Source organism: Paraburkholderia hiiakae, from assembly GCF_904848665.1.
Lineage (GTDB): Bacteria > Pseudomonadota > Gammaproteobacteria > Burkholderiales > Burkholderiaceae > Paraburkholderia > Paraburkholderia hiiakae.
Window position 1 is genome coordinate 172,572 of sequence record NZ_CAJHCQ010000014.1, and the last position, 57,671, is coordinate 230,242.

The 57,671-nt window shown below is 56.8% G+C and carries 42 protein-coding genes and 3 pseudogenes (1 of these 45 only partly in view); 27 read left to right on the forward strand and 18 right to left on the reverse strand.

Annotated elements, in window-relative coordinates; translation table 11 throughout:
* Positions 1-351 precede the first annotated feature (351 nt).
* From JMY28_RS25130 to JMY28_RS25140, 3 genes are all read right to left on the reverse strand, one after another.
* On the reverse strand, positions 352-2,397 hold the full coding sequence (locus JMY28_RS25130) for an FUSC family protein (RefSeq protein WP_201698591.1): 2,046 nt from the start codon (positions 2,395-2,397) through the stop codon (positions 352-354).
* 351 nt (positions 2,398-2,748) lie between these two features.
* A complete protein-coding gene (locus JMY28_RS25135) occupies positions 2,749-3,747 on the reverse strand; it encodes a LysR family transcriptional regulator (protein ID WP_201698592.1) in 999 nt (332 codons plus the stop codon).
* 662 nt (positions 3,748-4,409) lie between these two features.
* Positions 4,410-5,363 (reverse strand): LysR family transcriptional regulator, encoded by a 954-nt coding sequence (locus JMY28_RS25140; protein ID WP_201698593.1) that lies wholly within the window; start codon positions 5,361-5,363, stop codon positions 4,410-4,412.
* 573 nt (positions 5,364-5,936) lie between these two features.
* On the opposite strand from JMY28_RS25140, the gene JMY28_RS25145 reads away from it, so the two are divergent.
* The 7 genes from JMY28_RS25145 to JMY28_RS25175 all read left to right on the forward strand — a co-directional run bounded on the left by JMY28_RS25145 (position 5,937) and on the right by JMY28_RS25175 (position 15,864).
* Positions 5,937-7,244: an MFS transporter gene (locus JMY28_RS25145; RefSeq protein ID WP_407945537.1), complete on the forward strand. Its 1,308-nt coding sequence runs from the start codon at positions 5,937-5,939 to the stop codon at positions 7,242-7,244.
* 160 nt (positions 7,245-7,404) lie between these two features.
* Positions 7,405-8,898, forward strand: coding sequence for a CoA-acylating methylmalonate-semialdehyde dehydrogenase (locus JMY28_RS25150; RefSeq protein WP_407945535.1), 1,494 nt, complete (start codon positions 7,405-7,407; stop codon positions 8,896-8,898).
* 131 nt (positions 8,899-9,029) lie between these two features.
* On the forward strand, positions 9,030-10,622 hold the full coding sequence (locus JMY28_RS25155) for a PHA/PHB synthase family protein (protein WP_201698594.1): 1,593 nt from the start codon (positions 9,030-9,032) through the stop codon (positions 10,620-10,622).
* A 110-nt stretch (positions 10,623-10,732) separates the two neighbouring features.
* Entirely contained in the window at positions 10,733-12,745 is a 2,013-nt protein-coding gene (locus JMY28_RS25160; protein ID WP_201698595.1) for an acyl CoA:acetate/3-ketoacid CoA transferase, read from the forward strand.
* 5 nt (positions 12,746-12,750) lie between these two features.
* Positions 12,751-13,821: an alpha/beta hydrolase gene (locus tag JMY28_RS25165; protein ID WP_201698596.1), complete on the forward strand. Its 1,071-nt coding sequence runs from the start codon at positions 12,751-12,753 to the stop codon at positions 13,819-13,821.
* 390 nt (positions 13,822-14,211) lie between these two features.
* Positions 14,212-15,105, forward strand: a complete 894-nt coding sequence (gene mmsB / locus JMY28_RS25170; protein ID WP_201698597.1) for a 3-hydroxyisobutyrate dehydrogenase — start codon at positions 14,212-14,214, stop codon at positions 15,103-15,105.
* 543 nt (positions 15,106-15,648) lie between these two features.
* Positions 15,649-15,864, forward strand: a complete 216-nt coding sequence (locus JMY28_RS25175) for a hypothetical protein (protein ID WP_201698598.1) — start codon at positions 15,649-15,651, stop codon at positions 15,862-15,864.
* Between the two features lie 345 nt (positions 15,865-16,209).
* On the opposite strand, the gene JMY28_RS25180 is transcribed toward JMY28_RS25175, so the two are convergent.
* The 6 genes from JMY28_RS25180 to JMY28_RS25205 all read right to left on the reverse strand — a co-directional run bounded on the left by JMY28_RS25180 (position 16,210) and on the right by JMY28_RS25205 (position 25,923).
* Positions 16,210-16,908 (reverse strand): dienelactone hydrolase family protein, encoded by a 699-nt coding sequence (locus JMY28_RS25180; RefSeq protein ID WP_201698657.1) that lies wholly within the window; start codon positions 16,906-16,908, stop codon positions 16,210-16,212.
* Positions 16,909-17,428: 520 nt separating this feature from the next.
* On the reverse strand, positions 17,429-18,202 hold the full coding sequence (locus JMY28_RS25185) for an alpha/beta hydrolase (RefSeq protein WP_201698599.1): 774 nt from the start codon (positions 18,200-18,202) through the stop codon (positions 17,429-17,431).
* A gap of 20 nt (positions 18,203-18,222) precedes the next feature.
* Positions 18,223-18,648, reverse strand: a complete 426-nt coding sequence (locus JMY28_RS25190) for an organic hydroperoxide resistance protein (RefSeq protein ID WP_201698600.1) — start codon at positions 18,646-18,648, stop codon at positions 18,223-18,225.
* Between the two features lie 231 nt (positions 18,649-18,879).
* Positions 18,880-21,744 (reverse strand): ATP-binding protein, encoded by a 2,865-nt coding sequence (locus tag JMY28_RS25195; protein ID WP_201698601.1) that lies wholly within the window; start codon positions 21,742-21,744, stop codon positions 18,880-18,882.
* 634 nt (positions 21,745-22,378) lie between these two features.
* Positions 22,379-24,091, reverse strand: a complete 1,713-nt coding sequence (gene dld / locus JMY28_RS25200) for a D-lactate dehydrogenase (RefSeq protein WP_201698602.1) — start codon at positions 24,089-24,091, stop codon at positions 22,379-22,381.
* A gap of 134 nt (positions 24,092-24,225) precedes the next feature.
* Complete coding sequence (locus tag JMY28_RS25205) at positions 24,226-25,923, reverse strand: thiamine pyrophosphate-binding protein (protein WP_201698603.1); 1,698 nt, start codon at positions 25,921-25,923, stop codon at positions 24,226-24,228.
* 668 nt (positions 25,924-26,591) lie between these two features.
* Here JMY28_RS25205 and JMY28_RS25210 point away from each other — a divergent pair.
* The 3 genes from JMY28_RS25210 to JMY28_RS39555 all read left to right on the forward strand — a co-directional run bounded on the left by JMY28_RS25210 (position 26,592) and on the right by JMY28_RS39555 (position 31,341).
* Entirely contained in the window at positions 26,592-27,500 is a 909-nt protein-coding gene (locus JMY28_RS25210; protein WP_201698604.1) for a LysR family transcriptional regulator, read from the forward strand.
* A gap of 696 nt (positions 27,501-28,196) precedes the next feature.
* Positions 28,197-30,464 (forward strand): catalase/peroxidase HPI, encoded by a 2,268-nt coding sequence (gene katG, locus JMY28_RS25215; protein ID WP_201698605.1) that lies wholly within the window; start codon positions 28,197-28,199, stop codon positions 30,462-30,464.
* 430 nt (positions 30,465-30,894) lie between these two features.
* A complete protein-coding gene (locus JMY28_RS39555; protein WP_201698606.1) occupies positions 30,895-31,341 on the forward strand; it encodes a DUF3331 domain-containing protein in 447 nt (148 codons plus the stop codon).
* Positions 31,342-31,361: 20 nt separating this feature from the next.
* Here the strand turns inward: JMY28_RS39555 and JMY28_RS25225 are convergent, their stop codons facing one another.
* Positions 31,362-32,339, reverse strand: a complete 978-nt coding sequence (locus JMY28_RS25225; RefSeq protein WP_201698607.1) for an alpha/beta fold hydrolase — start codon at positions 32,337-32,339, stop codon at positions 31,362-31,364.
* 455 nt (positions 32,340-32,794) lie between these two features.
* On the opposite strand from JMY28_RS25225, the gene JMY28_RS25230 reads away from it, so the two are divergent.
* The 3 genes from JMY28_RS25230 to JMY28_RS25240 are packed head-to-tail and all read left to right on the forward strand — an operon-like array spanning position 32,795 to position 35,674.
* Positions 32,795-34,186, forward strand: a complete 1,392-nt coding sequence (locus JMY28_RS25230) for an MFS transporter (RefSeq protein WP_201698608.1) — start codon at positions 32,795-32,797, stop codon at positions 34,184-34,186.
* A gap of 28 nt (positions 34,187-34,214) precedes the next feature.
* Positions 34,215-35,117 (forward strand): alpha/beta hydrolase, encoded by a 903-nt coding sequence (locus JMY28_RS25235; RefSeq protein WP_201698609.1) that lies wholly within the window; start codon positions 34,215-34,217, stop codon positions 35,115-35,117.
* A gap of 44 nt (positions 35,118-35,161) precedes the next feature.
* On the forward strand, positions 35,162-35,674 hold the full coding sequence (locus JMY28_RS25240) for a winged helix-turn-helix transcriptional regulator (protein ID WP_201698610.1): 513 nt from the start codon (positions 35,162-35,164) through the stop codon (positions 35,672-35,674).
* An 80-nt stretch (positions 35,675-35,754) separates the two neighbouring features.
* Here the strand turns inward: JMY28_RS25240 and JMY28_RS25245 are convergent, their stop codons facing one another.
* Positions 35,755-36,366 (reverse strand): winged helix-turn-helix transcriptional regulator, encoded by a 612-nt coding sequence (locus JMY28_RS25245; RefSeq protein ID WP_201698611.1) that lies wholly within the window; start codon positions 36,364-36,366, stop codon positions 35,755-35,757.
* A gap of 147 nt (positions 36,367-36,513) precedes the next feature.
* Between JMY28_RS25245 and JMY28_RS25250 the strand changes: the two genes are divergently transcribed.
* The 9 genes from JMY28_RS25250 to JMY28_RS25290 all read left to right on the forward strand — a co-directional run bounded on the left by JMY28_RS25250 (position 36,514) and on the right by JMY28_RS25290 (position 46,981).
* Complete coding sequence (locus tag JMY28_RS25250; RefSeq protein ID WP_201698612.1) at positions 36,514-37,155, forward strand: isochorismatase family cysteine hydrolase; 642 nt, start codon at positions 36,514-36,516, stop codon at positions 37,153-37,155.
* Between the two features lie 180 nt (positions 37,156-37,335).
* Positions 37,336-37,704, forward strand: coding sequence for a hypothetical protein (locus tag JMY28_RS25255; RefSeq protein ID WP_201698613.1), 369 nt, complete (start codon positions 37,336-37,338; stop codon positions 37,702-37,704).
* 74 nt (positions 37,705-37,778) lie between these two features.
* Entirely contained in the window at positions 37,779-38,771 is a 993-nt protein-coding gene (locus JMY28_RS25260; RefSeq protein ID WP_201698614.1) for an NADP-dependent oxidoreductase, read from the forward strand.
* A gap of 495 nt (positions 38,772-39,266) precedes the next feature.
* Positions 39,267-41,069, forward strand: coding sequence for an NAD(P)/FAD-dependent oxidoreductase (locus JMY28_RS25265; RefSeq protein WP_201698615.1), 1,803 nt, complete (start codon positions 39,267-39,269; stop codon positions 41,067-41,069).
* Between the two features lie 133 nt (positions 41,070-41,202).
* Complete coding sequence (locus JMY28_RS25270; protein WP_201698616.1) at positions 41,203-42,729, forward strand: aldehyde dehydrogenase family protein; 1,527 nt, start codon at positions 41,203-41,205, stop codon at positions 42,727-42,729.
* 312 nt (positions 42,730-43,041) lie between these two features.
* The gene (locus tag JMY28_RS25275) at positions 43,042-43,848 is read left to right on the forward strand and encodes an enoyl-CoA hydratase/isomerase family protein (protein WP_201698617.1); all 807 of its coding nucleotides are present in this window, start codon (positions 43,042-43,044) and stop codon (positions 43,846-43,848) included.
* A 1-nt stretch (position 43,849) separates the two neighbouring features.
* Positions 43,850-44,563: an SDR family NAD(P)-dependent oxidoreductase gene (locus JMY28_RS25280; RefSeq protein WP_201698618.1), complete on the forward strand. Its 714-nt coding sequence runs from the start codon at positions 43,850-43,852 to the stop codon at positions 44,561-44,563.
* Positions 44,560-45,354, forward strand: coding sequence for an SDR family NAD(P)-dependent oxidoreductase (locus JMY28_RS25285; protein WP_201698619.1), 795 nt, complete (start codon positions 44,560-44,562; stop codon positions 45,352-45,354). The genes JMY28_RS25280 and JMY28_RS25285 overlap by 4 nt, the downstream gene beginning before the upstream one ends.
* A 544-nt stretch (positions 45,355-45,898) precedes the next feature.
* Complete coding sequence (locus JMY28_RS25290) at positions 45,899-46,981, forward strand: porin (protein ID WP_201698620.1); 1,083 nt, start codon at positions 45,899-45,901, stop codon at positions 46,979-46,981.
* A 430-nt stretch (positions 46,982-47,411) separates the two neighbouring features.
* On the opposite strand, the gene JMY28_RS25295 is transcribed toward JMY28_RS25290, so the two are convergent.
* From JMY28_RS25295 to JMY28_RS25315, 5 genes are all read right to left on the reverse strand, one after another.
* A complete protein-coding gene (locus JMY28_RS25295; RefSeq protein ID WP_201698621.1) occupies positions 47,412-47,696 on the reverse strand; it encodes a cupin domain-containing protein in 285 nt (94 codons plus the stop codon).
* A gap of 202 nt (positions 47,697-47,898) precedes the next feature.
* Positions 47,899-49,119, reverse strand: a complete 1,221-nt coding sequence (locus JMY28_RS25300; protein WP_236597034.1) for a porin — start codon at positions 49,117-49,119, stop codon at positions 47,899-47,901.
* A gap of 137 nt (positions 49,120-49,256) precedes the next feature.
* Positions 49,257-50,723, reverse strand: a complete 1,467-nt coding sequence (locus JMY28_RS25305) for a sodium:solute symporter family protein (RefSeq protein ID WP_201698622.1) — start codon at positions 50,721-50,723, stop codon at positions 49,257-49,259.
* Positions 50,720-50,929, reverse strand: coding sequence for a DUF3311 domain-containing protein (locus tag JMY28_RS25310; RefSeq protein ID WP_201698623.1), 210 nt, complete (start codon positions 50,927-50,929; stop codon positions 50,720-50,722). Before JMY28_RS25310 ends, JMY28_RS25305 begins: the two co-directional genes overlap by 4 nt.
* 36 nt (positions 50,930-50,965) lie before the next feature.
* A complete protein-coding gene (locus tag JMY28_RS25315) occupies positions 50,966-52,126 on the reverse strand; it encodes a M20 aminoacylase family protein (protein ID WP_201698624.1) in 1,161 nt (386 codons plus the stop codon).
* Between the two features lie 533 nt (positions 52,127-52,659).
* On the opposite strand from JMY28_RS25315, the pseudogene JMY28_RS25320 reads away from it, so the two are divergent.
* Together JMY28_RS25320 and JMY28_RS25325 are read left to right on the forward strand one after the other, a co-directional pair.
* A pseudogene (locus JMY28_RS25320) lies at positions 52,660-53,161 on the forward strand (IS6 family transposase); the annotation flags it as partial.
* A pseudogene (locus tag JMY28_RS25325) lies at positions 53,121-53,369 on the forward strand (transposase); the annotation flags it as partial. The pseudogenes JMY28_RS25320 and JMY28_RS25325, both read left to right, overlap by 41 nt.
* A gap of 36 nt (positions 53,370-53,405) precedes the next feature.
* On the opposite strand, the gene JMY28_RS25330 reads toward JMY28_RS25325, so the two are convergent.
* Complete coding sequence (locus JMY28_RS25330; protein WP_201698625.1) at positions 53,406-54,038, reverse strand: TetR/AcrR family transcriptional regulator; 633 nt, start codon at positions 54,036-54,038, stop codon at positions 53,406-53,408.
* Positions 54,039-54,355: 317 nt separating this feature from the next.
* On the opposite strand from JMY28_RS25330, the pseudogene JMY28_RS25335 reads away from it, so the two are divergent.
* Positions 54,356-54,494: pseudogene (locus JMY28_RS25335) on the forward strand (IS110 family transposase); the annotation flags it as partial.
* Positions 54,495-54,966: 472 nt separating this feature from the next.
* Here JMY28_RS25335 and JMY28_RS25340 read toward each other — a convergent pair.
* Positions 54,967-55,935 (reverse strand): helix-turn-helix domain-containing protein, encoded by a 969-nt coding sequence (locus tag JMY28_RS25340; RefSeq protein ID WP_201698626.1) that lies wholly within the window; start codon positions 55,933-55,935, stop codon positions 54,967-54,969.
* Between the two features lie 793 nt (positions 55,936-56,728).
* Here JMY28_RS25340 and JMY28_RS25345 point away from each other — a divergent pair.
* On the forward strand, positions 56,729-57,154 hold the full coding sequence (locus tag JMY28_RS25345; protein WP_201698659.1) for an organic hydroperoxide resistance protein: 426 nt from the start codon (positions 56,729-56,731) through the stop codon (positions 57,152-57,154).
* Between the two features lie 114 nt (positions 57,155-57,268).
* Positions 57,269-57,671, forward strand: partial view of a BON domain-containing protein gene (locus tag JMY28_RS25350; protein ID WP_236597035.1) — the 5' portion only. Its footprint extends 35 nt past the window's final position; 403 of the gene's 438 nt are visible here — the first part of the coding sequence; its start codon is at positions 57,269-57,271; its stop codon lies beyond the right edge, outside the window.

Consider the following 57,671-nt stretch of genomic DNA (forward strand, 5'->3'; position numbering starts at 1 on the left):
GACGCGGACCCCGCCTCGGGTGCCCGGGCAATCGTTGCAACGCCGGTCCGCTGTCGAGCGCGTTGCTGACCTCGACCGTCCATGCGCAAGCAGCGGTGGACGGCTCTTGTTGGCTGACCTCCGCCCGATGCGCTAAATCGACCCTCTCCATTCATACAAGCTTCCGCCATGCAAAAGGCTACTTCCTGTGGAGCAGTGCGTCGGCTACCCATATCTGCCCCTGACCGGCTCGACTACGAGCCACCTCTGTCAAGCCGATGGGCCGACGCAAGCGTCGACTATGGATTGAGCTAGCGCACCGACGTCTGTGCAGTCTCGAAGAGCGAGGTGCCGGATGATGACCGTTCCCGATCAGGCAGCGTCGACAGGTGTCGCATCTGGTAACAGCGACAGCCGGAGTCCGATCAGCGTGTGCAGCACACCTTTGCGAAGCTTGTAGCCAGGTTCATCGGGCGCGGCCGCGAAGTCGGCCATGATCCGCGTGATGGCGGCATCGACGTCGACTGCTAGCATGGGCGGTATGGGTTGCCGCTCACCGGATTCGAGGCATCGTCCATAATGCGCCCGCACTTCGTCGATCACGCGGTTCAACACGACTGGTAACTCGCCGGAAAACTTGCCCGAGAGTCGGCGCAGGTCGAGTGTATTGAGCGCAATTCGCATGTCGCGCAGGCTCTCGGTTGACGGGTGCTTGAACTCCTCGCTCGGCGCCACGCGCGGAATGAGTTGCATGAGCCGGTCGAGCATGCGTGCATTCAAATCGCGCTGCTGACCGAGCGATAATGCCGAACCGCTCAAAACGACATCCCTCCAGCTGGATCGGGTCAGCCGCGAAGTCGCCGCGTCCGTTCCGAAAGGACGGATGACCCCCGTCATCACCGAAGCGAACATGACACCGGCGAGCCCTGCGAGATTGCCGTTCAGGAAGGTCAGAATGTTCGCGTCATAAACGCTGTCGATACCGAGAAAGGTTGCGGTCGTCAAAGCGACGAGCGTCGACATCAGCCCCCATTTCGGACGTGCCATCAACAGTCCGAGAGGAATGAACAGGAACGAGAAGAAAATGACGAGCAGAGGGAACTCCTGGCCGCTCGGCAACACGACAAACAGATAGAACGCCGAAATGACAACGCCTATCGTCGCGCACTTCAGGAAAGTGATCATCATCGGTACAGGCTCGTCGAGCGCTGCGAAAAAGCAGACGCCAATGGCGCCCAGGGACACCGCCGCCGCACCGTCTTGCCAACCCGAAGCAATCCACAGGCACGACGCAATGAAGATGACGAGCGCTGCCGAGCTAGCGGAGAACACGGCAAGGCCCTGGTCGAGAAACGCGTGCCGCGTGCCGATCCGCCAATGCCGATATCGTGGCCTCCAATGCCCGCTATCGTGAACAACGATACGGCGCAATGTCCGGCAATCGACCCACAGATCGACGAGTTGCCGCAAGCGCCAGAGCGCACTGGATAGCAGCGCCGTCTGCCACGTCGTCAGTTCGTTGCAGGCCGGATCCAGTTGTGCAATGCGCGTGCGGAATAGCGGCGCCTCGCGCTCGGGGTCTTCACTGAGTGGCTCGTCGATCCAGCGCTCAAGATCGCGCAGCAGTTCGGCGATTTCCGCAGGAATGACGCGCTCTGATTTCTGCGCCGCCGCTAGAATGTCCGCAAGTGCGGAGGTAATGGGTAGTATCAATTGCATTCGGCCATGCAGTTGCTCGCTGCGAGCGAGAATCACCGGGCTGACATGATCGTAGGCCAACTGGCTCAACAGGAATTCGAAGCCGCGCACACTCAACGCCATCTTCTGGCGGCTTCCCGTAACAAGCGCTCCCGCAACCTGCCCCGCCATCGATTCCTTCGCGTAGAGCGCAGCCTCGCGGAACCACGAGTCGGTTCGCTCGATCAGCGTCGGCGCGAGCCGGTTGGGGAAAAAGACACTGCCGACGATGCTCGCACAGACGATGCCGAGCGTGATTTCTTCGGTTCGTGCCACGGCCACATCGAAGATGCCCAACGGGTTAGACAATGCCGGTAGCGCAATGACGGACAGCGAATAGCTGGCGAGTAGAAAAACGTAATTGCGTGCGGCTCGCGTCGAGATCGAAATGTACACGAAGACACCGGTCCATAACGCAATGAGCGCGCTCAGCAGATAAGGCGTCTCCGCGAAAGGCGGCACAAGGGCAACGGAAGCGACTCCGCCAAGCACAGTGCCTAGCGCGCGATAAAGCGCCTTCGATCGTGTCGCACCGACAAACGGGTTCGACACGATATAGACCGACGCCAACGCCCAGTACGGCCTCGGAAGATCGTAGTAGAACGCGATGTAGAGCGCAAGCATCCCCGCGAAGAAGGTCTTTAGAGAAAAAATCCAGTCGCGCAGCGAAGGGAAATTCATCTTAGAAATCACGGGGGGATAGCAGTTTCTCGGCTGGCAGACCTGCCGGGCTCGCAGTGAAACGATCAACGGTATGCTGTGCTTCGCCAAAATCTGCCTGGTCGATCATACATGACTGCGGGCGCATCGAGGCGGCAACGCTGCGGCCTCTCCGCTGGGACGCTCACAGGACGTTGCTCTGTATCGAAGCATAACTCGGTGGTACACCCTTCCTTTGATGAGCGTCGGCTAATGAGTTGGTGTTTGACACACGAGTGGTCGCCCGCCGCGCTCGGCGAATGACGGGACCTGGGCCGGCAAGCGTCCGCGCTCGACTCCCAATCGTCGTAATCCGACTTTCCCGTGCTCGATTCAATATTCTCCGCGTATTGAGCTAACGGAGGAAATTTGATCGTCACAGGCGTCATCAGGTATCGTACGCATGAGGTCTTCAAGCGATGCTGTATCTCGAGCGATTACCTGCGGAAGATGCGAACGCAGAAATTCCACCCACGTCCTCGTCTTTGCATCGACGAATTTTCGCGAAGGATAAAGCGCGTAAACGTGCATTTTCTGCAAGATGTGCCGGGGCAGCACCCGCACCAGTGTGCCGTTCCGCAGTTCGTTGATAGCTGCATAGACCGGAAGCGGGCCGATACCAATTCCTTCACGGATTGCGACGAGGAGCGATTCAGCAATATTCACGTGGAGCGGACCATCGACATGCATCTCGACGTTGCCGTTTGGGCCCTCAAGCATCCATTCGTGTGCGGGAAAAGCCAGTGTCTTCAGTATTAGACACTCATGATGTGCGAGGTCGGCTGGTTCGCGTGGCGAGTCGTGCGCGTTCAAGTACGTTGGTGAAGCGCATAGAATACTGTATGTCGTTCCTAACTGATGAGAAACGAGATTCGAATCCGGCAACGCCGAAGAGGAAGCAACGAGTGATACATCGCTGGTACCCTCGAATAGATTCGGCATATGCTGCGACAGTGTCAGCTCGACGGTGACTTCGGGGTGCATGGCTCGGTAGCGCGAGATCGCGGGCAACACGTACTGCTGCCCGATGCTCGCGAAGCTGTGCATGCGCAGAACGCCTGCCGGGCGCTCGTGTGCGCAACTCGCTTCTTCCTCAGCGCTGTCGACATCTGCGAGGATCTGTATGCAGCGGTTGAGATATAGTTCGCCAGCGGGCGTGAGCGCTAGCCGGCGCGTCGAACGATTGAGCAGGCGGGTGCGTAGATGCGTCTCCAGTTCCGACAGGGCACGCGACATAGCGCCCGTCGTTGAATCGAGTGACTGCGCAGCGGCGGTGAAGCTACCGGCGTTGACGACGCGTACAAACACGCGCATGTTTTGCAGGGTATCCATTAAACCTTCTTGCTAGGCGCGTAAGAGAAATCCGGCTGTGATCCCAGTAGTTTGCGAACTGCTCAAATATCACGCGACGATTTCGCTCTTCCGTGACTGATTCTGCCAGGCGCGCTTCATAATCTTGTCTTTCGAAACAAGTGTGCCATTCGGATCGGCCAGCATCTCCAGAATACTGCGCGCGCCCGAGCAGAGCTAAGGTAGTCTATAGACCCAATACACAGACATGGCGTCTGCCGGGGAAGTAGTAGCACGTCGCCCCATGTTGGCACGTTTCGCTCTTCTGTTCTGGCCCCGTGTGGTTCGAAGGTAAAACCGTGTGCTGCCCTAAATCCCGTTAAGGGTTATTGGATTGGTCACACTGGCATCCGCCATTAAAACCTGCAATCGCTATGCGACGCTGATCATGATTCTTTTGGCGCATTTCTCTCGTAAGTGAGTATGGAACGACGGTAGCAGTACAACCGTGCCATTGCCTCCTGTCTTACTGAAAAAGTATGAAATATCCTGATAATTTGATGCCACACTTTCTTCGGGAAGGCGCGTCGTGGAAGGCGCGAAAGCCAATGCGCCAACGTCGACGCGTGGTGTAGACGTGTAAGCGTAGTGTTCGGCGGGTCCGAACGTATGGCGCACCATCGCAGGCAACGCAGGTGGAAGTTTCAACCAATGGCACCCTCCGGACCGGCTGTGTGCATCGGGTCAACGTAACGCATTACTCGCGATTCCCCAGCGAACAACGACCGGTTCTCATCTGCGGCAGCTCGCAAGTAGTCCCATAACGAGCGGATCCGACGCAATTTTCGCAGGTCTTCGCGACAACAGAGCCAGAAATGCCGAGTCACCGTGATTTCTTCGGGCAACACCGCTACCAGCGAGGGGTTCGGCTCGGCCATGAAACAAGGAAGGATTGCCAGTGCATTTCCTTCCAGCGTGGCATGGTATTGCGCAATGATGCTGGTGCTACATAGCTTCGTTGTTACGTTCGGAACGGCGCGCTCGAGATACAGGAGCTCTCCACTAAAGGCGAGATCGGCCACATATCCTATGAAAGCATGACTCATCAGATCTGAGGTTTGCTCCACTCTCTTGTGATGGGCTAGATAGTCGCGCGTCCCATACAGCTTCAGACGATAGTCACACAGCTTTGTGCATACATATTGGCCACGCTCTGGCCGCTCGAGCAGAACGGCAATATCGGCCTCTCGTTTGGACAGGCTGACGAAGTGCGGAACTGGAAGCAGATCAATTGAAATCTCCGGATGTGCCACCGAAAAGCGGGCCAACTGAGGAGAGATAAAAAAGCAGCCAAGGCCCTCTGTAGAGCCGATCCTGACGTGACCCGACAGAAAATGGCCGTCGCCGGAAAATTGCTCACTTGCGGAGTGAACAACCGTTTCGATCGAGTCGGCGTACGCAACCAGCCGGTGGCCCTCAGCAGTCAGAACGAAACCGCCTGCGCGAGACTTATCGAACAACACCGTGCCCAAGGCTGCTTCCAATTCCCTTACGCGTCGAGCGACAGTCGTGTGGTCGACGCCGAGTCGCTTTGCTGCGGAACTCGCCTTCTGCGTACGCGCCACTTCAAGGAAGAAGCGTAGATCATCCCAGTTCATCAGACGTCTCCGGTTTGTGCTTTTTTGAACAACTGATGGGCGTTTTTTTGTATTTCATGTGGATATTCAAGCAACTATACTAGGCACCATGTCGACGGGAGACTTCGGCGGCGAACCCGGACTTCGATTTCCCGGCCGCCGGAGCGTTCGAGACTCGGAGATTTAGATAGTCCTCGATTCAATCCCGTCGGATAGATGCTGATCTCGCTTTGCACGTGGCTGGAACGGCACGATACAACATCTTTCGAGTGGCGATGATTGAGTTTAGGCGTGTTGTTTGTAATAAGCCAACCCGTTTCGGTATGCCTGTGCCCAAGCGCTAGCCCGTCTGTCAAACAGATTTAGCTCGCTGTCTAACGTATTTTTTGCGAGTTCGGAGATAGATAAATGTTTCTTTGTAAATAAATAGGATGGCTAATAAACAATTAGAAAGTAAGTGATTTGCGCGTCAACCCAGATGTGAATATGTAGTCGAGGTATTGTTTAAATCAAATATCCAATTGTTGAAAGGTCGAGACGCTAGTCTCACTGGGGTCGACAGCGAGACAGAAATCAGGAGACAGCATGATGAAGATGCAGGCTAGTAGAGACAGTATGGCAGTCGTTAGTTCGCGGCCAAAAAGTACGAAGGAATACCTGTTGGCAGGATGGGCCAGTATGGCGGGTACCACGATCGAATGGTACGACTTCTTTCTCTATGGAACGGCCGCTGCCTTGGTGTTCAACAAAATTTTCTTTCCAACGCTCGATCCAATTCTGGGCACCTTAGCTGCCTTTGGGACATACGGGGTAGGGTTTATCGGTCGGCCGATGGGTGGGGTCGTTTTTGGACACTTCGGTGATCGAATTGGCCGCAAATCGATGCTGCTTGTAACACTGCTGCTCATGGGGGTGCCGAGTATGGCGATTGGTGTCATCCCCTCCTATCAGAGCATTGGTTACTGGGCCGCAGCGGCACTTGTCGCTATGCGGTTTTTGCAAGGCATGGCGGTTGGAGGGGAGTGGGGCGGAGCGGTCCTGATGGCGGTCGAGCACGCACCGCCTGGACGTAAAGGCTTTTTTGGAAGTCTGCCACAGACAGGCGTGGGTCTTGGATTGATTCTGTCTTCACTCGCGATGGCTGCAGTAACGACCTTGCCGGAAGCCGAGCTGCTCAGTTGGGGTTGGCGCGTCCCTTTCGTCTCAAGCATTCTGCTTGTCGGATTGGGGTGGTTCATCCGCGTGCGGGTTCCGGAGTCGCCAGACTTTGAACGAATGAAGGAGCACGGTGAGCCGGTGAAGGCGCCGATCCTGCAAGCAATCCGGCGTCATCCACGAGAGTTGCTGGTCATCATCGGAGCGCGAACCGCTGAGAATACCTGGTTTTACATCGTCGTTGCTTTCGCGCTTGCTTACGCGGCTAATCAGCTGAAGATCCCGAAGTCTGAAATCCTGCATGCCATAACCGCCGGTTCCGCGCTGTCGCTGGTTTCGATGCCGTTTTGCGGATATCTGAGCGACAAGATCGGCCAGAAACGGCTCTTTACGATCGGACTATTGATTATGTGTGCGTTCGCGGCGCCATTCTTCATGATGCTTGGTACCCGTGACCCCATTGCCGTGTGGTGGGCGATGGTTCTGGGTGTCGGCGTAGTGTTTCCAATCCTGTACGCGCCGGAGTCGCAGTTGTTCGCATCGCAGTTCCCTGCTGAAATTCGCTACAGCGGAATCTCGCTGTCTGTACAAGTGGCTGGAGTGCTTGGCGGTGGCGTAGCACCCGTGATCGCTACCGCACTGTTAGCGGTCGGCAAGGGCGATCCCCGTTACGTTGCGATATACATGATCGCACTCGGCGTCGTCGCTGTTCTCTGCACGCGGTTGATGCGCAATTGCGAGGCTTGATCCGGCGTTTTAAGGCGGCTTGGTTCCCATTCTACTGGCGATGACACCACGCTAATTGCGACGCTTCGGTCCGCCCCTAACTCATTCTGGCGGGAAGGCCAGACTTATTCAACTTAGAGAGCAAATCATGAATGCAGTTACACAGGAATCGAACGTGGTCATGAACACGGCCAAACTTCTGATCGACGGTGAGTTTGTCGAATCTGCGACGAGCGAATGGCGCGACATCGTCAATCCCGCGACACAGGAGGTGCTGGGTCGGGTTCCGTTTGCGACGGCCGGGGAGGTCGACGCTGCAATCCGTTCAGCACATGCTGCGTTCGCGACGTGGAAGAACACGCCGATCGGAGCCCGCATGCGGATCATGCTGAAGTACCAGGCCCTGATCAGGGAGCATATGCCGCGCATCGCCCGGACGCTCTCTGCTGAGCAGGGGAAGACGCTGCCTGACGCCGAGGGTGACATCTTCCGCGGCCTTGAGGTAGTTGAGCATGCATGCTCGATCGGCATGCTGCAACAGGGCGAGTTTGCGGAGAATGTCGCGGGCAGTGTCGATACCTACACGTTGCGTCAGCCGATTGGCGTGTGCGTGGGCATTACGCCATTCAACTTTCCCGCGATGATTCCGCTCTGGATGTTTCCGATGGCGATTGTCTGCGGCAACACGTTCGTTCTCAAGCCCTCGGAGCAGGATCCGCTTTCAACGATGCAACTGGTGGAGCTGGCGCTGGAGGCAGGCGTTCCTGCCGGGGTTCTGAACGTTGTTCACGGTGGCAAGGAAGTGGTAGATGCCCTGTGCACGCATGAACTGGTAAAGGCGGTTTCGTTCGTCGGGTCGACGGCGGTCGGCACGCATGTCTACAGACTGGCCAGCGAGCACGGCAAACGCGTGCAGTCGATGATGGGGGCGAAGAATCACGCCGTCGTGCTACCCGATGCGAATCGCGAGCACACGCTCAATGCGCTTGCTGGTGCAGGGTTTGGTGCAGCGGGGCAGCGTTGCATGGCGACCTCGGTAGTCGTACTGGTGGGTGCGTCGCAGCAATGGCTGCCGGAGCTTGTTGAGAAAGCGAAGACGCTCAAGGTCAATGCCGGGAATGAGCCGGGTACTGATGTTGGCCCGGTGGTGTCACGTGCGGCCAGGGCGCGTGTACTGGGTCTGATCGAAGCCGGTGTGAAGGAAGGCGCGACACTCGCGCTGGATGGTCGCGAAGTGAAGGTGCACGACTATGAGAAGGGCAACTTTATTGGCCCCACGATCTTCGCGGACGTGACGACCGAAATGGAAATCTATCGCACCGAGATTTTCGGGCCGGTGCTGGTGGTGCTGAGCGTGGCAACGCTCGACGATGCGATTGAACTGGTCAACCGCAATCCGTTTGGCAACGGAGTGGGGCTCTTCACGCAGAGCGGGGCGGCGGCCCGCAAGTTCCAGAGCGAGATCGACGTGGGGCAAGTGGGCATCAACATTCCGATTCCAGTGCCTGTGCCCTTCTTCAGTTTCACCGGTTCGCGCGGCTCTAAGCTTGGCGATCTCGGTCCGTATGGCAAGCAGGTCGTGCAGTTCTACACGCAGACGAAAACCGTGACGGCGCGTTGGTTCGACGACGCGACCGTGAACGACGGCGTCAACACGACCATTAACCTCCGCTGAGTCGCGTTAGATACGACCGCGCAGGTCGGCGGTCAATACGTTTGGCAGTCGCATGTCCAGAGATGGAAGGCCGGATTGAACGGCTTCATCCGTCAATTGATATTCAGTTCAGAGTAAAACAGGAGACAGTTGTGGTTGACATCGATACGCTATTTTCTGGCGTGCGTCTGGCCAGTCAGTACTACCATGAGCATATGACTCTGGGTATGCGAATGTTTGGTGGAAGCAATCGCGATCCCGCTGTGCCCGTTGACAAGGGCGACCGTCGATTCAACGCGCCGCAATGGAAAGAATATCCACTGTTCGACTATATAAGTCAGTCGTATCGGCAGACGTCGAAAGCGCTACTGGATGCGATTGAGCTTGCCCGACTGGATGAAACGACGAAGCAGAAGATGCGCTTCTACACTCGCCAGTACATCGACGCGATTTCACCGACGAACTTCGCCGTGACCAACCCTGAAGTGCTCGCGCTTGCGGCAGAGACAAAGGGTGTAAGTCTCGCAAATGGATTGAATAATCTGATGCAAGACTTAAAAAAGGGGCGAATTTCGTTGTCCCGCGATACGGCCTTCGAGGTTGGCGGAAATTTGGCCAATACGCCTGGAGCAGTCGTTTACGAAAACGAGCTGATTCAACTGATCCAGTACTCACCTGCGACCAGTGAGGTAAAGGAAATCCCACTTCTGGTCGTGCCATCGGTAGTGAACAAGTACTACATCCTCGACCTGACGGCAGAGACGTCACTGGTGCGATACCTTGTATCGCAAGGCTTTACGGTGTTCATAGTCTCGTGGCGCAATATTAACGTGTCGTTGCAAGGTAAATCGTGGGATGACTATGTGGATCAGGGCGTACTGAAGGCCATCGACGTGACGCGTGAAATCAGCGGACAAGACCAGATCAACGCAGCGGGCTACTGCGTAGGCGGGGCGTTGCTCAGCAGCGCGCTCGCGGTGCGCGCGGCACAAGGTGAGTGGCCGGTTGCAAGTATGACTCTGCTGATGGCGATGCTTGAGTTTTCCGACCCTGGCGAAATCGGCGTGTATCTCGATCCGACGATCATTGCGCAACGTGAGGCGATGTACGCCAATGGCGGTGTTGTCTCGGGCAAGGAGCTTACCATGGCCTTCTCGAGCCTTCGTGCGAACGACCTTATCTGGTCATTCGTCGTCAATAACTACCTCAAGGGTAAAGCGCCGGATCCGTTCGACCTCTTCTACTGGAACACCGACGACAGCAATCTCCCCGGACCGATGTTCTCTTACTACCTTCGTCACTGCTACATCGAGAACAAACTTGTGCAGCCGGACGCACTGTCCATGTGTGGCTCATCGGTCGACCTCAGGCGCATCAATATCCCCACTTACATTTTCGGGGCATCAGAGGACCATTTAGTGCCGTGGAAATCCGGTTATGAGAGCGTGAATCATCTCACCGGTGATCTCGAGTTCGTGCTTGGAGGAGGCGGACATATTACCGGACCGATTAACCCGGTGACAAAGAACAAGCGCAACTACTGGACGGGCGGACAGATCGGCGAGAGCGCAGAGGACTGGCTGGCATCCGCCCGATCTGTAAGCGGTAGTTGGTGGCCGCATTGGGCTGCATGGCTCGAACGACGGGCAGGCAGCACCATTTCTGCTGGTCAAGAACTTGGGAGCCGTGCTTATCGAGAGATCGAACCGGCACCGGGCCGCTATGTCAAGGGGCACGTGCATTGATCGGCACCGGTAGCACCGAACCTTCGCGATAACGCGGAAGACTGACTGACATCTGGAGCGTCGGCCCGAGCTAAACGGCGTCGACTGCTCTTCACAGGATAGAGGCTCCCATGCTGACAAACATCGCATTTCCACTGGCCGCTTCTAGCCTGTCGGCGCAGCGAAGCAAGGTAATGACCGCGCGCGAAGCCGTACGGCTCATCCGGGATGGCGATACGGTCGCCTTCTCCGGCCTGGTCGGTATCGGCTTTCCAGAGGGCGTTGCTCTTGCGCTTGAAGAGCTATTTCTGTCTACTGAAGAGGAGCACTTTCAGGCGAGTGGCAAACCACGTAATCTGACGCTTGTATGTGGCGCCGGGCCTGGTGATGGCAAGCATCGCGGGTTGAACGCACTCGCACATGAGGGCCTCGTGCGAAAGATGATTGGCGGACATTACAGTCTGGCGCCGAAACTGGGCAAACTCGCGACCAGCGGTCGGATCGAGGCATACAACCTGCCTCTAGGCGTAATTCTTGGCTTGTATCGTGATATTGCTGCGCGCAGACCCGGACATTTAAGTCGGGTCGGGCTTGGCACCTTCGTTGACCCTCGATTCGGAGGGGGCAAGCTCAATGACCGGACTGTTGACGATCTGGTCGAATTGACGACGGTGGGCGGCGAAGAGTTTCTTTTCTACAAAGCTTTTCCGATCCATGTTGGCGTAATCCGTGGCACCACCGCAGACCACGACGGAAATGTCACGATGGAGCGTGAGGCACTAAGCCTTGACATGCTCACGGTCGCCATGGCCGTGCGCAATTCCGGTGGAATAGTCATTGCGCAGGTCGAACGTCTCGCTGAACGCGGCACGCTCAATCCCCGTCAGGTCAAGGTGCCTGGCGTGCTGGTTGACTCCGTGGTGGTGGCTCCGCCCGAGCACCACTGGCAGACATTTGCCGAACCCTACAATCCGGCTTTCAGCGGCGAACTGCGACTGCCGCTGAATACGCTGCCACCGCTGGAAATGAGCGACCGCAAAGTTATCGCCAGGCGCGCGGCAATGGAATTGAGACCCGATAGCGTTGTCAATCTGGGCATCGGAATGCCAGAGGGAGTGGCAGGCGTATCCACCGAGGAGAAGATCTTCGACTTGATGACGCTTACCACAGAATCCGGCGTCATTGGAGGCGTCCCTGCATCCGGACTTGACTTTGGTGCCGTGATGAATGGCGAGGCCGTCATTGATCAACCGTACCAGTTCGATTACTACGATGGCGGAGGCCTCGACATCGCGTTTTTGGGTTTGGCGCAGGTTGACCGAGCCGGCAACCTGAACGTCAGCAAGTTTGGACCGAAGCTTGCCGGCGCAGGTGGTTTTATCAACATCAGCCAGAACGCAAAGAAGGTTGTCTTCATGGGTACGTTCAACGCGGGCGGCCTGAAAACTGAAATCGAGGACGGTCAGTTAAGAATTCGCGACGATGGAGCTGCTTCAAAATTCGTCGAGCAAGTCGAGCATTGCACCTTCAGCGGGCCATATGCAGTGCAACGCCGGCAGCCGGTGCTTTACATAACCGAGCGCTGCGTGTTCCGTCTGGGCGAAGAGGGCGTAGAACTTGTCGAAATCGCACCCGGGGTTGACCTCGAGAAAGATATCCTCGCCCAGATGGCGTTCGTCCCCGTGATGAAGGAACCGCCACGACTCATGGATCCGAGGATCTTTCGACCTGAACAGATGAAATTGCGTGATGAATTGCTACGTGTGCCACTCGAACGGCGTTTCGTGTATGACGCCCAGCGGAATCTGTTCTTCATCAACTTGACGGGTCATGCCGTCAAAACCCCAGAAGACGTCGAGCAGATCCGATCCCAAATCGAACTTCACCTTGCACCTTTGCGCCGCCGCGCGTATGTCATCGCCGACTACGACAACTGCACGATGACGCCGGACGTGCTGGATAGCTACTGCGACATGGTCAAGGAGATGAACGCCCGTTACTACTCTGGCGCCATGCGCTACACAACCAACAGCTTCCTGAGAGTCAGATTAGGAGACGCCCTGCAGCAGCGCGATGTCGTCCCACACATCTTCGAGAGCGCCGAGGAGGTCCGTGCTCATTTACGATGCCTTGAGCCGATCTAACGCAAATGACCAATCATCCAGAAGAACAAGAAGCGATGGACGAGTTTCCTGAGTCAGCGGTGGAGATTCTTTGCGAGGATCTCTACTTGCCGCAGTCGGAGTCAGGCGTGCGGATCCACCTGCGTCGGAAATGTCCAACGTCGAGTGCAAGGCGGAGCGGCCGTGGTGTGATCGTGTTCGTTCATGGCGCGACTTATTCGGGTGTACCGGCGTTTGACGCGGCGCTGCCGGGTGGATCCTGGCTGGAGTTTGCCGCCGCTGATGGCTATGACGCGTATGCCCTTGATGTGCGTGGCTATGGCCTATCGTCGCGTCCCTCTGCGCCGGCTGGGTATTTTGGCGTTCATAAGCTGTATGCCCGAACCGATGAAGCTATTTCGGACCTGACTGCAGCAGTGGACTTCATACTGGCGCGGACTGGCACCGACCATGTCGATCTCGTCGGCTGGTCGTGGGGTACTGCGATTTGCGGCGCTTACGCGTCGACGAATGCAGATAAGGTAAGGCGGCTCGTCTTGTACGCGCCACTGTGGATCTTGAGAAGAAAGTCCGACTGGCCTCTGGCGCTTGCGCCGCTCGCGGCGTTTCCTGCGCTTGGGCCGCTATATGCTGCCAGTCTTCCGTCCGTTCGCAGCGTCGAACTCTCGGACGTGCGCCAGCGTTGGTTTCGTGGTCTCGACATGCAGACCTCAGAAACACTTTGCCCGAGCGTTGTAGTGAGCTCCTGGTGGCATGCGACGGTCAGCGCGGATCCAGTGGGATCAGTTCAGACGCCCCCAAGGCTAATCGCGCCCAACGGTGTTGTTGCCGATTTGCTCGAATATTGGGCCGTCGGAATTCCGACTTACGATCCGGGGAACATTAAAGTTCCTGTCATGGTCATTCTTGGTGAGTGGGACGTTGATACCCCTCCAGAAATGGCGCAGGAACTGTTCAATCACTTGTCCGCTGCGCCGTATAAGCGCATGGAGGTGCTTGGACGTGGCACACATTCGATGTCGTTGGAAGTCAATCGTTTCGACCTCTATCGTCGTGTGGGATTGTTTTTGAGGTCTCGTTCCATTCCATCAAATTGAAGGAACGTTATCCAGCAAGAAGCGCTGTTGGCATGTCGCATAAAAATATCCGCACTTTCTTCGGTTTTTTTGCACAACCGATTGGCTTTTTACGATATTGCAGTGCGGATTCAAATGTCTATACTCGAATAAAAGCCACAGTTGATTTTCAGACTGCTAGGCCACAAACCTACCTGAGCAGACGGACGGAAGATTGGTCGAAGACCAGTAGATTAGGTCGCACGCGTACAGCTTTGTAGGGGCAACTAGAGTGAGCGGTCATCAGAGAGTGCCGGACAACCGACGCTGGTGACGGCGCACTGTTTCTACGGTGCGGCCGAGAACGGCGGTGTCAATACCATCATGAGCCTGCGCTGAGCGCCGGCGATGAAACACGAAGCGGAGACTGTTATGAAGATTGGCTTTATCGGCCTGGGCAACATGGGAGCGCCAATGGCGAAGAACCTGCTAAAGGCGGGGCATACGCTAAGCGTTTTTGACCTCAGTGCGCAGGTCGTTCAGGAAATGGTTGACGCAGGCGCGAAGGCAACGGAGTCGCCGAAGGCTGCGGCAACTGACGTGGAGTGTGTAATCACGATGCTGCCCGCCCCCGGTCATGTACGCAACGTGCTTACGGCAGAAAATGGTGTGCTAGCGGGTATATCGAAGGACGTGATCATCATCGACTCGAGCACCATTGATCCGGCTAGTGCGAGGGAGTTCTCAAAAATCGCGGCGCAGCACGGTAACCTATTCGTTGACGCACCGGTATCAGGCGGTACGGGAGGCGCTGCAGCCGGTACGCTTACGTTCATGGTCGGATGCGGTGATGAGGCGTACGCGAAGATCAAGCCTGTGCTGCAATCCATGGGCAAAAGCATTGTCCATTGCGGCGATACTGGGACGGGCCAGGCCGCCAAGATTTGCAACAACTTGCTGCTTGGCATCTCGATGGCAGCGCTCTCAGAAGCGATGGCGTTGGGGGAGGCGTTGGGAATCGATCCAAAAGTCCTGGGTGGCATCATTAACAGTTCAACTGGACGTTGCTGGAGTTCTGAGACCTATAACCCGATGCCTGGTGTGATCGAGAGTGCGCCGTCCTCGCGAGGATACGGGGGCGGGTTCGGAACGGACCTGATGCTCAAGGATCTCGCGCTTGCGACAGATGCCGCCAAGACCGTTCGCCAGCCGGCGTTTCTGGGTGCCCTTGCGCAACAGCTTTATCAGATGCTTAGCGCCAACGGAGACGGCCGACTTGATTTTTCTTCCGTCATTACCTTGTACCGAAATCACGGAAATACGTGACGGCACATTTCGGAATTGATCATTGTTGGAACTGTTCATCACAGGTCAGCAACGTAGCAAGTACTTTTCTTTGTAAATCGAGGAGACAACCATGTCCGGGTCATCCATGCAAGTGAAGCCGTTTGAAGAAGTAATTAATGCCAGTCTCCGCCAAACCGGGGAAAGCGATTTCAAGTCTGGAAGCTACAGGATGCTCCTTTGCAATCCGTTGGCATCGTTGGTCTCCAGCCTTGATGACAACCCCGCCAGTGCGAATGTCGCGATCCTTGGGTACAACTGAATCAGTTTGGCAGGTACTCGTGTGCTCATGCGCTGGCGCGCTGTTCGATCGCGTGCTAGCGACGCCCGGGAGCACTCGCTCACGTCTTCTGGGCGCACCGAGAGGCACATCAGGAAAGACCGCACGTGATATCGCGACAAGCTGGAAAGATGCCTTTCACGCTACCACCTTAATGAATTTGTGCCTGCGTCTTATAGTAGCTTCACTGCGGCAGGCAGTATCCGTTCGCAGTCGACATGGAGTAGCCGTTTGCACTGGAGAGCATGATGAAATCCCTGAAGATTGTTGTCGTCGCGTGTTCGATGTTTGCCGCCGCCACTGCCTGGTCACAAAGCCAGCTCTCGGCAGGGAATGCTTCGCAGCAGATCACGCAAACCAATAATTCGCAGGCGTCGGCGTATACCGACGCGACGAATCAGGAGAAGAAACAAGAGTGTGTCGGTCCCCCGAGCTTCTGCACGCTCTTCTTCGGGAGCTGACTGCCGACGCTTGGCGATTGCCCCACGCCGCGGTGCCTTCCAATCGGGCCCGCGGCTCTGTTCTACCGTATTAGATGACGAGCAAAGACGGCACGTGGGATATTGTGATCGACTTCGGTTTCAGGCATTGTCGACATAAGTCGCTGAATCACACGAAATTTCTGAGTCGTCTCATCAGCGCGCATTTCCCGATAGAGGCCTGCTTTTGTGATGTCAGTTCAATCGCCTGTCGCGTAATGCTCGGCCTCACTCGATAATATCAATATCGAAAACGCTTCCGCGCCACATAGCCGCAGTGACACGTGCTCTGTCACGGAGAGAGTGCTAAGGGGCGTTGACGCACATTTACGTTTCCGTCCGGTCCCACATGTTGCGCCCGAGGAAGGTAAAGGTTCGATCCCACGCCTTTTCCGTCCAAACTGGATCGAATTGCGTACGAGATATGCGCCCTGGACCGACGGCAGTTTCGTTCGTGAATCCATGGTGCGCCAGGTATCGATGGAAACGAACGTCGGCGCCGGCCTTCAGGAGCCGACGTTCCAGTTCATCGACTGTTTCGATCGGGAAGAACGCGTCCTGTATCGCCCAGTGGCCGATGAGCGAAGCGTGAATTTTCGCAGGGTCGAGGTATTCGAGGGGTGGGAAGCCATACCAGACAACTCCTGCCGAAAGCGAGGGATGACTGCACAGCGCGAGCAGCGTCAGCGCGCCCCCCATACAGTAGCCCATGGCTGCGGTGCGGTTTGCCTTCGTTCCGAGATATTGGAGCGCCCCAGTTACGTCCTGCGACGTAACTTCCGCGAAATCGAGGCTATTCATCAGATGATTTGCCTCTTCCTCTTCTACGGTTGTCTTTCCCCGGAAGAGATCGGGAACCAGCGCGAAATAGCCCGCACTCGCAAGCCGATCTGCCACTCCGCGGATCTGGTCATTGAGTCCCCACCATTCCTGAAGTACGAGTACACCGGGTGCTCCGGCCTGATCGTCCGGTGTGGACAGATAGCCTTCGAGTTCGCCTCCGTCCGGCCGCTTAAAACCAACCATTGTTCCGTTGCGTTTCACGATAGTTACTCCTCTCACGTATGCCGGCTTAGCGGCGCATATCTGGAAGGTAGCGGCCGGGTAACGCGTTCGCCACCAGTTGCACTGAAAAGTCCTGAAATGTTCCGGCTTGAGCCGAAATATCGCTTCTGAGCAAGCTTTCAGAGTGGACGCGTCCCAGGTGGCATCTGCCTAGCCACCGGGGAAAAAGCATTTCGGTCGAGCCAATCGGAAGAAGCGGCTGGTTTTGCTCCGCAGCACCACGGATGAAGTCCCATAGAAACGCGATACGGCGTAAGTTGCCGATTCAGGTGGCCTCGATTTGCGGCGATACGCGAGTTGGATGCGTCGCTCGCAACCTAGCCCACGCAGCGACAGAGCGCTGATTAATCGGGCTCTTGGAGTGCTGGACGCTGCAGTGGTCATCAACCAGCAGTAAAACATCGTCCTCGTGTTGGGGAGCCTTAGAGATGCTCTTGGTGGAAGCCGTCAACGGCGTCAACGGCTTCCCGCGCACCATTTTTTAATTTGCCGGGACAGAGTTGGCAGCCTGCTCGATGAGCTTGGCCGTTTCCTTAGGGTGGGAGATGTATGCGACATGGCTCGAATTGATCTCGATCGTCTTGGCATTCATGCGCTTGGCCATCTTGCGCTCCAGATCCGGGTTGATCGACCGGTCGGCGGTTGCCACCATATACCAACTGGGTTTGGCCTTCCAGGCGGGGGACGTTACGTTGGACGTGAATGAATCGGCAGAGATCAGGACTTGCGACTCGGCCATGAATTTGGCCTTTGCTGGTGGAACGTCCGCCGCGAAGTCACGCGGAAAGACCGCGGGGTCGATGTAGAAGTAGCCGTCACTGGTTTGCTTGATGCCTGTGATGGCCGGCGGCACGGACTTCTCGAGTTGGGCCGTGCTTTCGCCTTCGTCTGGCCCAAATGCCGCGATGTAGACAAGCGCTTGCACCTTGGGATCGTTTCCAGCCTCAGTGATGATGGTGCCACCGTAGCTGTGCCCGACGAGAACCACTGGACCTGGTTGGCTGTCAACGATCCGCCGCGTAAATTTGACGTCATCTGCAAGTGAGGTCTCGGGCTCCTGAACTACGGAAACCTTGTATCCGTCCTTCTTGAGGATGTTCGAAACGGCGTCCCAGCCTGAGCCATCTGCGAAAGCGCCGTGCACCAGGACCACGTTCGTGATGCCCGTCTGCGCCGTGGATTGCGCGGAGGCCACTTGCGGCGTTACACAGATCAGCGTAGTTGCCAGTGCGGCAACAATGTAAGGCTTGTTCATGATTTTTCTCCTGTGCGGTACTAGACAAGTGTGAGCGTAACGTCGACGTTGCCGCGCGTCGCATTCGAGTACGGGCAAACGACATGTGCCTTTTCGATAAGCGCTTGTGCTGCGTCGCGAGGCATAGTTGGCAGCGAAATCTTCAGTTCAACCTCGATGCCGAAGCCGGTCGGAATAGCGCCCATGCCTACGCTACCGTTGTTCGAAACTTCGGCTGGAATTGCGACCTTGTTTTGTGCGGCTACAAACTTCATGGCGCCCAGGAAGCAAGCGCTGTAGCCAGCCGCGGAGAGTTGTTCGGGGTTCGTGCCGTCACCGCCCGCGCCGCCAAGTTCACGTGGCGTGGTTAGCTTAAACTCGAGCTTGCTTTCGGGAATAACGGCACGACCGTCGCGGCCGCCAGTGGCTGCTGCATGGGCGCGGTAGAGAATTTTCTCGATTATCATAATAGGAATCCTAATTGATGGTGTATGTGGAGCAGGATGGATGATGGCGTGATAATCACCAACTCATGCCGCCGCGTTCGCTGGGCGAGCAGAACGGGCGATCGCGCTGTTGCCGGTCATCGTCGTCGCGGCTGCAGACTTACGCCGGAGTGGCCGTATGCATACCAAGCATAGGGGCGCGGCGACGTAATCGCCTCCTGTAAAACCGAAAAGTCCTGAAAACTTCTAGTTTCAGGCTGCGGAGTCATTCGGATACGACAAAATTCCGGGCGGAACGTCGAAAGGTTCGAACGACACGGGAATGGTCGGGGTGGGCGGATGCTCGAACGGGGATTTACCGAATAGTTTCCATAGCTGCTCGAGGCTACGGCCGCAACGTACCTCCCACGCCATGAACCCTCGGCGCCGTGCAACGCTTAGGGCGTTCCGAAGCATCTGTTCCGCGAGATGCGAGACGTCGGGATCCTCCCGCAGAAGTATGACTTCTGCTCTTGCGCGCAGAAGTTCTACCCAGGACAGGTAATCTTTCGCGGTCGTTGCCCTTGCGATGGCGCGAGAGAGCAAATCGCTCGCGTCGCGCACTCTACCGAATCTGGCCAATGCGATGGCGGTCTCGCCAAGGAAGGGCGACAGTGCGACGTAATACTGTGCGTTGCCAATTTCGTCCAGCGACGGGACAATTCTGGCGTCGTACGATTCGACATGACCCACGCGCAGTTCGATCAAACCCCGCCAAATTTCCGCGCGAGCCTTCCATGTCGACACGCCATGACGTCTGGTAGAGTCCGAGAGCATTTGCACCGCCTCATCGAGCCCCGCGTCGTCTTCGCGTAGTAATGCGGCCGGACACAGCGCTTCGCTCAACGCGTAACAGGACGAAGGCGTGTGGTCGAGCGCCTGGGCGTCCTCGAGTGCTTGTCGAGCTGTGCGTTCCGCCTCGCCGTGGCGATCGAGAAAGGCCAATGTCTGAGCAAGTACGGAGCGGGACATACAGCACTCGTCATAGAGGAACCGGATTCGCTCTGCGCGATTTGTGCGACCGACCGGCAAGCGGATGGACTCCAGTTCAGTGAGTGCTGCGTTTAGCTGCCCAAGGCACAGATGAGCTATTCCGGACATCCTGCACGCCACCATGCGGTCTCCGGGCCAGCGAGACTTCTTGGCCACCTCTGAAAAATGCGACGCCAGCGCCAGCGATTGTGCATATTGCCCATTGAGATAAGCGTGGCTCCAGCAGCCCCACAAGCCGCGCAACTGATATTCAGTACTGCGTGTCTCCTGTGCGAGGACGAGCGAAGCCGCAAACGCTTCGCAGGTCTGAGTACCGACATTCTGAAACAAGAGGCATGCGCCGCGTGCCGCCTGCAATTTCATTTCCCATTCGATCACCGGCAAATTCAGACGAGCTTGAGCGGAAAGTCGTGGCAGTGCTGTCATTGCGGCATCCACGCGGCAAAGACATTCCTCGATCAGGGCAAACTGCATGGACAGGGGGATGCTGGTCACGACGAGCTCGATCGCTATTACCGTTGTACTCTCGTCAGAGAAGCTCCATTCGACAGCCGAACGCAGGTCATCGAGGTAAAGCCCAAATGTGCGTTTCCAGTCGATTTCGGCTCGTTCCTGAGCTAGTTTGTCGGCCGACCGGAACACGCCCAGAACATGCTGCGCGTGACGGACCAACCAATCATGGCTCGTACCACTCTCGACAAGACGATCGCGCGCATATGCACGAATAGTGTCGAGTAGCCGGTAGTGCATCTGCGGGAGATTAGGGATCGCACACAAAAGCGACCGGTCGACGAGGTCAGCGATCGCGGCAGTCACTTCGTGTTGGGGCACGTCGGTGCCCCCAATCATCCGCTGGGCCGCGTCCAGCGTGAAGCTTCCGGCAAACAGGCTGAGCCGGCTCAACACTGTCTTGAGGACCGGTGACAAAAGCTTGTAGCTCCAGTCCACCGTTGCGCGCAGCGTCTGTTGGCGAGGTAACGCGGTTCGTGCCCCGTTTTGCAGGATCTGGAACCGGTCGTTGAGTCGATCGGCTACACCTTGAATGCCGAGACCAGCAGTGCAGGCGGCAGCAAGTTCGATCGCCAATGGGATGCCGTCCAACTGGCGGCAAATACGCGCGATCAGTGGTAGTGACGTATCGACCGCGGTATCCGCTCCCGAACCCATTCGTTCCAGAAATAACTCGATCGCGCCGAAGCGCTTCGCATCTCTCGCGTCGTCATGTGAGGGCATGTCGAGCGACGGCACCCGATAGACGTGCTCGCCGGCTATTCTCAGCGCCGCCCGGCTTGTTGCGATGACAGTCGAGCCCGGTGTCACCTGCAGCAACGTCTCGACTAGTTGAGCTGCGCTTTCGATGAGGTGTTCACAGTTGTCGACGACGATAAGGAGGTGCCGATCACGTAAGCCGGGTGCGATCTTTTCGAGGTCACGCGTTCCATCACCGGGGGAAAAACCGAATGCCGTCGCAACAGTGGCGGCCACGTGATCCGCTGACACGGTCGCCGCCAGTTCTACGAGTACGGCGCCGTCGGCGAAATTCGACGATAGTTCACTGGCCGCCTCGATTGCCAGGCGGGTCTTGCCGACGCCGCCGGCACCGATGAGCGTGACGAGTCGCCGCGACCGGATCAGATTCGTGACCTCGCCAAGCGAGATGTCCCGCCCGATGAGGCGCGATACGTGAGCAGGAAGAGGTTTGCCGCGTAGTGGATTCGGGCCCACCGAGCGCCCACTTAAGCTGTCTGTAGTGGTTGGGACATTAGTATCCAGATCCCCGACGAACTGGTAGCCACGGCCCGCGATAGTCCGTATTGCGTCGCGATCGGCACTCAGGGCACGTCGCAGGAGCGACACCTGACCTTCCAGCGTGTTCTCGCCGACGACTCTATTCGGCCAGACCACATCCATGATTAACTCTTTGCTAACGACGGTGCCTCGCCGCTCGATAAGCAGGATCAGAAGATCGAACGCACGGTCTCCGACGTTGACGCGCCCCCCGTCATAACTTAACTCACGACGGCCCGGATTGACGGTCGTTGCACCAAATCGAAACTGAACGGGTGTTTGTGGTGGCGTACTCATGATCCCACTCCGGACGGCAAATGCTGAGTAAAGTTTAGTCTCGCGAGCAAAAGTTCACCAATTTTCCGCCGTTATCCTCCAGGGAGTTTTTAGTCTGGCTATAGCTCGATGAAGGCAAAAACGAGCAGAAGAGCGCGATTGTCCAACCAGGCACGGGGAAACTATAGCGTGTCTCGCAGGAAGACGACTGTATTGTCAGCAGCCAGGGCCGGCGCGCCGACGGCGCTTACATGGGGACGTTACCGCAGACTTGCTGGAGCTCCCCGCATTCTTTCGCGGCCGCAATTGCTGTTTTATGTACCTACATCGTACTGACGAGCCGTTGCAGCAAAGAACGATCAATAGAGCCGACGCAAATGTCTCAAGCGTGTTCGGGAACTGGCTAGAATATTCTGGCTAGGAATGTGCGTTGGCACGACGCGTCGCGACGCACGGACGAAGAGGCGACTGGCAGCGAGCCCTTAGCGGCTCACGACGACTTCACGATTCATGTCGACCAGCCGCCTCACCCGATCAGCAGGTGAGACGGGCGGTATCTGGCAGACCTCGAATCTTCAAACGCGGTAAGAGTTGACGCGGATTATGGTCTGTAGGTGCGTTGTTTTCTTCTTTGTTTTTTGCGCCTCGGATTTCTCTACTGCCAATATTTCCTCTTGCTGGTCTTCCCAATTCCAGGGTTGAAACTATTGGTCGGATCGAGTTTCTTCAATTGCGCTTGATAACTCTCGGACGCGTGGTACAGGTTACCGACGTTATGCTCTGCAGGGTATTTTGCACCGCGTGTTTCAAGGTATGACAACACGTCTTTCTTGAACGCTACAGCATTGCATCCCGGCTTCAGGATGTAGTCCTGGTGATTCACAAAACAGAAGAAGTGCCCACAGCAAGAGTCCAGCAGAACTTGTTCCTGCAGGTGCGGTGGCAACTTTAGACGCCACTCGGTGTCGTTCCGGCGTAGTGCAACATCAAATGCCAGCAGTCTTTCGTTAGTGTCAATACCCTGACTGTCGCAGTAGCAAATGGTACAGGCGCCGACAGTGAAGCGGACCAGAAACGCGTCGCGTGCCTCTTCCTCGTCGCATTTGAAGTACTCGCCAGTTCGAGTCGAGAAAAACCGCTCGAGTAGCGCAGCCAGTTCTTCGGCATCGCCCCCGTCCGTCTTGATGACGAGGTGATGCTCATATAGGTCCATGTAGCTGGGGATACGCCCGGCTAGACCCATGGGGGTGAGCACATTTGTGATCTGAATGGCTTTGTCCACGGTGTTATCTGGAAGTATGGCGACTCGCCTAACGAGCTTGTCCCAATTCGCCTTTTGTGCAGTCAGTTCCGGGATCTTCTCAGGGCCGAAGAGCCGAATTGCCTTATAGATATGTTTTGCATAACGAACAGATAAATCCAGTGCTCCCTTGTGCATATACTCTGCCTGGATAGGTAATTTCGACAGACTGGTCAGCAGGAATAGGCGGAGTTGGACCAATTCTGCTTCGTTGTTGGTTCCAACATAGAAGGAGGTGGTGTTCAGCGGAGTGTCGAAAGTAGGCAGGCGCACGGCGAAGACCGCGAGCTTCCCGGCACAGCCTGCACTGTCATGCAGATACTCGGGATTTCCATTGTAACGCGCGGGACTATTGGCCGCCACGTCCCGCAACTTTTCGGCATAATTTTCCGCCCATAACTTTCCGTCCCAGTCGGGCGTATCCCCGATCGTGTACTGACTCGAAGTTAGATTGTCGAGAATTTCTTCTGGATCCTCCCCAAGTCTTATTCCGAGATTGTTCACGAGTTGCAGTTGCCCATTTTCGTCGACTCGGGCAAAGAGGGATTTTTCAGTAAAAGCAGGGCCTCGTCGAATCAGCGAGCCGCCGGAATTGTTGCAGATTCCGCCAACCACCGATGCGCCGATGCATGACGATCCAATGACTGAATGTGGTTCTCTTTTGTACGGCTTTAGGGCATTTTCCAACTCGGTTAGCGTTGACCCTGGAAATGCAATGACCTGCTTTGCGTCGTCGATTACCTGAACGCCTTTAAGCCGTCGTGTGCTAACTATAATGAGTTCTCTATCGTAATCCTCGCCATTTGGAGTTGAGCCACCGGTTACACCTGTGTTCGACGCTTGCATCAAGATGATTGCGTCATTATCGACGCAAACCTTGAGGACCGACCAGAGTTGCGATAGCGTACGGGGCAGTGCGACCGCGAGAGCCTTCCCGTGGCCAACCCGGAAACCCTTGGTGTAGAAGACTTTCTCGTCTTCACCATCTAACAAGTCGGCTTCAGCGAGCACCCCTCTTAACTTAGCCAACAGATCTTTGCTTGACATCTCTAACTCCATGAGGCTCATGAATCACCGCCTGGACCCAATAATAACGAGACAACCTGTTCTGAGAGGCACGCCGACGCGGTAATCATTGGTCTTTGGGGAAGTCTACTCGCAGGTGTATCATTTTTACGCGCAGGTGGCGTCCAAATATTCGATTAGGCGGCGCTAATGATGACTTCAATCAGATTTGCTTTTCCGCTTGCAATGCCAGCTTCTATCGCAGCGGCGATGTCGCTTGACTTTTCGACACGGCGCGCCGGGAGTCCAAAACCGCGCGCTAGCGCGACATAGTCGATGGCCGGTTGATCTATTTCCATCGCGATGAACTTACCGGTTTGGGCGCTGACATAGTGCTCCTGCGATCGCATGAAGTTCTTCAGTACGTTGTATTCTCGGTTATTCAGAACAACAAATGTAACCGGCAAGTTCTCGTGCGCGGCTGTCCAAAGGGACTGTGGAGAATAGAGGGCGGCACCGTCACCTACCAGACACACAACTGGCTCCCGCCCAATGCCGAGCGAGCAGCCAACTGCGGCAGGCATTGCCCACCCCAAGGCGCCTCCGCGCATAAAGGAATACTGATTACCCGATTCGCTATTGAGGAATTTCCTCACATGTGCTGACGTCGCAATGGCTTCATCGACGATAGGGATCTTAGGTCCGATTGCCCGAATCGCCTCGCGCGCGGCGACTAGCGGCGTCGTAGTAGAAAAATCCGATTGCGTCTCGGAAAGGCTGAGGATCGATCTCCGGCGAGCGACGTCTTTTTCCTTGGCCTTCGCGTTCAACTCCTCGTACAGCGCTCGTTGGGCGGAGGTTTCCTGCTCAAGGATAGGCAGCAGCGCGCGTAGCGAACCTCTTAGGTCTCCCACGACCGACAACTTCGTCGCGTACGTACGCCCCGCGTCGCGCATATTCGGCGTCAGTTGAAACACGTCGCAGCCAGCAGGTACCGCCGATCCCTCTGAGTAGAGGATCGTTATTAATGATTTGCCGCCAAGTGCGAAGATAGCGTCGTAGCTCGAAAGGATTTTCGCAATTTCGCTAGCCTTGGTTGGCAGATTTCCGGCCCAAAGTGGATGAGCGGTAGGGAACGGAATCCGCGAAGGCCACGACGAACCATACACGGGAGCTCCGAGTGCTTCCGCGAGGGCGACTACCTGTGCTGCGGCCTGACTCCAGTAAATCTCGTCACCGGCGAGTATCGCCAGCCGGCCAGGTCGGACCGCGGCAAGCTTGGCAGCCAGCGTCGGCAATGATCCGGCGATGGCGCTGCGATCTATAACCGACGGCTCTGCGATGGAGACGGAACTCATTTCTTCCATCACATCCATTGGAAACGACAGAAAGACTGGGCCGGTCGGGGCTGCATTCGCATCGTGAAAGGCACGTCGCACCAATACGGGCAATTGGTCTGCATGCGTGACTTCGCGCGCCCACTTGACCGCGGGCTCGGCAATCTTGACAAGGTCGCCCAACAGTAGTGGATCGGTTACCACGTGCCGGGAGTCCTGCTGGCCCGCCGTCACAATCATCGGTGTCTGAGAAACGCTGGCATTTAGCAGATTGCCCATTCCGTGGCCGAGTCCGCCTGCGGTATGAAGATTGAGAAAGGCAGGCTTGCGAGCGGCTTGCGCGTAGCCATCGGCCATCGCGACGACTGATGCTTCCTGAAGTGCAAGGACGTATTTGATCGAAGGGAAGCGTAGGAGAGCATCCATCAGTGGCAATTCGGTCGTACCGGGATTTCCAAAGATGTAATCCACCCCCTCGCTTTCCAAAAGTTCCAGAAGGACTTCGGCGCCCCTGCGAGCATTTGAACTTTTAAGGGACGTAACTGGACTAGCAGACATAGATCCTCCGTTTCAGCGTAACACGCCCATTGTGTGGGCGCCTCCGCTATATGCGGTTAGTGCTCTCTTGAAGCTCGCGCAGGTACGGAGCGCCAAGTTCGTTCGCCATGGTTTGGCTACGTGAAGGCGAAGGGCAGTATTGGGCAGTTCGACCGATAATGGAAATGCTTTGTTCGCATCGCACCGATGTTTGATTGTTATCAGATAGTGAAGTGGATATGCTGCCGTTGCACTCAAGACGGTCCTCGCGGCGCAAACGCGATGCTTAGCGTCACGCCGCTGGCGATCTGTACGCGGGATCAAGCGATCGTCATGTCGCGGTTTATCGCCTTCCGCGTCTGTCGACGGCGCATTACCTGGTGGCACACGCACCTAGGATAGTGGTGTCCCAACGCCGCCGCCTCCTGTTGCGCTGAAAAGTCCTGAAGACTTCCAGTTTCAGGCGGCTGTGTGCCTGAAGGCAAAGCAAAGCGCAACGGGTTCAAAAAGAATTTGTTCCAAACAATGCAAAGATCGCACTCGACGCATACGACGCTACGCACACGCCGGCGTCGTTCAACTCGCCATGGCATTGACTAAGCGGTGGAGGAACTGCGTCGGACTACGGACCGGTAATTGAGGTGACTTGCTATCATTGCGCCGATGTCAGTGCGTTATCAGGGGTTGGTATGGATATGCGTGCGCTGCGCTATTTCGTAGAGGTGGTTCGTCAAAACGGCTTTCGACGGGCGAGTGCGACGCTGCACGTCACGCAGCCGGCGATCAGCCGCGCTATCGGCCAATTGGAGGAAGAGTTCGAGCTTAACTTCCTCGTCCGCGAACCCCGCGGGGTATGTTTGACGCCCGAAGGTGACGTGCTCTATCGGCGCGCAAGTTTGATCTTGCAGCAAGCGGATAGTCTCGCCAGCGAGCTGCGGGATTTGCGCTCGATGGTCAGCGGGACGCTGCGAGTCGGGTTGCCACCCATGACAGGCTCAACGTTTTTCGGGGACGTGATCACGGAGTTTCGACGCCAGTATCCAGGAGTGCAGTTGCAGATCATCGAGTACGGCAGTAATCAGTTCGCCGGCGCGCTAAGCGATGGTCACGTTGAGATTGCAGCAGCAATGTTGCCGATTGAAGGAGAGGGCTTTCTTACGCAGACGTTTGCTCGCGAGAGACTTGCGTTGCTATGCTCGCGCGATCATCGGTTGGCAGCGCGAAAGAAGGTAACGTTGAGGGAGTTATCTGACGAAACGTTTGTCGCTTTCACGAGCGACTTCAAGGTCAACAACCTGATCGACAGGTTGTGTAACCAGGAGGGGTTTGAACCGTCTGTTTCCGGGCGCAGTAGTCATCTCGACTTGCTTGTTTCGATGGTCACTTCTGGAATGGGCGTGGCCCTTTTGCCCGTGACGGTCTGCAGGGGGATTCGCTCAAGTCGACTGAGGGTCGTCACTGTAATCGATCCAGTGATTTCATTCGATCAGGCGCTTGTGCGGCACCGGGACACGTATCTGAGCCGCAGTGCTCGGGCGTGGATTGAGATAGCGTCAGAGGTGCTTGGCTTTCACGTTGATCCAGTATTCGTCGCGTGAGAATCGATGAACGGGCCAGGTGCGCGGTGGCGAGGTCACGCTCCAGGGTTCGAAGTCGTCGTTTTCTGGAGCAGTGGAGGCTGCGAGCGCGAAGGGTCCTGCCGTGCATTTTGCCCATATGCGCAACCCGGGCGCGCGCCTTCCGGGCGTCGAAGCTCACCACATTCAACCGTTACCTGTACGGGACGCAGAAATCTAAAGATTCGCTCCGAACGCGGTACGCGACTGTCTTCAGTCTCGAGGTCTTACCGAAGTGTGAGATGGGAGAAATTCAGAACTTTTCAGCGTAAAGAGAGGTGATCGCGGCGACGATCCGTTAGGCTCAGAGGTGTTTACGCAGCGTAGCCGACCTGTCTTCGAGGAGGCGATGATGAAGCTCAACTACGAGATTAACGTTGGCATCGAGTGCCCGTGCGGAAGCGAACTCGACGACGATCTGGCGACACTGGGAATATCCAAACCGCAGCACAGTTCGAACAGAAGAATTCTTGTCCGCTCCCAGGTGCGACGTGACCGTCGTGGGAAAACACGCTCGTTACGTCGACGTTTCTCGCTCCGCCCTTGGTGCGGTCGGTGTTCCGGCGTAACCGCAATCTATCGCTGACCGGGGCTCTATATTCGAAACCTGACTGCGGGGGAATTCTGCAAATGTGCTCCTCCGAGGGATAGGTTTGATGCGCATGGAGGAGTGACCTCATGTCCAGTATAGCGAAGTGTCCGTTTGATCATGCCGCAGGCAGTGGCACGACGAACCGTGATTGGTGGCCGAAGCAGTTGCGTGTAGACCTGCTCCGCCAGCATTCGAGCAAATCCAATCCGCTGGACTCGGATTTTAACTATATCGAGGCTTTCAAGCGTCTAGACCTGGCAGCGGTGAAGACGGACCTTGCGGCGCTGATGACCGACTCGCAGGAATGGTGGCCCGCCGACTTCGGTCACTACGGTCCGCTCTTTGTCCGAATGGCGTGGCACAGCGCGGGCACCTACCGCACGGGCGACGGCCGCGGCGGTGGCGGCCGTGGGCAGCAACGCTTCGCACCGCTCAACAGCTGGCCGGACAATGTGGGTCTCGATAAGGCACGGCGTCTCCTGTGGCCAATCAAGCAGAAGTACGGTCAGAGCATTTCGTGGGCCGACCTGATGATCCTTGCCGGCAACGTCGCGCTCGAAACCATGGGGTTCAAAACGTTCGGCTTCGGCGGTGGTCGCGAGGACACGTGGGAGCCGGATCAGGATGTCTACTGGGGCGCCGAGCAGACATGGCTTGGCGGCGACCTGCGCTACGGTAAAGGCACGACAACCAATCAGGAAGGTGTGGTCGTCGCCGAGAAGGCATTACACGGCAACGAGACGAGCCGCACCGATCATGGACGCAATCTCGAGAATCCGCTGGCCGCTGTGCAGATGGGCCTGATCTACGTGAATCCGGAGGGGCCGGACGGCGATCCTGATCCAGTCGCAGCAGCGCATGATATTCGCGTGACGTTCGGGCGCATGGCCATGAACGACGAGGAAACGGTCGCGCTAATCGCAGGTGGCCACACCTTCGGCAAGACGCATGGTGCAGGTCCGGCAGACAACGTTGGCCCGGAGCCGGAGGCTGCAAGCCTCGAGAACATGGGGCTCGGCTGGAAGAGCAGCTTCGGCACCGGCAGAGGCGGCGACACTATCGCGAGCGGTCTGGAAGTGATCTGGACCACTACGCCGACGAAGTGGAGCAACAACTTCTTCTGGAATCTTTTCGGCTATGAATGGGAACTGACGAAGAGCCCAGCTGGCGCTCATCAGTGGCAGCCGAAGGGCGGCGCGGGGGCGAACAGCGTGCCCGATCCGTTCGATGCGTCGAAGCGTCGTGCGCCGTCGATGATGACGACCGACGTGGCGCTGCGTGTCGATCCGGCCTACGAGAAGATTGCGCGGCGATTCTATGAAAATCCGGACGAGTTCGCCGATGCCTTTGCTCGCGCCTGGTTCAAGCTCACACATCGCGATATGGGACCGCGCACCCGCTATCTTGGGCCAGAAGTCCCGACTGAGGAACTGCTCTGGCAGGACCCGATTCCAGCCGTGAATCATCCGCTCGTCGACGAGAAGGACATCGCCGCGCTTAAGCAGAAGATCATGGCGTCAGGACTTTCGGTGGCCGAGTTGGTCTCGACAGCGTGGGCTTCAGCTTCCACGTTCCGGGGCTCCGACAAGCGCGGTGGTGCGAACGGCGCACGCATACGCCTCGTTCCGCAGAAGGACTGGGCTGCGAATGATCCGCAGCGGCTCGCGAAAGTGCTGCAGGTGCTCGAAGGCATTCAGGTCGAATTCAATGGTGCGGCGTCGGGCGGCAAGAAGATCTCACTCGCCGACCTGATCGTGCTTGCGGGCGACGCTGGTATTGAATATGCGGCGCAAAGAGCAGGACGGAGCGTCTCCGTGCCGTTCGCACCGGGCCGCATGGATGCCTCGCAAGCGCAGACGGACGTGGAGTCGATGGGTTTCCTCGAGCCGCTTGCCGACGGCTTCCGCAACTTCCAGAAGGCGAAGTACCGCGTGCCGCCCGAAGCTCTGCTCATCGACAGGGTACAGTTGCTTACGCTGACCGCACCCGAGATGACAGTGCTAATCGGCGGCCTGCGCGTGTTGAACGTGCATACGGGAAAGGAAGCGCATGGCGTACTCACAGACCGTCCCGGCATGCTGACAAACGACTTCTTTGTCAACCTTCTCGATATGGGCACGGAGTGGCAGCCATGCTCTGCGGAGCACGACGTGTTCGAGGGGCGCGACCGCAAGACCGGACAGGTGAAGTGGGTGGGCACGCGCGTCGATCTCTTGTTCGGCTCGCATTCGGGGCTGCGCGCGCTTTCCGAGGTCTACGCAAGCACGGACGGCCAGGAAAAATTCGTGCGTGACTTCGTCGCCGCGTGGGCCAAGGTGATGAATCTCGATCGCTTCGATCTTCAAAAGCTGTGACGTGGAGTGCTCTCTCTGATCAACTACGCGGCGAGGTCTGGCTAGTCGAACAAGTTGCACCACGTTGACGCGAACTGATGGGTCAGCCACTTCACATCGATTGTCAAATGAGAGTTGACTGGTATTGAGGCCAGCTATTGTACTTTGCGTAGAGACACGTCAATTTTATGCGATTGGTCCTGTACGTAGTCTTTGCTATTGTCATCTTGACAACGGTTTCGTTGCTCTATGCTGAGGAGATCAACAACGCCGTATGCCAAGGTGCGCTCTGGCTTCGCGAGATCGTCACGCTCCTCGGTCAAGGGTGTGGGTAATGCACTGTGTAAATCTCGATTACGTAGTGGTTTCACTCTCACGAGCGTGGCGAATACTGCATGGACTACATGGCCTCGATCTCGGTTTGGGCGCGTCGTGGCGGATAGTCCAAAACATGAAGCGCGTTCCGGCCAAGTTATTTCATCGACACTCGACACTCGACAATCAGCATTTCACGAGCGAGGTAAAGGTGGATAGCTGCTACGTCTGGGAACGCATCATCGCTCCCCTTCTTGGTACTCCCATAGTATGCGAGCTAGCGGTGAGAAAAACAGCACGGCCGACCGGCGCATTTCGCTTGGTAGGGAATTGCATCGCCGTACATAGCGTCGAAAGGCAATCTGATCGATCGATGTTGGTTTCGTGGAGCGATTCGACGTTGGGGCACTTCGCAGACCAGCGCTGGGTCGGCTCGAAGTCACGTCATAAAGGACGTTGCGCGCTCTCGGGATGCTTGATTCGAAGAGGTGACCCGATTTATAGGCCGCAACGTCGAGGTTTGGTTTGCTTATCATTTGGACCTGAGATGATACTGGCCAGAGTGCTGGAAAGCATGGTATGAATAGTTTCCACTAACTCACACTACCGAACTTGACCCAGGAATTCGAGCAATAGCTCGCTAGTCTCGGCGGCCCGTTCCTGCTGGATCCAATGACCTGCTTCTTGGAGAAGCGTTTTCTTGACGAGATTTGGAACGTTCGCCTCCAGCTTCTCGTATTCCTTTGTTCTCATCTGGATCACCGGATCGAGCTCACCGGCGACGAACAGCGTTGGCTGCTGAATTTTCGCGCCATCAAGAAACGGAGTCAGTGCCCAGTTTCGATCGATATTGCGGTACCAGTTGATTGGGCCTCGAAATCCCGACACTTCGAACTGCGATGAATAGAAGTCGAGGTCGGCGTCTGTGAGCCATGATGGGGTAGTTGCGGGAATCGCGAGGTTATCTACGAAGCGCGTGGTTTTGTCGAACCGGACGAACGTCGTTGCGCGATCGACAGGATGAAGAATGCATTCACCGGAGACCGTATAGAGGATGCCTAGCAAGGACCTTTTGATGTCTTTTTCCAGTTCGGCTTCAATGTGCCCAGGCTGCTGAAAATAGTCCTGATAAAAGTGACGTTCCTGGGTGGCGGTGTGAAAGTATGCAGCAGGTCGGGCCCTTGAGCGCGGCAGGTACGGCACACTGAGTAGTGCGAGCGCCCGGAACATGTCGGGGCGCAGCAGTGCGGCAGTGGCTCCCACCATTGAACCCCAGTCGTGACCGACCAGGATGGCCCGCTCTTCCCCGATGGCGTTGACGAGCCCGACCAGATCGCCCGTGAGCGAAAACATATCGTAGGCCGTGATTTCCTGTGGCGCGTCGGTTAGCCCGTAACCTCGCTGATCAGGTGCGACGACCCGATAGCCGGCCGATGCAAGCGCCGATATCTGATGGCGCCACGAGTACCAGGACTCTGGCCACCCATGGCACAGAAGGACGAGAGGGCCTTGCCCTCGCTCGACGTAGTGCATCCGGATGCCATTGGTAAAGACGTAGCCGTGTTTGAAGTCGTCTGTCATAGGAAAACCCAATTATTTGCGGATGTGATACGCCACGTGTCGGGAAGACCAGTCATCCAATTATTCTGTACGGCAATGTGCGCGGTCAGCGAATCTTGCCGAGGAGTTCATCTAACTACCGCATAGGACCTTCGCCCCGGGCTCACCGAAATATGTCACCTGGAATGGCGACTTCGATGTGGACCTACGCGACAGTCGAGCTTGCGCACGACTCATCTTCGTTCGCATTCCAGCCGAATAAACAGCACCGAGAATCGATCACCCGAGCGGCGGCCTGTTGAGCGTGTGCGCCGCGTCCGGGAAACCCCGCGCTAAAGACGAATGCCCTGCCGCGAATCTTAAGCGTCTTCTGAATTTCAAATGTCGCTTGCAAATTGCAACCAATGTTGAGTAGCATAGTCGATGTGAATTGCAATTTGCAACTGACATTCAAACGAAGAGATGAAGGAGACGGAATGAAGGCAGGTCAGCCAGCTGAGAGCGCCGAGCGGCGGCGCGTCGTAATCGCAACGGGGATCGGTACCGCGATTGAGTGGTACGACTTCTTTCTCTATGCCCAGTGCGCCGCGATTGTGTTCGGTCCGCTCTATTTCCATCAATTCGGCGCCAGGTCGTCGTTACTCCTCTCGCTTGGAACGATCGGCATCAGCTTTCTCTTCCGCCCGCTTGGAGCCGTGATTGCAGGCAACTTTGGCGACAAGATTGGCCGCCGACGGATGCTGGTCGCCACGCTGTTCATGATGGGTGGAGCGACGGCTTTGGTCGGCTTGGTTCCGACCTCGGACCAGATTGGATTCGCTGCGCCGTTGATGCTCATGCTGCTACGCATTATTCAGGGGCTCTCGGCAGGCGGGGAATGGGGCGGGGCCGCGCTGATGGCGGTGGAGTCGGCGCCACGCGGGCGCCGCGGGCGATTCGGCGCAGCCCCGCAACTGGGGGCGCCGCTTGGACTGTTGCTTGCCACCGGATTTCTGGCGCTGATGGCCGCCATCACGCGCACGGAAGACGAATTTCTGGCCTGGGGTTGGCGGGTGCCGTTTCTGTTCAGCGCCGTGCTGATCTACGTCGGTTATGAAGTCAGGCGCCGCGTCGAGGAGTCGCCGGTGTTCGTGGAGATGTCGAGCGAAGGCGCGACCCGGCGTTTGCCCATCGTGCAATTGTTCCGCAAGAACGCTCTGCTGGTGATCGTCGCCGCGCTCGTATATGCAGGCAACAGCGGCGCTTCCTATATCGTCGCAGGCGGATTCCTGGAGCACTACGTCACGTCGCCTGACCGGCCGTCACCGCTTACAAGAGGAACAGTGCTCACGATCATCACCGTGTCCGGATTTCTCTGGGTCGTTGCGGTCTATGCGTCAGCCGCGCTCTCCGACCGTATCGGGCGCCGTAACACTTACCTCATCGGTTGGGTATTGACGCTGCTGACCACGTTCCCCCTGCTGCTTGCCATGCAGAGCGGCAACGTCTGGCTCCTGTTTCTCGGGATTACGGCTTACGTAGGGGCGAATATGTTCACTTACGGGCCAATGGCCGCGTACTTCGCCGAACTATTTCCCGCGAGCGTGCGGTATTCCGGAATTGCCATCGCCTATGCGATCGGATCGATTATCGGGGGAGCCTTTGCTCCGACGATCTCGGTCGCACTTGTTGCCGCGACCGGCTCGCTCTATGCAGTCGGTCTGTATGTTGGCGGCCTGACGCTTGTCAGTCTTGCCGCGACGCTTGTCCTGCGCGACCGCACGGACGTCGATCTTGGTCCGGACTCTCCAGACTACGCGCGCTCGCCGTTTTATGGCGCTCGACCCGCGATCGAGGTTCCTGGTACGCAGAACGGTACCCACGCATGAATCCCAAATTGACGAAGAGGCGTCATTCATGAACATCATCCGAAGCGATATCAATATTCCCTTGCCTGACGGCATCAACCTTGGCGCCTGGCTGTACACGCCCGACAATGACGGGCCTCATCCGGCTATCACGATGGCGCACGGCTTTGGGGGAACGAAATATCACGGCTTGGATCGGATCGCCCGGCGTATCGCGGAAGCGGGATTTGTCGTTTGCCTGCATGATCATCGCGGTTTCGGTGACAGCGATGGCGTGCCTCGGCAAGACATCGACCCGTACCGCCAGATTGAGGACTGGCGTCGTGTAGTCGCACATCTGCAGACGCTCGAGGTCATCGACGCCGAGCGGATCGGGATCTGGGGCAGCAGCTATTCGGGCGGACACGCGCTGGTACTGGGTGCAACCGATCGCCGGCTTCGCGCCGTCTACTCACAGGTACCCACGGCCAGCGGTTCCGAAAGCGGTCGCCGGCGAATTCCTCCTCATCTCGTCGCAGAGGTCGAACGTGAATTCGCCGCCGACGAACGCGCACAGGCCAAAGGAAGCGGTCCCGCCACGCAGCGCTTTGTCAGCGCTGACCTGGGTGAACGCGCGTCATACCGCAGTTCTGACGCGATCGCGTTTTACCTGCAGGATGTTCCGCCTGGGAAATGGGAAAACACCGTCACGATCCAGTCCAACCGACGCGCCCGTTCGTACGATCCCGCGCACTGGATCGATCAAATTTCCCCAACGCCTTTGCTGATGGTGGTGGCCGCCAACGACACTGTCGCGCCTACAGACCTGGCGCTTGCAGCGTATGAGCGGGCGCTCCAGCCGAAGGAGCTACTGCTTGTTCCCGGTGGTCACTTCGACCCCTATCTGAGCGGGTTTGAAACGACGTCCAGTGCGGCCATAGCCTTTTTCGCCAAACATCTGGGGCGCGGCTAAGTGGTAATCTATCGGCTTCGCAATTGATTTCGAGGGTCGACTGAATGAGACACCGTGATCTGACCAACTCCGCATGTCCTATCGACCGAAGCCTCACGGTCGTGGGGGATGCATGGAGTTTGCAGATTCTGCGCGACGCAATGCACGGAGTCACGCGCTTCAACGATTTCCGCGCGCACATTGGCGTAGCGTCCAACATTCTTTCGACTCGGCTTCAGAAGCTGGTCAATGAAGGCATTTTTGAAATCCATCAGTCGGAGCTAGGGAATTCCCACGATTACGTGCTCACGGAAAAAGGTCGTGATCTTCATGGTGTGCTCTCGGCCCTCCGCCAATGGGGGCAGAAGCACCTGTTCGAGGACACCGAGCTAGTCAACCGGGCCGTCGATGCGAAAACCGGCCTGCCGCCGCGGCCGATGGCGCTCATGGCAGAGGATGGTCGCGAGCTCACGCCCGATGACATTCTGGTTGTTCAGTCGCGGCGGTGCGATCCGATCGAACTCGCGGTCGTCGTCGACACTCCTCGTCGTCGCGACATGGAGACCACTGGGGCCTAGCGAAAGGCGGTCACTCAGGACGAGTGACGACCTCACTCTCCAAATAAAGCTTTCGCCAGCCTGTATCGCTTCGCCCCAAGTCACGCCTTCACGGAAGCGGTTTTGCGCTTGCGTGGCGCTTTCTTTTCGTTCCCCTGGTGGGTCATGGCGGCCGCCTCCTTTCTTGCAGGTGCACGCCTCGAAACCCGAATTCGCCGTTCTTCCGCGAAGGCTTCGGCACGGCTCGCTCGTTCAGCCGCCCACGCCGGATTCACCTGGCTATCCACCTGGCTGAAGCTGAAAGGCAAGTCTTGTGCGCCGGGCTGCCAGTGAGCATCGATGAGTTTGCCGGTACGGCGATGCTTCATCGTGACCGCGCTTTCGGCTTTGGGGTCCAGCCCGCAGTGCCGCATCCCCCACAGACGCAGCGTCAGCATCATGCCATCAAGCTCACGTGCCTTGTCGGTGATGCAGTAGGCGTATCGCTTCGGTCGCTCCTGATATAGCCGCCGCTCGATGAGCCCATTTTCCTCCATGGTCTTGAGGCGCTGGGTGAGCAGGTTGGGCGACATCGCGGTCTGCGCGAGGATGCCGTCGAAACGATCATTTCCCATTCTCAGTTCACGCAGGATGAGGATCGTCCAGCGGTCCGCGATCACGGCCGCTGCCCGAGCGATAGGGCACAACGTGTCGTCAGTGTTCTCTTGTTTCATCTATGTCCCTTAGGACCCTCTATTCTGGACCCGCACATCGGGTATTCCAAGACACCTGGCGTTGCCTGGATCCGATATTATCCTTTACAAGACTTGTGACTTCAAATATTGTAGTCACAAGTTGAACGCACCTGAGAGAGGACGGAAATGTCGGAACAAGCGAAGTCCGGGCTGACCTACGAGCCTGAGTTGACGGGGTTGCTTATCGTCGACCCTTACAACGACTTCCTGTCGGAAGGCGGAAAGCTCTTTGAGCTCAGTCGTTCGACCCTGGAAGCAAACAATGTGGTGGAGCATATGCGGGAAGTTCTGGCAGCCGCTCGTTCGCGCGGCGTGCAGGTTTTCATCGCGCCACACCATCGCTGGCGTGAATGTGATTTGCACAGTCGCTGGAAGACCATGCCGCCCATTGGTGCTTCCGCTGACAAGGGTCGCGTCTTCGCGGACGGCAGTTGGGGCGGCACTTTCCATCCTGATTTCGAGCCGCTTCCCGGCGACGTCGTGGCGCAAGAGCATTGGCTTTCCAGCGGCTTCGCAAACACAGACCTCGACCTCCAGCTCAAGAAGCACGGTGTCCGCAAGGTCGTGGTAATCGGGATGCGTGCCAACACCTGCATCGAGTCGACGGTGCGATTCGCTGCTGAGCTTGGCTACGAAGTCACGCTGGTAAAGGACGCGATTGGCAGCTTTGGCCAGGCCGAAATGGATGCGTCGCTGCAATTCAATATGCCAGCTTATGCGAATGCCATCGTGTCGACAGACGAGATCATCGCGAAGCTTTCTGCGTAAGGAAACAGACGAATGAGCGAGAAGGTCATTGCACAATCGACGGCTGAAGCCACGATTCACGCGCCAATCGCAGCTATCAATCTGCCTGAATGGGTATTCACTCTCACAGATAGTGAATACCAGGCGTGCTCAAAGAATCACATTGCGGCTGCCGCAACGTTCACACTCGAGGGTAAGCGCATGTCCATCAACGTGGAGCACGTCGGCAACCTGATGGTGCAACACTATGTCGAGGACATCTCGGAGCAGAGCCATTGTCGTCTGGTCTCGCTGTCCGATTCGATTGGTCCGGATATCGGCAGCCGCGCGAAGGTCACCGTGGTCTGGTCGTTTTCAGCCGAAGCGGTTGATACGGATACCACGAAGTTCACGAACAGCGTGGAGGTCCTGAGTGTGCCGGGCTACCTCGAGGCGCTCGAAAAGCGTGGCATCCCGTTCTCGAAGGCGAGCGAGTTTGCGCAACAGGCATTGACCGCACATAACGCCGAAGAGACGCCCTTGTTCGCCAAGGACATCGAGCGTAAAGCACTCGCCAGGCGGTGGGGCTGAGACGCAACTGGCGGATGGTTAGGGTCGGCGGAGTCAAAGCTGGACCCCGTTCAGTCGTCAATCGGGAGGTTTGTATGCGTGCGGCGTTCATTACGGGATACGGTGACAACACTGTTCTAAGGTCGGGCGAGCTTCCCGATCCCACGCCAGGCGCGGACGAAGCCCTCATAGAGGTGCGTGCAGCCGGCATCAACCCCGTCGAGATCGCGATGCGGCAAGGACTTTTCCACGCCGCGTTTCCCTTCAGTTTTCCGCAGGTGATGGGATACGACATTGCGGGCATCGTGCTCTCGGCACCAGCGAGCTCCGCGTTCAGGTCGGGAGACGCAGTTTGGGCCCGGCTGCCGAATTCTCGCCCTGGCGCGTACGCGGAACTTGCCGTTGTTCCTGTTGATCTCCTCGCCCGCAAGCCGCAGTCTCTCTCGTTTGAGGAGGCGGCGAGCCTTCCAACGGTCGCGTTGACGACGTGGCAGGCATTCACGGAGCGAGCCCACGTCAGTCCGGGGGAGCGCGTACTCATACAAGCAGGGGCGGGAGGTGTGGGTCTCTTCGCTATCCAGCTGGCGAAGCACATGGGGTGCCATGTTGCGGCAACCGGAGGTCCGTCCACCCAGGAATTCATGGCGCAGTTTGGCGCGGACCGCACAATTGACTACACCCGGGAAGCCTTTGAAGACGCCGGTCCGTTCGATGTCGTGTATGACGGTGTTTGTGGCCCGCTGATCGAGCGTGGGATCGACAGTTTGAGGGATGACGGCCGCTATGTTGGTCTTGTCCGCGTTGCAGATTCGCAGGCGTATTGCGAGATCGGATTCCCGCCACCCGTTGCTGCAAAAGCAGCAGCTGGCGTTCTCCCGTTCATCGAGCGCGCGCGTGCGCGTAACGCGGAGTTTCACGGCCCACTGACCCGGCCGGACGGTGCCGACCTCGAAGAGATTGCACGTATCGTCGATTCAGGAGCAATTCGCGCGACGGTGAGCCAAACCTACAGTCTTGATCAGCTTGCATCCGCGTACGACGCGCTCGCTGGCGGCCACACTCGCGGAAAGCTCGTTATCCTCCCTTGATATCAGGGCGTTCGAAGCGGAACTGGGGCCTTGACATCGTGTGCCAAGGCTGCGGCTGCCACCTGCCACTCGTTCGCCCTGGCGCTCCTCGCACGCGAGAGGAGCCGTCGTTGCGCGTCAGCGATCAACGGCTGGCGTCCCTGAAGCCCCCGTACTTTCCTTAGTTCGTGTCACTTGCAATTTGCAACTGACATGTTTATTCTTGTCCGTGTCAGTTGCAATATGCAAGCGATAGGTGCGGGACTCGCTGGTCGTCAATTCAAAGTGGGTTGAACTGCCGGTGGGAAGGTTAATGGCTCTGATTTTGGACATCCGGCTACGCGCTCTTGACGCGCGAGTCGCGCAATCGCTCGCACAACTGTTCGACTCTGAGCTGTATCTCGAGACTGGCCTTGCGCATTGTTGTGCGAGCAATCAATTTGATTTTATACAGACCTATAGTTAGCACTACTAGTAACAATATTGAGCGCAATTCATATACCAGGAGGAGATAATATGTCTGACCTTGCACCGGCAACTATTCGAGTTCAGAAGCTGCTTGATGCGTTCAGCAACGCCCTTACCGAGGGTCGGATTAACGACGCTGTCTCGATGTTCGCTCAGGACTGTTACTGGCGCGACCTTGTCGCCATCACCTGGAACATCAAGACTGTCGAAGGCCGCGACCAGATACGCGAGATGCTCGAAGCCCAATTGGCCAGCGTCAAACCGTCGAACTTCCATGTGACTAAGGGTGAAAGCGCGACGGAAGCCGACGGCGTGCTCGAAAGCTGGATTTCGTTCGAAACGGCGACCGGGCGAGGGTACGGGCTGGTGCGTTTCAAAGATGGTTTGATCTGGACGTTGTTGACTGCAATGATCGAACTAAAGGGCCATGAGGAAAAGTCGGGCTTCACACGTCCACTTGGTGCGAAACATGGTCAGAAAATCGGCGCCAGGACCTGGAAGGAGGAGCGCGAGGAAGAGACGCGCTCGCTCGGCTATGAAAAGCAGCCGTACGTTCTCGTCATCGGCGGCGGCCAGGGTGGTATCGCTCTCGGTGCCCGACTTCGCCAGCTCGGCGTTCCCACGATCATCCTCGAAAAGAATGAGCGGGGAGGGGATTCATGGCGTAAGCGCTACAAGTCGCTTTGCCTTCACGACCCGGTCTGGTACGACCATTTGCCGTACCTCGATTTTCCCAGGAACTGGCCTGTGTTTGCGCCCAAGGACAAGATCGGAGACTGGCTTGAGTTCTACACGCGAGTGATGGAACTCAACTACTGGACCCATTCGACAGCGAAATCGGCGAAATGGGATGACCAGTCAAAGGAGTGGATTGTCACTGTCGATCGGGATGGTGAGGAAGTCATCCTGCGACCCAAACAACTCGTCTTCGCGACCGGCGTGTCCGGCAAGCCGAACATTCCGCAGTTCAAGGGACGCGAGCGCTTCGACGGGGATCAGCACCATTCCTCGCAGCACCCGGGGCCCGACGGATACAAGGGCAGGAAGGTCGTGGTAATCGGCTCAAATAACTCCGCCCACGATATCTGCGCCGCACTCCACGAGAACGGTATCGACGTGACGATGGTCCAGCGTTCGTCGACCCATATCGTCAAATCGGACACGTTGATGGATCTCGGGCTTGGATCGCTGTATTCGGAGCAGGCGCTTGCCAATGGCGTCACGACGAACAAGGCCGACATGATCTTTGCTTCGCTGCCGTATCGGATCATGCATGAGTTCCAGATTCCTATCTACGAAAAAATACGCGAGCGAGATGCCGACTTCTATGCTTCCCTGGAAAAGGCGGGGTTCAAGCTCGACTTTGGCTCGGACGGCTCAGGCCTGTTCCTGAAGTATCTGCGACGGGGCTCTGGCTATTACATCGACATTGGTGCTTCACAGCTCATCATCGACGGCAAGGTCAAGCTGGCTTCCGGTGAAGTTTCGGAGATCACCGGAAATTCGGTGAAGCTCGATGACGGCCGCGAGATTCCCGCCGACGTGATCGTCTATGCGACGGGCTACGGCTCGATGAACGGTTGGGTCGCCGACCTGATCAACCAGGAGATCGCGGATAAGGTCGGCAAGGTCTGGGGACTCGGTTCCGATACGCCCAAGGATCCAGGACCGTGGGAAGGCGAGCAGCGCAACATGTGGAAGCCAACGCAACAGGAAGCGCTCTGGTTCCACGGCGGCAACCTGCACCAGTCGCGTCACTATTCACTTTATCTGGCCCTTCAGCTCAAAGCGCGCATGGAGGCGATCCCGACGCCTGTCTACGGCATGCAGGAAGTTCACCACAGCCAATGATTGTGGAAGTCAATAGAGACTGATGTCGCCGCGGTGGCGATGTGTCTTGAAGCCCAGCCACCGTGCACGTCTCCATCGTCATCCCGGATGTTCAGCTTCGTTGAACTTGGCAAGATCCAACAGGAGAGGATCAATGAGTGCGTTTGACCTGAAGAAACTCGGTTTGGACATTGAATACCCTTACCGTGCGCAGTACGAGAATTACATTGGCGGCAAATGGGTGCCGCCGGCCACTCAGGAATATTTCGAAAACGTCTCGCCGATCAACGGCGAACCATTCTGCCGCGTCCCGCGCTCAACCGCGGCCGACATCGATGCGGCGCTCGACGCAGCGCACGCAGCCCGTCGCAAGTGGAGCAAAACGTCCCCGGTCGAGCGTTCAAGTCTGCTGCTGGCTGCCGCGGACCGCATGGAGAAACACCTCAAGGTGCTGGCAGTCGCCGAGACGATCGACAATGGCAAGCCGTTACGTGAGTCGCTGGCGGCCGACCTTCCGCTGGCAATCGACCATTTTCGTTACTTTGCAGGGTGTCTTCGCGCACAGGAAGGCACCATTTCGGAAATCGACGACAACACGGTCGCCTACCATTTCCACGAACCGATTGGCGTCGTAGGTCAGATCATCCCCTGGAACTTCCCGCTCCTTATGGCCGCGTGGAAACTCGCGCCAGCCCTGGCTGCGGGATGCTGCGTTGTCCTGAAACCTGCCGAGCAGACCCCGGCCTCGATTCTGGTGCTCATCGAGCTGATTGGCGACCTCTTTCCTGCTGGCGTAATCAACATCGTGATTGGCTTTGGGAAGGAAGCCGGCGAGGCACTAGCCACGAGCAAGCGAATCGCAAAGATTGCGTTCACGGGTTCTACCCCAGTCGGGCAGCGCATTCTTCATGCGGCAGCGGACAACCTGATCCCCTCGACTGTCGAGCTTGGAGGCAAGAGTCCGAACATCTTCTTTGCCGACGTGCTTGACCATGACGATGCTTTCCTGGACAAGGCACTCGAGGGGCTCGCAATGTTCTCGCTCAATCAGGGCGAAGTCTGCACATGTCCGTCCCGCGTCCTCATTCAGGAATCGATATATGAGGAATTTATTGCCCGAGCTGTGGCGCGCGTCGAGCGTATCAAGGCGGGCCATCCACTGGACTTGGAGACGATGATCGGCGCGCAGGCATCCCAGCAACAGCTCGACAAGATCATGTCCTACATCGATCTCGGGCGAACCGAGGGCGCCCATTGCCTGACGGGTGGCAAGCGGGCCACGCCAGCTGCCGAGCTCGGCAAAGGCTTTTACATAAAGCCGACGATGCTGTTCGGCGACAACAAGATGCGTGTGTTCCAGGAGGAAATCTTCGGCCCCGTAGCTTCGGTCATGACCTTCAGGGATGAACAGGAAGCAGTCGAAATCGCCAACGATACCTATTACGGCCTCGGTGCCGGGGTGTGGACGCGAAACGGAACGCGCGCCTATCGCGTGGGGCGTGAAATAGAAGCCGGCCGCGTCTGGACCAACTGCTACCACCTGTATCCAGCCCATGCGGCATTCGGCGGCTACAAGCAGTCCGGCATCGGTCGCGAAACCCACAAGATGGCGTTGGCGAATTACCAGCAGACGAAGTGTCTGTTGGTCAGTTACCAGGCCGAGGCGCTAGGCTTTTTTTGAGCCCTTGACCGGGGCAGCTAAGTCCTGCGCGCGGCACTACGTCATTGCCCCGCGTGCGCCTAGCTTGCCATTCGCGCAGCAATTTCACTCATTTGCAGGCGGTCGGCCGCGAACTTTAATGTTCGTATACGTGCGCTTCGACGGCGTAACGCGCCGGATAACTACGGCGCGTTCTGTCAAATTTTTCTCCAGCGCTACTTGCTTGCATTTTGCAACTGACGTGTTTATGCTACCCAAATGTTGGTTGCATTTTGCAATCAAGAACTCTAATTGAAAGGGCCCGAGATGGTGACAACCTCTGCATATGCATCCATGACCACGGAGTTTCGCGACGGCGTGCTGTGGGCAACAATCAACAACCCGCCGCTGAACCTGGTCAACGAACCATTCGTCCGTGATCTTGTTGCGTTGCTCGATGAAACGGACAAAGACGGCACGTGCCGCGTCATTGTCTTCCGCAGCGCCGACCCTGACTTTTTCATCCCCCATGTCGACATGACGCAGATCGCGGCTTACACGGCCGCAGCGGCAAGCTCGGGCGGCCCGGACGACGTCAGCCTCGGTGCACTTTATCGCCGCCTCAGCGAGGCCCGACCGGTGACCATTGCAATGCTCGAAGGTCGTGCGCGCGGCGCCGGCGGTGAGTTTCTCTACGCCTGTGACATGCGCTTTGCGTCGCTTGAGCGGGGCATCATCGGCCAGCCGGAAATCGGCGTCGGCGTCTACCCCGGAGCGGGTGCCGTCCAGCACCTCGTTCGCCTGTGCGGACGCGGCAATGCAATGGAAGTTTTGTTGGGCTCGGACGACTGGAATGCCGGGGACGCAGAGCGCATCGGCATGGTGAATCGTGCGCTGCCCGACAGCGAACTGCTCCCCTTCGTCACCGCCCTGGCGCAGCGCATTGCCAGGTTCCCGGAAGCAGCAGTCAGACTCGCCAAGCGCCGGATCAACGCAGCGGGCCTGGCGCCGAAGGAAGACGTTCAGGTCGACTCGGGCTTTTTCCAGATCCTGGCGCGCGACGGGTCCAGCACGAAGCGCATTGCCGCATTGATGGAACAAGGTTTCCAGACGCGCAGCAGGGCAGAACTTGAACTCGGCACCGTGATCGGGGAGCTCTGACATGGAAATGGCAGGCAAGTCAGTGTTCGTTGCAGGCGCTGACGGAGGTATCGGCAGGTCGCTCTGCGCGCAGCTGGAAGCCACAGGCGCACGCGTATTTCAAGGCGTTCTGGCCGACGTCTCCGATCCTTCAACTGTGCGGCTCGACGTTACCGATCCGTCCTCCGTCGCGGCAGCAACTGCCAACCTGGGGCCAATCGACCTTGTGATCAATGCCACGGGAATCTTCCACAGTCCCGTTGAGGATATCGAAGAAGGTATCCAGTTGGCGCAACATGAGTTTGCGGTCAACTGCTTTGGGATGGTGCGTCTGGCCCGAGCGTTCCTGCCACTCCTGAGTCAGCGGCACGGCGGCAGGTTGGTCAACCTCCTTTCGGTTGCAGCCTGGGTCGCGTTGCCGTCGCATGCTGGCTATGCAGCGTCCAAGGCGGCGGCGTGGTCGTACACCAACTCATTGCGCCTTGAGTTTGCGAGTCATGGCGTTGGAGTGACAGGTGTGGTTCTCGGCTACACAGATACTGGAATGACGAAGCACGTCGAAGGGCCAAAGAACACACCGGATATGGTAGCGCGAGAGATCCTCGAGGGTATCGGAAGGAAGGCTGATGAAATACTGTGTGACGAGCGCAGCCGCAGCGTGAAATCGATGCTGACGGACGACGTCGAACTTATCTACCGTCCTCTTCTGGAGAAAATCGAGGAGCCTGCGCGATGAGCGAGTCCGTCAACAACGTACCCGGCGGATTCGCAAGCTATCCTGATCTGGATGGGGCTGCCTTCCTGGTTCTCGGGACAGGCAGCGGTGTCGGCGCACAGATCGTGCGTGCGCTCGATCAGAACGGCGCTGCAGTCATTTGCGCGGACATCGACCAGGTGGCCGCCCAGACAGCCGCCGCAACGCTGCGGCGTTCGCTGGCCATTTCGGTGGACGTCACTGACACCACCGCAATCACCAAGGCGTTCGATCAGGCGGAATCCGCGTTCGGACCGCTTCGTGGTGTGATCGATGTCGTAGGGATGCTGAAACCGAAGCGCATTGCAGATGCCGATGACGCACACTGGAAATGGCATTTCGAAATCATCTTCGACCATGCGCGGCGTGTTGCCAGCGAGGCTGCACGTCGCCTCGCCCCGGGCGCGTGCGTGACCTATGTCACTTCGGCTGCTGGTTTTGCTGGTGTTCCGGGGAACGCACCGTATGCAGCGGCCAAAGCGGCGCAGATTTCGTTGATCCGTACTGCCGCGGTCGAGTTTGCTCCGTTGGGCATTCGCGTAAACGGGGTTGCGCCGGGCGTGATCAGCAATCCCAGAATGGAAGCTTTCCTTGACGCATCTGGCCACCGTGCAGCTACCGAGGCAGCTATCCCGATGGGACGCCTGGCACAACCGCGGGAAGTGGCAGATTCGCTGCTGTTTTTGAGCAGCCGTTCGGCCTCGTTCATAACGGGTCAAGTGATTGTCGTCGACGGTGGTACACAAAACCTGTGGCCGTATCCATCACTTTGATACTGCGTCAGCGGATAGCTACTGGCTCATCCTTATGTGAGCATGCCGCATGAATGTGCGCTCGTAGCTGCCGCCAGGCTACGGGCGGCATACATACCGACGCACGCGTCGATTCACGTAACACCGTATGTGATTGATGTAGCTTGCTGGCGCCAACTCAATCGTTCCCGTGGCGCCGCCAACCTCGTGCGGCCAGTCGTTCTAGTAGACAACAACAAATCGGAGGAAACAACGAACTCATAGATTCATAAGTCTTTACGCTTCTCGCATGAGCGGATCGCGGCTGCGTTTCAAATCTTCAATGGACTGGCTCCTCATAATTCCAGGATGGCCTGTGTGTCCACGCACGGTCTCAACAATAAATTTGATCCTCCACGCGGATGCTCAGGGAGCAGCGCGACGGTTCTTGCGGCGCGTCTACGAGCGGGCGAGCGTTCATTCCGAAGATAGGCGACAGATTTGTCAGTTTTCTATAAGAAATATGTCAACGATCGTTGATACACAACAACCACAGTAGTTAATAAAGTTCAAAGGTGTGGAGACAATGAAAAAATCCAGATTTGTTTTATTAGCAATGCTAATTTCTGCATTTGCGTCCGCAAACGCTTTGGCTTCGGTAACGCTGTACGGTCTTCAGGATATCGGTCCTACCTACGTTTCGAACGTCGGCAAAGGCTCAGTTTTTGAACTGCAAGACGGAGTAGTACAACAATCTCGGTGGGGACTCACCGGAGACGAGGATCTTGGAGGAGGCTATCGGGCCGGTTTCAAGCTTGAGTCGGGGTTTAGTTTGACCAACGGCCAGCTATCCAGCGGTCTGGCGTTCTCACGAAAGGCCATCATTTTGTTGTCGGGCCCATTTGGAGTCTTCAGCATGGGGCGCGACACAAGCGTGCTAGACGATACTCTCGGGCCTTACACCGCCAGCATGCTGGTATACGGTCCAGGTTATCCCTCTATCCACCCCGGGAACTACGATCACGTCTTTGGAACACAGTACAACAGCGTGACCAAATACGTTTCGTCGCCGATTGGCGGTGTCACATTCCGACTCTCAGCGGCATTGGGAGGACAACCTGGCAGCATCGTCCAGAGCAGTAGCTTCGACGGTGGCATTAGCTATGTTGCGGGTCCTTTGAGTTTGGGTCTGGGCGCGCAGCGAGAGTACGGCGTAAATGGTGGCGATGTTTTACTTCAGCCGCAAGCTAACCCGTTCGGTCTATCTGGTAACCCTCTGAGTCACCAGGATTCCTATGGGTTTGGCGGATCTTACGACTTTGGCTTCTTGTTTGCGCATGCGCTGATTACGCAGGCGCACATCTACGGATCTGGATCGATAGGCAGGACTTATGAGGTCGGTATGAAGTCCAAGTTCAGTCCGTTTCTCATTTTCGGCCTGAATTACAACAGAACGCTGGTCAGAAAGAAGGCTGGTATGGGAATAATCTCCGCGTCAGCAGATTATTATCTTTCGAAGACCACGGACCTTTACTTCCTGGTTGCGCACGAGGACGTCACGGGCACAAGCGCCTCTGGCGCTCCTATGGTAGCGCAGATGGTAATTTTTTCGCCGTCATCGGGCAGGTCACAAACTGCTGTGCATATGGGTGTCCGGCATCTTTTCTGAAGGGATGTTGAACCAGCATCGCAAAAACCTCCGTGCTGAGTAACGTCAAATCGGTACGGTATCGTAGTTGGCACGGCACTAATTGTGTTGGCATGCTGAGATGTGAGCCTTTCATTGCCGGATGTAGCAATTGTTACGTTCGGCGTCTCAGCATGCCTGTTGGCGTTGACAGAACGGCAAACCTACTGGTGGGACTTCTGGGCGAGCGTCCCGCGAACTACATATCATGTTTAACGCCGCACGGGAGGCGAAGTGTCAACGTGGCCCATAATTTAACATAAATACAATTGCGACACTGCCGCTCAGATTCCTCACTCGAGCGTCGAGCCAGAACCTGAGAGAAGGTGGCGCGGCAACCAAAGAAGCATTCGTGTGATTGGTCCCTCCGCCAGAAATCGTTTTGCATACGTATTGCATCTCTATCGGATTCTTACCGAATGGCTATTTCAATAAACACGACTACATGATCCGAGTTGTTAATTACGTTATGGTTTGTTGCTTTCGAACCTGCATAGCTTCGTCCCGCAATCAGCCGCGAGATCCGGTTTCCTCCCAACGCCTCAAGAAGGAGATCACCGTCGGTTTGGGGTACTACAACATAGTCATGTTTATGCACGTGCCAGCCGGTCTGGGCACCTGGGTCAAATCTCCACTCTGTCACGATGACCCGCTCGTTGGACATTTGAGGAGTAGCAATTGCCGATGGACGGTTCATAAAGGCTTCCGGGGACGTGCGACAACAAACTTTCAGGTGGATCTGAGTGGCTATGTGCCCTTTCAGACTGTGTCGTTGCCTCCGACAATCAAGCATTTAACACCGACTTCTGCCGGAGCATGCCGATCAGATTGTCCGGGGGGACAACCTGATCCACTGCCGGAGCGATCTTTCAAATGAAGAATTACACTCCTCGATCGGCTTAGAAGCGATGCCGCACACCGACAACGGAAATCAGCTGCCGGTTAGACGTCGACGGGGTAGAGTAGGCGATTACTGCAACCGCCTTCTTACCCGTGGAATCGTAGCCCGATGCCATCTGATAGACGGCCATTGCGTAGACGTCGGTGCGTTTCGAGAAGTAGTAATCGACGCCCAGATCAACTTGGTTATAGCGTGCACCATCTCGACCAGCCAGTCCGCCGGCTGCCGTATATTCATACGCCGCACCAAGCATCAATGCAGGAGTCAGCAAGTAACGAACACTGACTTCCCCGATGTTGAACACTGCCGTCTTGCCCAAGGCTGCAGAGTTGATCCCTGTCACAGCAGTTGCACCGAGACTGTTGAACGACGAGTGCGTATAAGCGGCAGCTAGCGTTGCCGGTCCGATCTGGTAGCTACCGCCCACGCCAGCGGTTTCAAGGGACCCAGCGCCTGCGAGGCCCGAAATTACCGGACCGCTCATGTTGCTAGCGGTAGTGCTAGCCGATGCGTTGGTGCCGAAAACCGAATAGTTCGGGTTTCTTGCCATGGAGTACGCAGCGCCCAGCGATACCGGCCCATTCGCGTAGCTCACCGCAGCGGAGTAGTAGGAATTCCGCGATACGTCACCTGCAACTCCGCCAAAGCTATACATCGCTCCAAAATTGAAGCCCATGAACGTGGGCGACTTGTACTTCACCGCGTTGTTTATCCGCTGGCTGCCGTCCATGTCGTCCAGATCCGCCGGGTGGGCGCCGTAACCTGCGCCCGTGAGCGCCCACGAGCCGCCAGCGGTGAAAATGCCGACGTATTCGTACGTGATCGCATACTGCCGACCGAGAGTCAGCGTCCCGAGGTTGTTCGAGGAAAGGCCCACGAAAGCCTGCCGTCCGAACAGCGCTCCGCCCTGAGTCGAAGTTCCGTTAGAGCCATTGAAGCCCCCTTCAATGGTGAAAATCGTGCTCAACCCTCCGCCAAGGTCTTCAGTTCCCTTGAGACCCCAGCGGCTCTGACCTTCGTTACCGCTCGTCAGCGCGTATTGACGCTTGCCACCAGCGTTGGTGCTGAACGTCAGGCCTTCGTCGGCCACCCCAAACAACGTGACGCTGCTTTGAGCTGCGGCCGGACCTGCGTAACCGAACGCCATAGTCATGCCGACAGCGGAAAGCGACGCAACGAGGGCGAGAGATTTTCCATTCTCAATCAGAGTGGATTTCATTATTATATACTCCTAACCAATTGGATATTTTTTTTGCATCTTGGATTGCAGGTTCCCGTCCATCCGAGCAACCTCAGCCGAACGGGATTGGCACAACTTCGGTACGGATTAAGCTTCTCGAATGACCTCTGGTTCCGTCACGGAGCCAGCTTTCGAGATGCAGGCATAAGGCGATCCAGAAAGCTGACCAGTACGAACGCGCAGACGTTCACAGCGAGGGCGACGATACCCACGTTGATGTCCCGGAGGGAATCGGGAATGAATGGCAGCAGCGTCGATGTACGGGAACCAGTGAGCGAGATCACCGCAACGCTGAGTACACCGACAACAACTCCGCAGATCGCCCCCTTGGTAGTCGCGGGATTGCGTTTGCTCAGGCTGGCAAAAAACGCTGGTGCCAGTTGAGTCACAAAGTTGTAGCCCATCAACAGCAGCGCAACCACTGTCTGACTGCCCGACAAAGCGAAAGTAACGCATACGATCATGATGACCGGCACGGCAATCTTTGCCAGAGATACGGTAAAGCGATCGCTTCGCGCAGGATCAACCGCGCCAACCAGATCCCGGGAAAAAAGAATCGAGGTGGTGAGCACCAGCATCGAGCCTGGAACGATCGCGCACAGAGCGCCCGCCGAACCAAGAATGGCGATAAACCAAGCAGGCATGGCGCCAATCGCAAGCTTGAAGAGACTCAGATCCGCCTGTGCACCCGCCAGCCCAGGCACAACGCCAACTGCCGTGAACCCGACAAAAAACACGAGCGCGAGCAGGAGACTGTATGCCGGAAGCAGAATGGCGTTGCGGCGCAAGGTCGCGACACTGCCGGACGTGAATGTCGCCGCAAAGACGTGTGGCCACATGAAGAAGCCCAGCGTCGACAGGATAATTGTCGAAGCGAACCACACCGAACTGAAACCCGTTGGCGCAATGGCTGTGAAACCTGGCTTAGCTGCCTCCACAGAGGCGAACATTGCGTGGATTCCGCCGTAATAGTGCCTTGGGAGATAGATCCCGAGGAACACCACCAGCAGAACGATCGCGATATCTTTGACCGACGAGACCCACGCCGATCCATGGACACCTGACAGCAGAACATTGATCGTGATCGCTGCCGCTCCGAGGAGAATTCCCGTGGTCGGGGAGAGCGCGTTCGACGAAGCGGTGCTAACAATAATCGCCATGCCTTTGAGCTGAAGCACGATATACGGGATGAGCGCGACAACTCCGACGAGCGCAGCCAGTGCGCCGAGCGTACGGCTTTCGTATTTCTGCCGGAGAAAATCTGGCAGGGACACCAGTCGGTGCTGCTTCGCGTATCTCCAGATAACGGGAGAAAGCCAGAAAGACAGTGTGTAGGCGAGGCACTCGTACGCAAGAATATAGTAGACGGCGCCGCCATGTCCGTACGCAAAACCGCTGGCGCCAAGGACGGTGAAGGTCGTGAAACTTTCGCCTGCCATCAACAGAAATACGAACACAGTGCCGAAGGCACGATCGCCTACGCTCCATTGCTCCAGATCCATCTTCCTACCAAGTCGCGGTAAGGCGCTAAGCAGGATGGATGCGAAGACAGTAGCCAGAATGACAGAAGTCGATAAGTTCATGTTGCGTCTCCAGCCGCTTCTTCGTATTTACTATGGCTGACCCGATCGATGACAAGCAAAGCGATCGTCGTCAGAACGGCACAACCCATTATCCAGGCGAGCAGGAACGGCACGCCAAGAACGAATGGGGTGACTCGATTACCGAAAAAAATCCCCACGAAAATCAAGATGCAGGGGATTGCTGCTAATGTGTCGATTTTTTTCATTATTTGGTTGTCCTCTGGTCGTGACGCTATTCCCTCTCAAATGGGCAAGAGTCTTGCAACCAGTTGAGTCCAGTAAGACACGCCAAGTGGAATCACCCCATCGTTGAAGTCGTAGAGAGGGTGATGGAGACTGTGGGTGTGACCATCATCGTCATTGCCAAACCACACATAACAACCAGGCTTTTCCCGGGCGAAGAACGAAAAATCTTCAGCCGCCATTGACGGCAGGCGGCCTTGCAGAATGTTTTCCTTGCCCACGACCTGTGCCGCGACCTCACGCGCAATATCTGCACACGCGGCATCGTTAATGGTCGGCGGATAGTTGCGGCGATAACGGATCTCGACAGTGGCGCCGAAACCTGCAGCTACAGATCGAGCAACTTCCTGAACCCGCTTCTCGAGGAACTCGCGCACCGACTCCTTATGTGCCCGCACCGAACCACTAAGAATCACTCGATTGGGATGAACATGGTACTCATCGCCACCGTGGATCTTCGCGACGCCGATGACCGCGGAATCGCGCGGATGAACATTACGTGCCGGAATCGACTGCAAAGCGGTCACGATATGACAGGCGGCAAGAACCGAGTCGACACCTTCCTGGGGCATACCACCGTGACATCCCTTGCCAACCACTTCGATATCGAAGTAATCCACCGCGGCCATGGTTTCACCCGTGTGTACTACTACGGAGCCCGTTGGCATGCCAGGCCAGTTATGCAGCCCCCAGAACGAGTCGACCGGGAAGCGCTCCAGCAGTCCATCATCAAGCATTGCCTTGGCTCCGCCAGCACCCTCCTCGGCGGGCTGGAAGATCAGCACAACAACGCCATCGAAATCCCGCGTGCGCGCGAGGACTTCGGCCGCTCCGACCAGCATTGCCGTGTGCCCATCATGTCCACAGCCATGCATGTGATTTTCGTATGTCGAATGATGGGGAACGTCCTTGTGATCCGGCATCTGCAAAGCGTCCATATCGGCACGCAGCGCAATACGCCGTCCGCTCGCCACCGACTTTCCCTCGATAACGGCGACGACACCCGTTTGCCCGATACCGGTATGCACTTCGATTCCGAGGGCCTTCAGTCGCTCAGCGACGACGGCGGCCGTGCGGAGCTCCTGAAAAGCCAGCTCCGGATGACGATGAATGTCTCTCCTCAGTTCTACGAGGCTGTGGATGTGGTCTTCGACTTGCATTTTCTCTCCGTTGATGCGTTATGTCCGCTCACACAATCGGCGCGGCAATATGTTTAATGTACGTAGAGTAAAGCTATGCGTCAACGTAGGGATATACACCTATATCTCGTGCGAATTTGTCCAGACAGGCGAGCAGGATGGCGGAACAGGCTATTAAATAGTGGACCTACGGTATATCTAAGTATTCGTATGTATTGGCTGTTAACGCCAATGCACTTGCGGAGTACAAGTTGGAGAGGAGCGAGAATTTCTCGGCCGCAACCAGCGGGCAGGGGAAGGCCGCGGTCTGAGACGGCAAAAACTGCCGTCCTGAGCGCGGTGTATCAGCATGCGACCAGAGGTGGCGCGCGTGGAGCGACCATTGAGGCGATCGCTAAATCGTCTGGTGTGTCGAAAGTCGCCATCTATAAATAGTAGGCAGATCGACACACGCTACTCACGGATGTGTTTCTCTGGGAGATTGGGCTGGAGATGGTTTCGTCGCAATAAGGCGTACTGCTATGCTCAAGTGGTAAAGGTGAACAATGTGATCGATGAAGCAGAACCTGAATCCGGCAGTGGCGCGCGTGCTCAAGTGCCTGCATTACCCGCGTTATGCAATCCTGACGTATGTGCGTGGTACGTGTCCTATTCGCTAAGCCCGCGGAACCTGGAGGAAATGACGGCGAAGCGAGGCATCGCGGTCGATCATTCAACCGTGCATCGCTGGGCGCTCAAGCTGTTACCGGTGCTGGAGAAAGCGTTTCGCCGCAACAAGCGCCCGGTCGGCAAGAGCTGACGCGTCGACGAGACCTACGTAAAGGTCAGGGTCAGTGGAAATATTAGTACCGCGCCGTCGACAAAGCCGGCAACACCATCGATTTCCTGCTGCATGCTCATCGGGAAAAGGCTGCGGCAAAGCGTTACTTCGAAAAAGCGATCGCTCACAACGGCGAACCCGAGACGGTGACGATTGACACAAGTGGCATTAGTCTGGCGGCGCATAAATCCATCGATGCCGAGCGCGGAACACCGATCAAGATCCGCCAGACGAAGTAGAGAAGATGTCGACAAATTTGACGCGTATCTGAACCGTCTGGCGCAGGCGTTAGGGCACGCCGATCGTCATGCTGGCATCAACGGTTACTGTTCGGGCCTGTGGTTGCCGCTCTCGCGCAAGAGCGTCGAGCCGATGGCCGCGCACATTGACCCACTTCACGTGAGTGCGAAGCACCAGTCACTCCACCACTTTGTGGCCAAGGCAGGCTAGCCTAACCGTGCATCCACCTTCTCTTCTCGCCTACCGGCAGAACACGTCATCAACCAGTTGCCGAACGAACGCCGGATTGAGGTCAGAGAGATCGAAGATGAAGCGGTAGAAGATTGTTCCGTATATCTGATCGTAAAGCTCCTGAGCAGGACGCTGCGAGCGGATTGCGCCCGATCGCTGTCCAGCTTCAATCACTCGTGTACCGAGTTCACGCCGTTCCTTCAGATAACGGTCGAAGAAGGTCGCGGTGTCGCCAGATTTTGTCAGGCATTCCGAGAGGACGACTTTAAGCACGCGCCCCACATCCCCTCCCAGGAGCGAAACATATCTCGCCGCGTGCTGATGGATGGCTTGAACCGGGTCTCCTTCCGCCGAGAGGGGAATCTCAAGCCCTACATGCCAAAGAAAAGCGTCGGTCAGAAGGGTCTGCCTGTCAGACCACCATTTATAGATGGTAACTTTCGATACACCAGATGACTTGGCGATCGCCTCGATAGTTGCACCGCATCCTCCTTCTTTCGCTGCGTGCTGATAGGCCGCGCTTAGAACCGCAGTTTTTGAGGATTCCGACCGCGGACGTCCTCGGCCGCCCCCTTGCGGCTTGGGCAATTCAGGCAAGTCATCGGTGTTCGCCGGCGTGGATGCAATCTCGCTCTTTTCCACTTTGTTCTCCAAAGCTTCACGTGTTCTGTGCGTATTGTACATGAATTTAACATATACTGTACGTACATAAATTAATTCGCTACTCGCGCATTGCAATTGAGAACTGTGCAAAAACTTGGATCGCCATCAGGGTATGTCCGTATATTGACACGTTCATTTACGCGGTGTTCTCTAAATACAGAAGCCGCCAGGCGTTGCGTCTGATGGGTAATCGGGACTTCCCCGTCCTGAGGTCGCGGCGGAAGCCGCGAACGTTGGCATCAAAGTGCCATGATGGAGTGTCGAGCCTTCATCAACGCTAGTAGGAGGAGAAGTCCATGTCCTTCGTCACCGTCGGAATCGATCTCGCCAAGAATGTGTTTGCCATCCATGGGGTGAATGAAACCGGTAAGCCGATATTGGTTGAAGCCGAAGGTCATCCGTGATGAACTCGGGGCGTTCATCGCTCAGTTGCCAGCGCGGCAGCATAACGCCAAAACCGCTTGGAGGGAGGTAACACCCACTCACAGGTTTGCGAAGCTTCTCAAAGCGATGACGAAATAGGTTGAACCAGCATCCTGAAGCCTGTTTTTCGTGCCGGCTGCCACCTGTGGCAAGCCGCGATTTTGCTAAGGACGGGGTGCGCGGATCTCATCGAGGCTGCGGGCGTGCTTCGGCAACGGCCCATCTGGCAAGCCGGATACATGCATGCAGAGCGTTTCGACATCACGAACAAGGAGGTTGCAAAAGGCGTCGGTCCATACATGCATGAAAAGGGACGACCGCCCGAAGATGCGAAGAGCCGCATCAGAACCTTATCGATAGCGGTTGGCAACGTCGCGCGCTGCCGTCCTCGTCTAGACCGTCTCGTTCCGAATTCTTGATCGAGCGCGAATTTTTGCTCAGCGCCTTGGCGCGACAAAACCGGTTCAACAGGGTGGGCCAGAATTCAACGCAAATCGTTTGGGGTCTGGTTTCCGTGCAAATCGACACAACCGGATCTGTATGCGGTGAGCCATCGTTTTGGCGAAGTGCCGACTAGAGCTCTAAAGGTCCGACTGAAGGCCGCCTGATCGCAGAATCCAGATTGAAGCGCAACTTGAGCGAGAGCAATCGGCGCGTTCTTCATTAGAGCCTTTGCGAAGTCGACTCGGCGATGCATCATGTAGCGATGCACTGGCATGCCGAACGATTGTTTGAAAGAGCGATTGAAATAACTCACTGAAAGGCCGCACTCTCCGGCGAGAGTTGCCAAACTAAGTCTTTGGTTTCGGTTGGCATCGATGATGTCCATCACACGCCGCCGCTGCCACGGCGCGAGACCACCAACTCGTTTCGTCGATATCTGGATGTTTCCATAAGTACCAGCCACATGGCTGCAGAACATCAAAACGAAATGTTCAAAGGTCAAATTGCATATGCGAGCTTCGTCGCCAAGCCAAGGCAGGATAAACTTGGCAAGCCCAAACAGTACATCGTCTTTCTTCCCTTGGAGGCATGACATCATGTCAATGCGACGCAATTCACTGTCAGTAGTAAACGCGTCAAGTGTGCTTCGTGGCAGATTGAAATGCACGCAGTCGTACGCAGATGTCCGCCATGCTCTCGGATTTGATTCCATGTCATAGATGCCGATCCCCCCTTCGGCCCAGTGATCTACCGGCAGGAATATGCCGTCGACCCATGTTCCCCAATTATTGCACGACGGCTCGCGCAAATAGACCGGGATGGTGAATCCTTGCTCGGGGTGTATGGGACCTGCGGGATTTTCGAGGCCGCAGGGTACCGTGATCCGCGTGATCCCCATCTGCAATTGAGATTCCGACCTCAGCAGCAAGGAAGGGGCATCACGAAGTCTAAAGAAGCTTCCAAATTCGTTGCCAACATTCTGAATGTCAGCAGTCTGATGGTGTGCCATCTATCGCCTTCCGAGTGATTGTCTAGGCGACTTCGATCACGCTACCGAGGGTCGAAGGATGACCCTGCCAAATGTGATTCTACAACTGTTACAGTGCGCGCTCAACGCGCTCGACGACGACTGCGGCGATGGCGCCCGCCTCTCGCTTCGCCTCATCTGAAAGGCTAAGGCTACGTCTCACCGAACCTTTCCTGATTCTTCGGACTTTACCGTGGGCCGCCTGACGAGGCCGCGGTGGAGCGAGACGTGCCCACCACACTTGCCGTCCCAAAGCTAAAAGTAGGGTTCAGATCGACAAATTGAGCGTCATTGTTCAAGACCTTCATATGCCATTAGTAGAAGCTGAACTCAACGACGTCTCGCATAGTTGTGGCCTCGTGATCAACGTTTATGACGTGGCGTGAACCATGAGCTGACGTCCTGCGCACGTCCGCCTCGCCTCAATGTTCGCAGCGAATGTTGCCGGACCCGCCGCAGGGCAAGGCGTCGGCGCGATCGGCTTGTGCTTCACCGGCAACTTTGCGTGATCAATGATGCTTGGGCCCGCGATGCGCCGGTAATCTCCGAGCCTTCGCTACATCTGAAGGTGCCTAGACGACAGGAGATTTCGCCCGAGGAACTCCAGGCGGTGAAGGCCAGAATGGAGTACGAAAACCTCATGGCACTGGGGTACCGTTTTCGCGGCCGAGTCATTGAGGACGAGCATCCCAATCGCGAGGTCTCCGCTTCCTTCGTCAAAATTCTGCCGGCACCGAAGATACTTTATTTAAGTGTTTTACTAGAGGCTACTATCATGACAATTGAAAATGTTCTCTACCGCGCTCACGCGCGGGCTACTGGAGGCCGGGATGGTCGCGCGGTCGTTCCCGAGAGCAACCTCGAGTTCAAGCTGACCACTCCACGAGAGCTCGGGGGATCGGGGGGTGAAGGCACCAACCCGGAGCAGCTTTTTGCTGCAGGTTACAGTGCCTGCTTCCTGGGTGCCATGAAATTCGTTGCCGCGCAGAACAAGATCACCATTCCGGCTGACGTTTCGATCAACGGTACCGTAGGCATAGGCGTCATTCCGACCGGCTTCGGCATCGAGGTTGAACTGAAGATCTCGCTACCCGGTATGGCAAGAGATGCGGCGCAATCGCTTATTGAAAAAGCTCACGTCGTCTGCCCGTACTCCAACGCGACACGCGGCAACATCGACGTATTGCTCACACTTGTCTAATGGGTAAAAAACGCCAGCGATGAAATATATTCCGTCGAGATAAGGTAGTTCGTCACAGCCGTCACAGTTGATAAATGATCAGAATGCCACTGCGTGAACTGAGAGTCCCACCTCGTGAAAGAACTCGATGGTCCGAGCGCTGTTGAAGACGATTACAGGACAAATGTTATGAAAAACCTTTGCTTGGTAGCTACGCTTGCAGCTACGCTTGGCGGTGGAACCATCGAAATGTCCTCTGCACAATCCACGCCTCAGGCAGGAGACGATTCGCCAGCCGTCAAGGCGTCAGTCTCCGAACCGTCGAATATTGCCGCAACGGGCAAGGCCAATCACGCGGCAAATCGCAAACTCGAAAATGCGGTACGCAAGGCAATCAAAGGCGGAGGTGTCGACGCTTCTGATTTGAATGTGGTCGCGCGTTCAGGCACGGTTACTCTCACTGGATCGGTCGCAGACGGTGATCAGATTGACCTCGCCAGTCAGCGTGCACAAAGCGTCGATGGCGTGGCCGCAGTAG

Coding starts and splice junctions, on each gene's coding strand:
- JMY28_RS25300 (WP_236597034.1), bottom strand. CDS start 49,119: ATGAAATCCACTCTGATTGAGAATGGAAAATCTCTCGCCCTCGTTGCG.
- JMY28_RS25150 (WP_407945535.1), top strand. CDS start 7,405: ATGAACACGGCCAAACTTCTGATCGACGGTGAGTTTGTCGAATCTGCG.
- JMY28_RS25245 (WP_201698611.1), bottom strand. CDS start 36,366: ATGAAACAAGAGAACACTGACGACACGTTGTGCCCTATCGCTCGGGCA.
- JMY28_RS25175 (WP_201698598.1), top strand. CDS start 15,649: ATGATGAAATCCCTGAAGATTGTTGTCGTCGCGTGTTCGATGTTTGCC.
- JMY28_RS25205 (WP_201698603.1), bottom strand. CDS start 25,923: ATGTCTGCTAGTCCAGTTACGTCCCTTAAAAGTTCAAATGCTCGCAGG.
- JMY28_RS25280 (WP_201698618.1), top strand. CDS start 43,850: ATGGAAATGGCAGGCAAGTCAGTGTTCGTTGCAGGCGCTGACGGAGGT.
- JMY28_RS25315 (WP_201698624.1), bottom strand. CDS start 52,126: ATGCAAGTCGAAGACCACATCCACAGCCTCGTAGAACTGAGGAGAGAC.
- JMY28_RS25305 (WP_201698622.1), bottom strand. CDS start 50,723: ATGAACTTATCGACTTCTGTCATTCTGGCTACTGTCTTCGCATCCATC.
- JMY28_RS25140 (WP_201698593.1), bottom strand. CDS start 5,363: ATGAACTGGGATGATCTACGCTTCTTCCTTGAAGTGGCGCGTACGCAG.
- JMY28_RS25230 (WP_201698608.1), top strand. CDS start 32,795: ATGAAGGCAGGTCAGCCAGCTGAGAGCGCCGAGCGGCGGCGCGTCGTA.
- JMY28_RS25265 (WP_201698615.1), top strand. CDS start 39,267: ATGTCTGACCTTGCACCGGCAACTATTCGAGTTCAGAAGCTGCTTGAT.
- JMY28_RS25285 (WP_201698619.1), top strand. CDS start 44,560: ATGAGCGAGTCCGTCAACAACGTACCCGGCGGATTCGCAAGCTATCCT.
- JMY28_RS25260 (WP_201698614.1), top strand. CDS start 37,779: ATGCGTGCGGCGTTCATTACGGGATACGGTGACAACACTGTTCTAAGG.
- JMY28_RS25185 (WP_201698599.1), bottom strand. CDS start 18,202: ATGAACAAGCCTTACATTGTTGCCGCACTGGCAACTACGCTGATCTGT.
- JMY28_RS25160 (WP_201698595.1), top strand. CDS start 10,733: ATGCTGACAAACATCGCATTTCCACTGGCCGCTTCTAGCCTGTCGGCG.
- JMY28_RS25275 (WP_201698617.1), top strand. CDS start 43,042: ATGACCACGGAGTTTCGCGACGGCGTGCTGTGGGCAACAATCAACAAC.
- JMY28_RS25130 (WP_201698591.1), bottom strand. CDS start 2,397: ATGAATTTCCCTTCGCTGCGCGACTGGATTTTTTCTCTAAAGACCTTC.
- JMY28_RS25270 (WP_201698616.1), top strand. CDS start 41,203: ATGAGTGCGTTTGACCTGAAGAAACTCGGTTTGGACATTGAATACCCT.
- JMY28_RS25250 (WP_201698612.1), top strand. CDS start 36,514: ATGTCGGAACAAGCGAAGTCCGGGCTGACCTACGAGCCTGAGTTGACG.
- JMY28_RS25240 (WP_201698610.1), top strand. CDS start 35,162: ATGAGACACCGTGATCTGACCAACTCCGCATGTCCTATCGACCGAAGC.
- JMY28_RS25165 (WP_201698596.1), top strand. CDS start 12,751: ATGACCAATCATCCAGAAGAACAAGAAGCGATGGACGAGTTTCCTGAG.
- JMY28_RS25235 (WP_201698609.1), top strand. CDS start 34,215: ATGAACATCATCCGAAGCGATATCAATATTCCCTTGCCTGACGGCATC.
- JMY28_RS25135 (WP_201698592.1), bottom strand. CDS start 3,747: ATGGATACCCTGCAAAACATGCGCGTGTTTGTACGCGTCGTCAACGCC.
- JMY28_RS25195 (WP_201698601.1), bottom strand. CDS start 21,744: ATGAGTACGCCACCACAAACACCCGTTCAGTTTCGATTTGGTGCAACG.
- dld (WP_201698602.1), bottom strand. CDS start 24,091: ATGAGCCTCATGGAGTTAGAGATGTCAAGCAAAGATCTGTTGGCTAAG.
- JMY28_RS25255 (WP_201698613.1), top strand. CDS start 37,336: ATGTCCATCAACGTGGAGCACGTCGGCAACCTGATGGTGCAACACTAT.
- JMY28_RS25340 (WP_201698626.1), bottom strand. CDS start 55,935: ATGGCACACCATCAGACTGCTGACATTCAGAATGTTGGCAACGAATTT.
- JMY28_RS25180 (WP_201698657.1), bottom strand. CDS start 16,908: ATGGTTGGTTTTAAGCGGCCGGACGGAGGCGAACTCGAAGGCTATCTG.
- JMY28_RS25145 (WP_407945537.1), top strand. CDS start 5,937: ATGCAGGCTAGTAGAGACAGTATGGCAGTCGTTAGTTCGCGGCCAAAA.
- katG (WP_201698605.1), top strand. CDS start 28,197: ATGTCCAGTATAGCGAAGTGTCCGTTTGATCATGCCGCAGGCAGTGGC.
- JMY28_RS25310 (WP_201698623.1), bottom strand. CDS start 50,929: ATGAAAAAAATCGACACATTAGCAGCAATCCCCTGCATCTTGATTTTC.
- JMY28_RS25290 (WP_201698620.1), top strand. CDS start 45,899: ATGAAAAAATCCAGATTTGTTTTATTAGCAATGCTAATTTCTGCATTT.
- JMY28_RS39555 (WP_201698606.1), top strand. CDS start 30,895: ATGAAGCGCGTTCCGGCCAAGTTATTTCATCGACACTCGACACTCGAC.
- JMY28_RS25295 (WP_201698621.1), bottom strand. CDS start 47,696: ATGAACCGTCCATCGGCAATTGCTACTCCTCAAATGTCCAACGAGCGG.
- JMY28_RS25210 (WP_201698604.1), top strand. CDS start 26,592: ATGGATATGCGTGCGCTGCGCTATTTCGTAGAGGTGGTTCGTCAAAAC.
- JMY28_RS25345 (WP_201698659.1), top strand. CDS start 56,729: ATGACAATTGAAAATGTTCTCTACCGCGCTCACGCGCGGGCTACTGGA.
- mmsB (WP_201698597.1), top strand. CDS start 14,212: ATGAAGATTGGCTTTATCGGCCTGGGCAACATGGGAGCGCCAATGGCG.
- JMY28_RS25190 (WP_201698600.1), bottom strand. CDS start 18,648: ATGATAATCGAGAAAATTCTCTACCGCGCCCATGCAGCAGCCACTGGC.
- JMY28_RS25225 (WP_201698607.1), bottom strand. CDS start 32,339: ATGACAGACGACTTCAAACACGGCTACGTCTTTACCAATGGCATCCGG.